This is a genomic window from Paractinoplanes maris, assembly GCF_023544465.1.
Taxonomy (GTDB): Bacteria; Actinomycetota; Actinomycetes; order Mycobacteriales; family Micromonosporaceae; genus Actinoplanes; species Actinoplanes maris.
Genome location: NZ_JALPVL010000016.1, coordinates 228,621 through 284,444 on the forward strand (window position 1 = coordinate 228,621; position 55,824 = coordinate 284,444).

Annotated in this window: 49 protein-coding genes and 1 riboswitch (1 of these 50 cut by a window edge); of the genes, 18 read left to right on the forward strand and 31 right to left on the reverse strand. The window is 72.6% G+C overall.

All coding sequences use genetic code 11. From position 1 onward, the window contains the following. The 3 genes from trpA to NAG42_RS39145 all read right to left on the reverse strand — a co-directional run. Positions 1-923 carry the 5' portion of a tryptophan synthase subunit alpha gene (trpA, locus tag NAG42_RS39135; RefSeq protein WP_308201247.1) on the reverse strand. It extends 193 nt beyond the left edge of the window, so 923 of the gene's 1,116 nt are visible here — the first part of the coding sequence; it begins with the start codon at positions 921-923; its stop codon lies off the left edge, out of view. A gap of 254 nt (positions 924-1,177) precedes the next feature. Further along, positions 1,178-2,329 carry a tryptophan synthase subunit beta gene (trpB, locus tag NAG42_RS39140; protein WP_250037470.1) on the reverse strand — a complete coding sequence of 384 codons (1,152 nt, stop codon included), beginning with the start codon at positions 2,327-2,329 and terminating at the stop codon, positions 1,178-1,180. Positions 2,330-2,404: 75 nt separating this feature from the next. Next, positions 2,405-3,532, reverse strand: coding sequence for a LolA family protein (locus NAG42_RS39145; protein ID WP_250037471.1), 1,128 nt, complete (start codon positions 3,530-3,532; stop codon positions 2,405-2,407). 103 nt (positions 3,533-3,635) lie between these two features. Here NAG42_RS39145 and NAG42_RS39150 point away from each other — a divergent pair, with 103 nt between their 5' ends. The 3 genes from NAG42_RS39150 to NAG42_RS39160 all read left to right on the forward strand — a co-directional run bounded on the left by NAG42_RS39150 (position 3,636) and on the right by NAG42_RS39160 (position 6,508). Continuing rightward, on the forward strand, positions 3,636-4,295 hold the full coding sequence (locus NAG42_RS39150) for a response regulator transcription factor (RefSeq protein WP_250037473.1): 660 nt from the start codon (positions 3,636-3,638) through the stop codon (positions 4,293-4,295). Next, complete coding sequence (locus tag NAG42_RS39155) at positions 4,295-5,653, forward strand: ATP-binding protein (RefSeq protein ID WP_250037474.1); 1,359 nt, start codon at positions 4,295-4,297, stop codon at positions 5,651-5,653. The genes NAG42_RS39150 and NAG42_RS39155 overlap by 1 nt, the downstream gene beginning before the upstream one ends. 96 nt (positions 5,654-5,749) lie before the next feature. Then, a complete protein-coding gene (locus NAG42_RS39160) occupies positions 5,750-6,508 on the forward strand; it encodes a YcnI family protein (RefSeq protein ID WP_250037475.1) in 759 nt (252 codons plus the stop codon). Between the two features lie 239 nt (positions 6,509-6,747). On the opposite strand, the gene NAG42_RS39165 is transcribed toward NAG42_RS39160, so the two are convergent. The 5 genes from NAG42_RS39165 to NAG42_RS39185 form a co-directional block, all read right to left on the reverse strand. Next, entirely contained in the window at positions 6,748-7,833 is a 1,086-nt protein-coding gene (locus NAG42_RS39165; protein ID WP_250037476.1) for a hypothetical protein, read from the reverse strand. Continuing rightward, the gene (locus NAG42_RS39170) at positions 7,830-9,029 is read right to left on the reverse strand and encodes an AAA family ATPase (protein WP_250037477.1); all 1,200 of its coding nucleotides are present in this window, start codon (positions 9,027-9,029) and stop codon (positions 7,830-7,832) included. The genes NAG42_RS39165 and NAG42_RS39170 overlap by 4 nt, the downstream gene beginning before the upstream one ends. Positions 9,030-9,106: 77 nt before the next feature. Continuing rightward, the gene (locus tag NAG42_RS39175; protein WP_250037478.1) at positions 9,107-10,084 is read right to left on the reverse strand and encodes a C40 family peptidase; all 978 of its coding nucleotides are present in this window, start codon (positions 10,082-10,084) and stop codon (positions 9,107-9,109) included. A gap of 14 nt (positions 10,085-10,098) precedes the next feature. Further along, a riboswitch (cyclic di-AMP (ydaO/yuaA leader) is annotated at positions 10,099-10,238 on the reverse strand. A gap of 121 nt (positions 10,239-10,359) precedes the next feature. Then, complete coding sequence (locus NAG42_RS39180) at positions 10,360-11,268, reverse strand: M56 family metallopeptidase (protein ID WP_250037479.1); 909 nt, start codon at positions 11,266-11,268, stop codon at positions 10,360-10,362. Further along, a complete protein-coding gene (locus NAG42_RS39185) occupies positions 11,265-11,615 on the reverse strand; it encodes a BlaI/MecI/CopY family transcriptional regulator (RefSeq protein WP_250037480.1) in 351 nt (116 codons plus the stop codon). The genes NAG42_RS39180 and NAG42_RS39185 overlap by 4 nt, the downstream gene beginning before the upstream one ends. Before the next feature lie 84 nt (positions 11,616-11,699). Here NAG42_RS39185 and NAG42_RS39190 point away from each other — a divergent pair, with 84 nt between their 5' ends. The 3 genes from NAG42_RS39190 to cydC all read left to right on the forward strand — a co-directional run bounded on the left by NAG42_RS39190 (position 11,700) and on the right by cydC (position 18,409). Further along, on the forward strand, positions 11,700-13,061 hold the full coding sequence (locus NAG42_RS39190; protein WP_250037481.1) for a cytochrome ubiquinol oxidase subunit I: 1,362 nt from the start codon (positions 11,700-11,702) through the stop codon (positions 13,059-13,061). 12 nt (positions 13,062-13,073) lie between these two features. Next, positions 13,074-14,054: a cytochrome d ubiquinol oxidase subunit II gene (cydB, locus tag NAG42_RS39195; protein ID WP_250037483.1), complete on the forward strand. Its 981-nt coding sequence runs from the start codon at positions 13,074-13,076 to the stop codon at positions 14,052-14,054. A gap of 179 nt (positions 14,055-14,233) precedes the next feature. Next, positions 14,234-18,409 carry a thiol reductant ABC exporter subunit CydC gene (gene cydC / locus NAG42_RS39200; protein ID WP_250037484.1) on the forward strand — a complete coding sequence of 1,392 codons (4,176 nt, stop codon included), beginning with the start codon at positions 14,234-14,236 and terminating at the stop codon, positions 18,407-18,409. Here cydC and NAG42_RS39205 read toward each other — a convergent pair. Next, positions 18,363-20,363, reverse strand: a complete 2,001-nt coding sequence (locus NAG42_RS39205; RefSeq protein ID WP_250037485.1) for a S9 family peptidase — start codon at positions 20,361-20,363, stop codon at positions 18,363-18,365. The two genes, cydC and NAG42_RS39205, sit on opposite strands and share 47 nt — an antisense overlap. 286 nt (positions 20,364-20,649) lie before the next feature. Here NAG42_RS39205 and NAG42_RS39210 point away from each other — a divergent pair, with 286 nt between their 5' ends. The 5 genes from NAG42_RS39210 to NAG42_RS39230 are packed head-to-tail and all read left to right on the forward strand — an operon-like array spanning position 20,650 to position 25,506. Further along, positions 20,650-21,564 carry a hypothetical protein gene (locus NAG42_RS39210; protein ID WP_250037486.1) on the forward strand — a complete coding sequence of 305 codons (915 nt, stop codon included), beginning with the start codon at positions 20,650-20,652 and terminating at the stop codon, positions 21,562-21,564. Next, positions 21,543-22,340: an alpha/beta fold hydrolase gene (locus NAG42_RS39215; protein ID WP_250037487.1), complete on the forward strand. Its 798-nt coding sequence runs from the start codon at positions 21,543-21,545 to the stop codon at positions 22,338-22,340. Before NAG42_RS39210 ends, NAG42_RS39215 begins: the two co-directional genes overlap by 22 nt. Positions 22,341-22,378: 38 nt before the next feature. Beyond that, entirely contained in the window at positions 22,379-22,705 is a 327-nt protein-coding gene (locus NAG42_RS39220; RefSeq protein ID WP_250037488.1) for a PadR family transcriptional regulator, read from the forward strand. After that, the gene (locus NAG42_RS39225) at positions 22,705-23,997 is read left to right on the forward strand and encodes a hypothetical protein (RefSeq protein WP_250037489.1); all 1,293 of its coding nucleotides are present in this window, start codon (positions 22,705-22,707) and stop codon (positions 23,995-23,997) included. The genes NAG42_RS39220 and NAG42_RS39225 overlap by 1 nt, the downstream gene beginning before the upstream one ends. Before the next feature lie 54 nt (positions 23,998-24,051). Beyond that, complete coding sequence (locus NAG42_RS39230) at positions 24,052-25,506, forward strand: glycosyltransferase 87 family protein (RefSeq protein WP_250037491.1); 1,455 nt, start codon at positions 24,052-24,054, stop codon at positions 25,504-25,506. Positions 25,507-25,528: 22 nt separating this feature from the next. Here the strand turns inward: NAG42_RS39230 and surE are convergent, their stop codons facing one another. The 13 genes from surE to NAG42_RS39295 are packed head-to-tail and all read right to left on the reverse strand — an operon-like array spanning position 25,529 to position 38,450. Continuing rightward, entirely contained in the window at positions 25,529-26,359 is an 831-nt protein-coding gene (surE, locus tag NAG42_RS39235) for a 5'/3'-nucleotidase SurE (protein ID WP_250037492.1), read from the reverse strand. Then, positions 26,356-27,270, reverse strand: a complete 915-nt coding sequence (locus NAG42_RS39240; protein WP_250037493.1) for a 1-phosphofructokinase family hexose kinase — start codon at positions 27,268-27,270, stop codon at positions 26,356-26,358. Before NAG42_RS39240 ends, surE begins: the two co-directional genes overlap by 4 nt. A 28-nt stretch (positions 27,271-27,298) precedes the next feature. Beyond that, a complete protein-coding gene (locus tag NAG42_RS39245; RefSeq protein ID WP_250037494.1) occupies positions 27,299-27,595 on the reverse strand; it encodes a hypothetical protein in 297 nt (98 codons plus the stop codon). A 43-nt stretch (positions 27,596-27,638) separates the two neighbouring features. Further along, positions 27,639-28,610: a DNA topoisomerase IB gene (locus NAG42_RS39250; protein ID WP_250037495.1), complete on the reverse strand. Its 972-nt coding sequence runs from the start codon at positions 28,608-28,610 to the stop codon at positions 27,639-27,641. Continuing rightward, entirely contained in the window at positions 28,591-29,502 is a 912-nt protein-coding gene (locus NAG42_RS39255) for a glycosyltransferase family 9 protein (RefSeq protein ID WP_250037496.1), read from the reverse strand. The genes NAG42_RS39250 and NAG42_RS39255 overlap by 20 nt, the downstream gene beginning before the upstream one ends. After that, positions 29,499-30,179 (reverse strand): SDR family oxidoreductase, encoded by a 681-nt coding sequence (locus tag NAG42_RS39260; RefSeq protein WP_250037497.1) that lies wholly within the window; start codon positions 30,177-30,179, stop codon positions 29,499-29,501. Before NAG42_RS39260 ends, NAG42_RS39255 begins: the two co-directional genes overlap by 4 nt. Positions 30,180-30,186: 7 nt before the next feature. Continuing rightward, the gene (locus NAG42_RS39265; RefSeq protein WP_250037498.1) at positions 30,187-31,566 is read right to left on the reverse strand and encodes a PfkB family carbohydrate kinase; all 1,380 of its coding nucleotides are present in this window, start codon (positions 31,564-31,566) and stop codon (positions 30,187-30,189) included. Next, complete coding sequence (locus NAG42_RS39270; RefSeq protein ID WP_250037500.1) at positions 31,563-32,192, reverse strand: D-sedoheptulose-7-phosphate isomerase; 630 nt, start codon at positions 32,190-32,192, stop codon at positions 31,563-31,565. Before NAG42_RS39270 ends, NAG42_RS39265 begins: the two co-directional genes overlap by 4 nt. Next, positions 32,192-33,412, reverse strand: a complete 1,221-nt coding sequence (locus NAG42_RS39275; protein WP_250037501.1) for a glycosyltransferase — start codon at positions 33,410-33,412, stop codon at positions 32,192-32,194. The genes NAG42_RS39270 and NAG42_RS39275 overlap by 1 nt, the downstream gene beginning before the upstream one ends. Beyond that, a complete protein-coding gene (locus tag NAG42_RS39280) occupies positions 33,397-34,323 on the reverse strand; it encodes a glycosyltransferase (protein ID WP_250037502.1) in 927 nt (308 codons plus the stop codon). The genes NAG42_RS39275 and NAG42_RS39280 overlap by 16 nt, the downstream gene beginning before the upstream one ends. Further along, the gene (locus NAG42_RS39285) at positions 34,320-35,888 is read right to left on the reverse strand and encodes an HAD-IIIA family hydrolase (RefSeq protein WP_250037503.1); all 1,569 of its coding nucleotides are present in this window, start codon (positions 35,886-35,888) and stop codon (positions 34,320-34,322) included. Before NAG42_RS39285 ends, NAG42_RS39280 begins: the two co-directional genes overlap by 4 nt. Further along, entirely contained in the window at positions 35,881-36,822 is a 942-nt protein-coding gene (locus NAG42_RS39290; protein ID WP_250037504.1) for a glycosyltransferase family 2 protein, read from the reverse strand. The genes NAG42_RS39285 and NAG42_RS39290 overlap by 8 nt, the downstream gene beginning before the upstream one ends. After that, positions 36,819-38,450 (reverse strand): carbamoyltransferase family protein, encoded by a 1,632-nt coding sequence (locus tag NAG42_RS39295; RefSeq protein ID WP_284046509.1) that lies wholly within the window; start codon positions 38,448-38,450, stop codon positions 36,819-36,821. Before NAG42_RS39295 ends, NAG42_RS39290 begins: the two co-directional genes overlap by 4 nt. A gap of 129 nt (positions 38,451-38,579) precedes the next feature. Between NAG42_RS39295 and NAG42_RS39310 the strand changes: the two genes are divergently transcribed. Continuing rightward, a complete protein-coding gene (locus tag NAG42_RS39310; protein WP_250037505.1) occupies positions 38,580-39,986 on the forward strand; it encodes an aldehyde dehydrogenase family protein in 1,407 nt (468 codons plus the stop codon). A gap of 1 nt (position 39,987) precedes the next feature. Here NAG42_RS39310 and NAG42_RS39315 read toward each other — a convergent pair whose 3' ends face one another. The 5 genes from NAG42_RS39315 to NAG42_RS39335 form a co-directional block, all read right to left on the reverse strand. Then, on the reverse strand, positions 39,988-40,836 hold the full coding sequence (locus NAG42_RS39315) for a glycosyltransferase family 2 protein (protein WP_250037506.1): 849 nt from the start codon (positions 40,834-40,836) through the stop codon (positions 39,988-39,990). Positions 40,837-40,877: 41 nt separating this feature from the next. Beyond that, positions 40,878-41,825 carry a TIGR03557 family F420-dependent LLM class oxidoreductase gene (locus tag NAG42_RS39320; protein WP_250037507.1) on the reverse strand — a complete coding sequence of 316 codons (948 nt, stop codon included), beginning with the start codon at positions 41,823-41,825 and terminating at the stop codon, positions 40,878-40,880. Positions 41,826-41,912: 87 nt separating this feature from the next. After that, positions 41,913-42,584: a DUF3618 domain-containing protein gene (locus NAG42_RS39325; RefSeq protein WP_250037508.1), complete on the reverse strand. Its 672-nt coding sequence runs from the start codon at positions 42,582-42,584 to the stop codon at positions 41,913-41,915. Beyond that, on the reverse strand, positions 42,560-42,982 hold the full coding sequence (locus NAG42_RS39330) for a phage holin family protein (protein ID WP_250037509.1): 423 nt from the start codon (positions 42,980-42,982) through the stop codon (positions 42,560-42,562). The genes NAG42_RS39325 and NAG42_RS39330 overlap by 25 nt, the downstream gene beginning before the upstream one ends. Then, positions 42,979-43,872 carry a hypothetical protein gene (locus NAG42_RS39335; protein WP_250037510.1) on the reverse strand — a complete coding sequence of 298 codons (894 nt, stop codon included), beginning with the start codon at positions 43,870-43,872 and terminating at the stop codon, positions 42,979-42,981. The genes NAG42_RS39330 and NAG42_RS39335 overlap by 4 nt, the downstream gene beginning before the upstream one ends. A 202-nt stretch (positions 43,873-44,074) precedes the next feature. Between NAG42_RS39335 and folP the strand changes: the two genes are divergently transcribed. Further along, positions 44,075-44,941, forward strand: coding sequence for a dihydropteroate synthase (gene folP, locus NAG42_RS39340; protein ID WP_250037511.1), 867 nt, complete (start codon positions 44,075-44,077; stop codon positions 44,939-44,941). On the opposite strand, the gene NAG42_RS39345 is transcribed toward folP, so the two are convergent. After that, positions 44,942-45,499, reverse strand: a complete 558-nt coding sequence (locus NAG42_RS39345; protein ID WP_438872514.1) for a TetR/AcrR family transcriptional regulator — start codon at positions 45,497-45,499, stop codon at positions 44,942-44,944. A 73-nt stretch (positions 45,500-45,572) separates the two neighbouring features. On the opposite strand from NAG42_RS39345, the gene NAG42_RS39350 reads away from it, so the two are divergent. Then, complete coding sequence (locus NAG42_RS39350; RefSeq protein WP_250037513.1) at positions 45,573-46,994, forward strand: DHA2 family efflux MFS transporter permease subunit; 1,422 nt, start codon at positions 45,573-45,575, stop codon at positions 46,992-46,994. Between the two features lie 52 nt (positions 46,995-47,046). Here NAG42_RS39350 and NAG42_RS39355 read toward each other — a convergent pair whose 3' ends face one another. After that, positions 47,047-47,865, reverse strand: a complete 819-nt coding sequence (locus NAG42_RS39355) for a helix-turn-helix transcriptional regulator (protein ID WP_250037514.1) — start codon at positions 47,863-47,865, stop codon at positions 47,047-47,049. A 105-nt stretch (positions 47,866-47,970) separates the two neighbouring features. On the opposite strand from NAG42_RS39355, the gene NAG42_RS39360 reads away from it, so the two are divergent. The 4 genes from NAG42_RS39360 (at position 47,971) to NAG42_RS39375 (ending at position 52,905) form a co-directional block, all read left to right on the forward strand. Continuing rightward, positions 47,971-48,909: an SDR family oxidoreductase gene (locus NAG42_RS39360; protein WP_250037515.1), complete on the forward strand. Its 939-nt coding sequence runs from the start codon at positions 47,971-47,973 to the stop codon at positions 48,907-48,909. Positions 48,910-48,963: 54 nt separating this feature from the next. After that, a complete protein-coding gene (locus tag NAG42_RS39365; protein WP_250037516.1) occupies positions 48,964-49,287 on the forward strand; it encodes a hypothetical protein in 324 nt (107 codons plus the stop codon). After that, positions 49,284-51,473: a bifunctional polysaccharide deacetylase/glycosyltransferase family 2 protein gene (locus tag NAG42_RS39370; RefSeq protein WP_250037517.1), complete on the forward strand. Its 2,190-nt coding sequence runs from the start codon at positions 49,284-49,286 to the stop codon at positions 51,471-51,473. The genes NAG42_RS39365 and NAG42_RS39370 overlap by 4 nt, the downstream gene beginning before the upstream one ends. Positions 51,474-51,537: 64 nt before the next feature. Continuing rightward, a complete protein-coding gene (locus NAG42_RS39375; protein WP_250037518.1) occupies positions 51,538-52,905 on the forward strand; it encodes a serine/threonine-protein kinase in 1,368 nt (455 codons plus the stop codon). A gap of 9 nt (positions 52,906-52,914) precedes the next feature. Here the strand turns inward: NAG42_RS39375 and NAG42_RS39380 are convergent, their stop codons facing one another. Continuing rightward, a complete protein-coding gene (locus NAG42_RS39380) occupies positions 52,915-53,637 on the reverse strand; it encodes a hypothetical protein (RefSeq protein WP_250037520.1) in 723 nt (240 codons plus the stop codon). Between the two features lie 123 nt (positions 53,638-53,760). Further along, positions 53,761-55,587: a LamG domain-containing protein gene (locus NAG42_RS39385; protein WP_250037521.1), complete on the reverse strand. Its 1,827-nt coding sequence runs from the start codon at positions 55,585-55,587 to the stop codon at positions 53,761-53,763. Between the last annotated feature and the right edge of the window lie 237 nt (positions 55,588-55,824).

The window sequence follows — 55,824 nt, forward strand, 5'->3', positions numbered from 1 at the left end:
TGCTCCACCCCGGAGATCCCGAACCCGATCAGCACCGGCACCGGCCCAGCCACCCCGGCCGTCGCGGTGACCTGGGCGGCCTTGATGCGCGCGGCCAGGACAGCGGCGGACGAGGCCAGCGAGGCGCGCTCGCCCGTGGTGCCCATGTGGCTGATCGCGTAGAGGTAGCCCCGGCTGCGCGCGACGATCTCGGCCAGCCGGTCGTCGGGCGTGACCGGAGCGACCAGCAGGGTCAGCTCGATGCCCGCCGCGGCCGCCGCCCGCTCGACCTCGGCCGCCTCGTCGAGCGGCAGGTCGGGCACGATCAGCCCGCGGAAGCCGGCCTCGGCGAGCTGCCGGCAGAACGCCGCCGGCCCGGGGCGGAAGACCAGGTTGGCGTAGGTGAAGGCGATCAGCGGAATGTGCAGCCGATCCCGGGCGTCGCGGACTTCGCGGAGGATCGACCCGATGGTCGCTCCCCGGGCGAGGGCGCGGCCGGTGCTCTGCTGAATGGTCACGCCGTCGAGCATGGGGTCGGAGAACGGCAGCCCGACCTCGATCGCATCGGCGCCCGCCGCCTGCATCGCCAGCAGGTAGTCGAGCCAGTCCTCCGTGACGCCACCGGTCACAAAAGGCACCAGCAGTTTGCGCACCGGTCCGGCCGCTCCGCGCGCCTCGCGACCGCCACCGGAATCAGGCAACCCCGCGCCGGCTCGGGGGTCACCGCCGGAAGAACCGTCGGGTGGATCACCAGCCGGCGCCCCTGCGGGCGAACGGGCCGTACGCTCCCGCACGACGAGCTGCTCCTCTGCCGGTCGCCCCTGGTCGCCGGTCGCCGCCCGGCGGGCATCCGACCGATCCGGCTCCGGTCGCCCGTAGAGCTCACCCACCGCCGGCCCGCCGTCGAACTCGGGCGTCGCCGCCCGGCCCTGGAAGCCCCCCACCGCGCGCCCCGACGACGCCCGATTCTGGAACTCCGCCTGGCTGGCCCGGGTGTCTTGAGAGCCAACGACTGCACGCTCAGACGACGGTCGATTCTGAGACTCCGCCTGGCTCACCCGGGCACCCGGCAAGCCATCCACCGCGCGCCGTTCGGCCGATCCCGACGCCGCGGGGGTCTGGAGTTCGGGGTTCGGGGTCGCGTGGTTCGCCGGGTGGGCCGGGCCCAGGAGGCTGCGGCCGGCCGCGTGCTGCGTGGTCATGCGACTGCTCCCAGCGTGACCATGTCTTTGTCGCCGCGGCCGGAGAGGGTCAGGACGACCCGGGAGCCGGCCGGCAGCAGCGGCGTGCCGGACTCGCGCAGGACCCAGGCCACCGCGTGGGCCGACTCGAGGGCGCAGATGATGCCCTCGGCGCGGGCCAGGCGCCGGACCGCGAGCACCACCTCGTCGTCCTTGACCGTGTGGTATTCGGCTCGGCCCACCGCGCCCAGCTGGGCGTGCTCGGGGCCGACGCCGGGGTAGTCGAGCCCCGCGGCTATCGACTCGGCCTCGGCCACCTGGCCGTCCGCGTCCTGCAGGACCATCGAGCGCGCGCCGTGGACGACACCGGGCCGGCCGTTGCTCATCGCCGCGCCGCCCGCCGCCTCGACACCGACCAGGCGGGCCGCGGTGTCGGCGAAGCCCGCGAAGGTGCCCGCCGCGTTCGAGCCGCCGCCCACGCAGGCCACGACCACGTCCGGGACGGCTGGTGACTGCTGCCGGGCTTCGTCGCCGATCACCCGTTGCAGCTCGCGCACCATCCACGGGTAGGGGTGCGGGCCGCCGACCGAGCCGAGCAGGAAGTGGGCGTCATCCACATCGGCCACCCACGCGCGCATCGCCTCGTTGGTGGCGTCCTTCAACGTCCGGCTGCCGGTGGTGACCGGGACGATAGTCGCGCCCAGCGTCGTCATGCGCAGCACGTTGAGCTGCTGGCGCTCGATGTCGCGCTCGCCCATGTAGACCGTGCACCCGAGACCCAGCAGCGCGGCCGCGGTGGCCGTGGCCACACCGTGCTGGCCCGCGCCGGTCTCGGCGATCAGCCGGCTCTTGCCCATCCGGCGGGCGAGCAGCGCCTGCCCGAGCACGTTGTTGATTTTGTGGGAGCCGGTGTGGGCCAGGTCCTCGCGCTTGAGCCACAGCTCGATGCCCAGCTCAGCCGACAGACGGCGAGCGGGTGTCAGCGGCGTCGGGCGGCCGGCGTAGGCGGCCAGGAGATCGTCGAGCTCGGCCCGGAAGGCGGGATCGGCCCAGGCCGCCCGGAATGCCGCGGCCAGCGCCTCACACGCCGGGACCAGGGACTCGGGAACGAACCGGCCGCCGAAGCCGCCGAAGCGACCGGCGACCGGCTCGCGGAACAGAGTGGACATGCCGCCTCCAAAGTTCTAGAACTCTCCTCCGCAGTGTTGCACAACGCGGTGGAGAGTTCTAGAACTATCGGACGGCTACTTCTTGGCCGCTGCCTCGTAGAGCGACTCCGGAGCCACCGCACCGGCGAAGACCCGGCCGTCGTCCACGATCAGCACGCTGAACAGCGACCCGGAGAAGATCCGGCCCTTGCCCCACGTGCCGCTGGCCTCCGGCAGCATGCCCAGCAGGCTCTGCGCCTCGGTCGAGTCGGTCGAGGTGTCGCCCGAGTCGGGAAGCTTGGCCGTCACGATCGACGCCCAGCCCTCACCGACGACCGACATACCCGGACCGCCCTTGGCCGCCGGCGGCATGGCCTTCTCGTGGTCCTTGGCCGCCTTCTCCGCGTCCTTCTCGAGCTTCTGCGGGTTCGACTCGGTCACCTTCGCGCCGGGCGGCGGGTTGAAGGCGAACTGCTGCGCGTCCGGCTTCTCGAAGCTGATCTGGGTGAAGGCGACCCGGACGGCCGGGCTGGTGGCGTTCTTGGCATAGACGTCGACCCGCAGCGGGATGTGCTGCTCGGCGTCGATGGCCAGCCGCACCTGCCCGATCAGCGAGCGCTCCGCCTTCGGCGTCAGCACCAGCTCGTACGCGTCGCGGTCGGCGACCTTGGCGGCACCGGTCGTGGAGACCTTGGTGCTGTCGTCGATCGCCGCCAGTGCCGCGTCGGCCGCGTCCTGCGGCGTTGTCGGCACATTGGTCGGCAGGGCCTGTGGCTTCTTGCCGGCCCCGGCCGGCACCTTGAGGTGCGTGGCCTTGTTGCCCTCGCTCTGCCAGAGCCAGACGTCGGAGCCGTTGCGGATGACGTCGGTCTCGCCGGCCGTGCCGACCAGGGCCAGGCGGGCCTGGTCCTCACCGGCATACCAGACGCGGGCGGTGTTGCTGCCGGCCACCAGGTTGGCCAGCCCGGCCTGCCCGGAGGCCCCGTCGGTGAGCCCCGAGATCTTGGGCAGACCGAGATCGGCACTCTGCACGATGGTGCCGGAAAGACCGTCGACCTTGGCGTTCTGCAGGTCGACGAGCAGTTGCGCGGCGCTGCGCTCGGGCAACGCCGGATCGGCGCTCGCAACGATCGTTCCGGCCGCGGCGCCACCTCCGATGACGACGACCGCGGCGGCCGACGGCACGAGCCAGCGAAGCGCCGGCCTTGACCTGAACACGGACACGATGTCCACCTCCCGTTGATCTGTCACAAGAGTGCGCCGGCACCGCTGTGACCGGGCTGAGAGCCGCCCCTAGGGGTTACCCCTCGCATGCCAAGGTAGTGGGGTGCGGTTGCTGGTGGTGGAGGACGAAGCGCGGCTTGCCGCCGCGCTGCAGCGTGGGCTGCAGGCCGAGGGCTTCGCGGTCGACGTGTCGGGTGACGGCCAGGACGGGCTCGAGATGGCCCGGCACGGCGGTTACGACGCGATGATCCTGGACGTGATGCTGCCCAGGCTGAGCGGCTATCGGGTGGTGCGGCAGTTGCGCGCGGAGCAGAACTGGGTGCCCGTGCTGATGCTGTCGGCCAAGGACGGCGAATACGACCAGGCCGACGGGCTGGACTGCGGGGCCGACGACTATCTGACCAAACCTTTCTCGTACGTCGTCCTGCTGGCCCGGCTGCGGGCGCTGCTCCGCCGGGGGGTGCACGAGCGCCCGACGGTGCTGCGCCACGGCGACGTCGAGCTCGACCCGGCCGAGCGGCGGGTGATGGTGGCCGGCGAGGAGGTGGCGCTCACGGCCCGCGAGTTCGCGCTGCTGGAGTATCTGATGCGGCGCCCGGGCGAGGTGGTCAGCAAGATCGAGCTGCTCGACCACGTGTGGGACGCGGCGATCGAGACCGCGCCCAACGCGGTCGAGGTCTACGTCGGGTACGTGCGCCGCAAGATCGGCCGGGAGCGGCTCGAGACCGTCCGCGGCGCGGGCTACCGGCTGGCAGCCGTTTGATGAAGCGCCCCGGCGAGATCAGCCTGCGCGGCCGCCTCGTACTGGTCTCGGTCCTGGCCCTGACCATCGGCCTCGCCGCCGGCGGGGTGCTGCTGGTCGGGGCGCTCAACTTCGCGCTGCTGCGCGCGGTCAACACCGAGGCGCTGGAGACCGCGCGCGGTGTCGCCAAGCTCGTCGACCAGAAATCGCTGAGCGAGCGCATCGAGGTCAACCCGGCCATGCAGGTGCAGGTCATCGACTCGAGCGGCCGCGTGCTGGCCCTCTCGCCGGGCGCCGACCGGCTGACCCCCATGCTCTACGAGGACGAGCTGCGCGATCTCTCCGACGGCGAGGTGGAGGACATCCCGGGCAGCCGGATCGGCCTGGCCGGCGGGGGCGCCCGGGTGGTGATGGTGACCGCCGGGCCGCCGACCGATCCGGTCCGGGTCCTGGTCGCGCGGTCCACCAACGACCTCAGCCAGGGGGTGCACATCCTGCGGCTCGCCCTGCTGGTGACGTTCCCGCTGCTCATCACCCTGCTGGCGGTCGTGCTGTGGCGGGTGCTGGGGGCCGTGCTGCATCCGGTGGACGCGCTCCGGGCCGGAGCCGAGGAGATCACCGGGGGTACGCGTGCGGGGCGGCTGCCGGTGCCGGAGTCCCGCGACGAGATCCACCGGCTGGCGGTCACCCTGAACGGCATGCTGCACCGGCTCGAATCGGCCCGGGTGCGCCAGCGTGCCTTCGTCGCCGACGCCGCGCACGAGCTGCGCAGTCCACTGACCAATATGCGTACGGAATTGGAGGTCGCGCAGCGACTGCCGGACACCGACTGGCCGGCGCTCACGCACGACCTGCTGACCGACGTCGACCGGCTCAGCCGGCTGGTCGACGACCTGCTGCTGCTGGCCCGCTCGGACGACGGCGGCGGGGGCCGGGTCGTCTCGGCCCCGTTCCGCTCGGTCGACCTGGGCGCCCTGGTCGGCGACGTCGCCGACCGCTACCCGGCCGTCGCCTATCTGCGGCCGGCCGCCCCGATGGAGGTCACCGGCGAGCCCGACGCGCTCGGCCGGGTGGTCGCCAACCTGCTCGACAACGCCGTCCGGCACGCCAAGTCGCAGGTCACCGTCACCGTGACGGCTCACGGGACGCACCGGCTGATCACCGTGACCGACGACGGGCCGGGCATCCCGGCGGCCGACCGGGAACGGGTCTTCGACCGCTTCACCCGGCTCGACGACGGGCGGGCGCGCGACGCCGGCGGGTCGGGCCTGGGACTGGCCATCGTGCGCGAGCTGACCCGCCGGCACGGGGGCACGGTCACGCTGAGCGACGCCGATCCGGGTCTGCGGGTCGACGTACGGCTCCCGGCTCTGCAATAGCCGGAACCGCCGGGAACTAATCCGCGCCGGGGAGCGACCACCTCGGAGTGCCCGGAACCGGGCCCGCATTCCCCCGACGCGGAAGGTACGACAAGGATGTCCCTGTTGAAGCGCTCGGCCCTGGTGGGCGCCACGGTCGCCGGGCTCACGCTGGCTCTGGCCGCCCCGGCCGCCGCCCACGTCACGGTGAACCCCGACACCGCGACCGCCGGCGGGTACTCCAAGGTCACCTTCCGGGTGCCCAACGAGTCCGACGCCGACTCCACCACCAAGGTCGAGGTGAACCTGCCGGCCGACAAGCCGGTCGCCTCGGTCTCGGTCAAGCCGATCACCGGCTGGGACGTGGCCACCACGGTCTCGAAGCTCGCCAAGCCGCTCGAGGCGCACGGCGCGCAGATCACCGAGGCGGTCTCGAAGATCACCTGGACGGCCAAGGCGGGCTCCGAGGTCAAGCCGGGCCAGTTCCAGGAGTTCGACGTCTCGATGGGCCCGCTGCCCGAGTCGGGCGAGATGATCTTCAAGGCCCTGCAGACCTACTCGGACGGCACGGTCGTGCGCTGGATCGACGAGCCGTCCACGGACGGCACCGAGCCCGAGTCGCCGGCCCCGGTGCTCAAGATCGCCGCCGCGGCCACCGGGGGCGGCGGGGACACCGCCGCCGCCTCGACCGCCACCGCCACCGCGGCCGCCGAGGCCGCACCGGCCGACGACTCGGACGGCGGCTCGAGCGCGTTCGGGATCGCCGGGCTGGTGGCCGGCGTGCTCGCCCTGATCGTCGCGATGCTGGCCTACGCGCGGTCGGGCCGCCGCCCCGAGGCCGCCGTCGCACCGCAGAAGCCGGCCACCGACCAGTGAGGCGCGGGGGACGGGGGCAGTCACTTGTCCCCGTCCCGCCAGGCCGCCCGCAGGTCTTCCCGGGTTGTCCGCCACTAAGGCGTGTTTCATAACTGGGGTCGGCCTGCGGTGCGGTCCAGATTTCGTCTGCGTGCGGCCCGGGGAAGGCAGGCTACCGGTGTTGTAACCGGCCTTTCGCGGGACGTGCGCAGGCGGAATCTGGGCCTCGGCGCAGGTCGGGTCCAGTTATGAAACACGCCTTAGTCCCGCAGGTCGCCGGCCCAGCTGCGCAGTGCCTCCCGGCTTCCGGGGTCGTCCAGCCCCGCGCCGAGGAGCTCGGCCAGAGACAGCAGCCACAGCAGCGGCGCCGCCGCGAGCGCGATCACCGGAAGCGGCCACCAGGCGGTCGCCGCATAGGCGACGAGGAGCCCGATCGCCGCGCCGGTGAGCGCGAGCCCGGCCGTGCCGGCCCGGCGCATGAGGCTCGGCAGCAGCCGCAGGCAGCGCCACGGCAACCGCCCGGCCGGGATCAGCACCCGAGCCGCGAAGCCGGCCATCACGGCGGCCAGCACCGCCGCCACCACCCGCGCGAACGTCCCGGCCGGGGCCCACCACCAGTGCGCCACCAGCAGCAGCGCGCAGACCAGCCCCGCGCTCACGGCCAGCCCCCGCCGCAGGCCGCTCAGCACGCCCCGGATCGGCCAGGTCATCGACACCAGGTCGGCCCGGCCCGGATTGTCGCGGGCCACCTCGCGCAGCGCCCGCATCGACCGCCGCACCTTGAGCCGCTCGGCGTCGAGCATGGCGACCAGCCAGCGCCCGTACGGATTGTCCGGGGCCACCGCCAGGGCGGCCCGGGCCGCCACCCGCGCCGCCTCCCGGTTCCCGGCGTCGCGCTCGACGTCGGCCACCGTGAGCAGCCCTTCCACCGACTGCGGATCAAGCGTGCGCCCGTGCGCCGCCGCGGCCCGGGCCCGCTCGAAATCCCGCCCGGCGGCCAGCGCCCGGGCCAGCACGAAATGCCCCGAGGCCACCTCCGGCTCCAGCCGCACCGCCTCGGTGGCCGCGCCGACCGCCTCCCGCGAGCGGATCAGGGCGATGAGGTTCTCCGCGCGTTCCAGGTGCGCGTCGGCCAGCAGCGGGGTGGCCGCGACGGCGGCATCCGCGCCGGCCAGCGCTCCCGCGTAGTCTCGCTGCAGCCGCAGCACCGAGGCCAGCAGGGTCAGCAGCCACCCGTCGCCCGGTGCCTCGGCCAGCCCCGCCCGCGCGGTCCGTTCGGCCTCGGCGTAACGCCCGACCTCGGCCAGTCTCTGTGCCCGCCAGTACGCCCCTGGCGGCGAGCTCACCGCTTGCGCTTCTTCAGGTAGGCCGCGAGTTCGTCGTACTCACCCGACTCGTTGGCGAACATCGCGACGTTGCGGGCGGTGGCGAACCACCCGTCGGTCGACGGCCGGATCTCGCGGACCGCGTTGAGCACGTCCTGCTGGTTGATCATGCGGATCTCGCCGCTGGCGATCGAGTCGCGCATGGCGAACTCGGCCGCGGTCTCGCAGACGTGGGCCAGGTCGGCGCCCGAGTAGTTCTCGGTGACGTCGGCGACGCGGCCCAGGTCGACGCCGGCCACCGGGCGGTCGCGCAGGTGGTATTCCAGGATCGCGGCCCGGGCGGGCTTGTCGGGCGGAAGGACCAGCAGCGTACGGTCGAGGCGCCCCGGACGGCGCAGGGCCGAGTCGATGTCCCACGGCGCGTTCGTCGCGGCCAGCACGAAGACGCCGTCGTTGTTGCCGTCGACGCCGTCGAGCTCGGTCAGCAGCTGGTTGACCACCGTGCGCATCGACGACGAGTTGAGCTGGCTGCGCTTGTGACCGAGCGCGTCGATCTCGTCGAGGAAGAGCACGCACGGCGCGTGCCCGCGCGCGGAGTCGAAGAGGTCGTGCAGGTTGCGCTCCGAGCTGCCGACCCACATGTTGAGCACGTCGGTGATCGACAGCGAGATGAACGCGGCCCCCATCTCCCCGGCCACGGCGCGCGCCAGGAACGTCTTGCCACAGCCGGGCGGCCCGTAGAGCAGGAGACCGCCGCGCAGGCTCTTGCCGAACAACGTGCGCAGCTTGGGGTTCTTCAGCGGGCCGAGGAACGAGACCTCGAGCCGCTTCTTGACCTCCTGCATGCCGCCCACGTCGGCCAGCGTGATCGTCGACCGCTCGACGTCGAACGTGCGGTCCTCGTGCCCTTTCACCGGCTCCGGCTCGTGCGAGAAGCGGGGCGGCACGATGTTGCCCAGATCCTGCTCCATGGCCGCCCAGTCGACGCCCTCCGCGGCCGGCGGCGGGGTGGCCGGGCCGCCGAGCGCCGCCGTCATCAGCTTCTGCGCGGTGGCATTGCCGGGCTCGCGCGCCAGCACCTGAGCCGCGTGCCCGACCGCCTCGGGACCACGGCCCGCGCCCACCAGCAGCTCGGCCAGATGCAGGCGCAGCGTCAGGTCGTCGGGCCGGGCCTCGACGGCCGCGGTCAGGCTGTCGATCAGGGGCGAGTCGCTCATGACAGCGAATTATGCCCGCGCCGCCGAAGAACAAAGGCCGCCGGGGCACGCCCCGACGGCCTTGTCACCCAGCGATCTCAGCCCGGTCGCCGGTAACCCGCGATCGGACCCCGGTCGATCGTCGCCATCCGCACGTGGTCGCCCGTGTGCGGGGCGTGCACCACCATTCCGCCACCGATGTAGATGGAGACGTGATGGAGGCTGCCCGGATAGTAGAAGACCAGGTCACCCGGTTGGAGCTCGTCCTTCGACACCGGCCGGCCCTCGTTCCACTGATCCTTCGTGTAGTGGTCCAGGTGCACGCCGACACTCGCCCACGCCTCCTGGGTCAGACCCGAGCAGTCGTACGAGTTGGGCCCGGCCGACCCGAAGACGTAGGGCTTGCCGATCAGGTCACAGGCCCGCTGCGCCGCTCGGCCACCCTTGTCGTTGGTGTAGTCGATCGGGCACGGCCCGAGCCGGAACGGGCCGTCGTTGACGTCGGCCGAGCCGTAGGCCTGGATGCGCAGTTTCTGCAACGAGGTGATCTTGGACTGGATGGCCGTCTTGCGCTTGGCCAGGTCGACGTCGCGGGCGGCGATCGACTTGGTGACGACGTCCAGGTCGGTCTTGGCCGCGGTGAGCTTGTCGCGCAGCGCGGCCACGTCGGCGATCTGGTCGCGCTGGTTACGGGCCAGCTGGTCGAGATAGAGCAGCTTCTCGGTCAGCCCGGTCGGCGATCCGGTGACCAGCAGCGCGTTGACCGCGTTGGGCGCGCCCTGCTTGTACGCGTCGATCGCCAGCCCGCGGACCTGCCGCATGGCCACGTCGACCTGCACCTGCAACGGCGTGATCTGGGCGGCCAGCTTCTTCTGCTGGGCCCGGTTCTTGATCAGCTTGCCGTGCACGTCGTTGTACTGCTCGATGACCGGTTCGAGCTGGTTCCACTGCTTGTCGATCTGCGCCTCGACCGTCGAGGGTGAGGGTGCGGCCTGCGCCACGACGGGGCCGGAGAAGATGATTCCGACCGCGGCGAGGGTGCAGACCAGACTGCGCGCTAGTGCGGCACGACGCACGGAGGTGTGGTGTCCTTTCTTCCCTCAGGCCGCCGACCGGGTTAGCTGACGGGTTCGGGCGGGAAGCGCGCCCGGCCGCGACACCTCGCGGCTGCACCCCTGTTGCTCGGGTCCCCGGTACGCCCCCCAGGGGGCGACTAGGCGGTGGCCCGTCAGATCGGCCGGTTGGGCGATGGGGGCTGGCGGACCGGACAACACCGTACTCCCGATCATGTCGCCGACTGAAGGCACGCCGGGCGCAAAACTGTACGCACCCCTTCGTATACCGACGGTGACTAGAGCGGCCACGCTTCCAGCGCTCGGTCGAGCCAGGGCACCACCAGGATCACCGTGGGTAACACCAGCAGACCGACCGCGGCCATCGCCACCACCGCGTTCAGAGCGACGGACGGATGGTGCGACCCGGTCAGCCGGGCCAGCCGCCAGCGGCGTGCGTCACCCCCGGCGTCGGCCTTGACGTCCTCCGCCAGGGGGACGGCGTCGCTGAGCCGCTCGAGCGCGGCCCGCAACGGCTCGGCGCCGACCCGGCGGCGGGCGACGTCGTCGGCGATCATCTCGAGCAGCAGGTGGACGGCGTCGAGCGGCCGCCGGCTGCGCAGCGGGCGGGGCACCGCGCGATAGAACGCGGTGAACGACTCCATGACCACCTCGTGCCGATGCCGCAGATGGGTCTGCTCGTGCGCGAGGACGGCGTCGACCTGCTCGCGGTCGAGCACCTGCAGCACCCCGTTGCTGAGCACCACCCGCGGCTCCCGGCCGGGCACGCAGTAGGCCAGCGGCAGCGGGCCGTCGAGCACGCGCAGATTGTCCGGGCCCAGCTCGCGGTGCTGCTCGGCCCGGTCGAGCAGGTCGACCAGCAGGCGGTGCCGGGCGCGGCGGGCCCGGGAGCGGCGGCTGACCCCGATCAGCGAGACCAGCAGCCGCACGATGATCACCGCGGCGACCGCCAGGGCGCCGATCAGGGCGGCCTCGGCGACCGGCTTGCCCGAGCCGGCGGCCCGGGTGACCTCCTCGGGCGCGGCCAGCACGACGCCGAGGGCGGCCAGCACGGCCGAGAGAGTGATCGACTGCCAGAGCACGACCGCGGCCACCGGCGCCCGGTCGGGCCAGCGCGCGCCGGCCAGGATGCCCGGCACGACCAGCGACAACGTCAGGCCGAGCGCACCCAGCAGGAGCGCGGTCACTTCTTCCGCTGAGCGGCTTCGATCGCTGCGGCCAGCGCGTCCGGCGGGAGCTGCCCGACGAAATACGCCAGCGCCGCATCCTGATCGGCGCTGGCCGTCAGCGCGTCGAGCATGACCGAGGCGGTCATCTCCTCGCGGGTCTGCGCCGGACCATACCGATAGGCGCGGTCCGCCTTCTGCTGGGTGACCACACCCTTTTTCGCCAACCGGTCGAGCACGGTCATCACCGTCGTGTAGGCCAAGTCGCGCTGACGGCTCAGGCGCTCGTGCACCTGCCGCACGGTGAGTGGCTCACCGGCGTCCCACAACTGCGTCATGACCTCGCGTTCCAGATCCCCGAGAGCCATGTGACCGAGCATACCGCCTCTACTGCACATCGTCGTACTACGTGGCGTAGTATCTACTACGAGACGTCGTAGAGGGGCACCCACATGGACGTGCTGGACTTGACCCGGCTGCAGTTCGCGGTCGTGACGATCTACCACTACTTCTTCGTGCCGCTGTCGATCAGCCTGGCCGCGACCGCCGCCGGCCTGCAGATCGCCTGGCTGCGCACGAAGCGCGACGAATACCTGCACCTGACCAAGTTCGTCGGCAAGCTGCTGATCGTCACCTTCGCGGTCGGCGTGGTCACCGGGCTGGTCCAGGAGTTCCAGTTCGGCCTCGGGTGGAGCGCGTTCGCCAAGTTCTACGGCGACGTCTTCGGGCCCACGCTGGCCATCGAGGGGATGCTCGCGTTCTTCCTGGAGGCGACGTTCCTGGCACTCTGGTATTTCGGCTGGGACCGGCTGCCGCGCGCGATCCACACCGCGTGCATCGCCGTCGTCGCGCTCGGCACGATGCTCTCGGCCTTCATCATCCTGGCCGGCAACTCCTTCATGCAGAACCCCGTGGCGTACGTCCTGGACCCCGTGACCGGCCGGGCCCGGCTCACCTCGTTCACCGAGCTCATGCTCAACAAGGTCAACCTGGCCGCCTTCCCGCACACCCTGTCGGGAGCGGTCATGGTCGGCGGCGCACTGCTGCTGGGGCTCGGCGTGTGGCGTCTCGCGGCCGATCCGGCGTACCGGATCCTGGCCCGGCTCGGCGCCTGGCTGACGGTGGCCGGCGGGGCGTTCACCGCGCTCACCGGCGACCACCTGGGCAAGGTCATCACCGAGGTGCAGCCGATGAAGATGGCCGCGGCCGAGGCGCTCTACGAGACCACGGCCGGCGCGCCGTTCTCGGTCTTCGCCACCGGCAAGCCCCTGCCCGAGTTCTCGCTCGAGATCCCCTGGCTGCTGTCCATCCTGGCCAAGGGCAACCCGAACGCGACGGTCCAGGGCATCGACGACCTCCAGGCCCGGTACGCGGCGGAGTTCGGCCCCGGTTCCTACGTGCCGATGATCCCGGTCGCCTTCTGGACGTTCCGCCTGATGATCGGGATCGGCATGCTGGCCGCTCTCCTCGGGGCGCTCTACCTCTGGCGTACGAGAAAAGGTCGTGAAGCTCCGCGCTGGCTGACCCGATGGCTGCCGCTGATCCCGCTGCTGCCCACCGCGGCCAACTCGTTCGGCTGGATCTTCACCGAGACCGCGCGGCAGCCGTGGATCGCGTTCGGCATCTCCAAGGTCGCCGACGGCATCTCCCCGGGCCTGACCAGCTCGGAGGTCATCGCGTCACTGGCCGGGTTCACGCTCGTCTACGGCGTGGTCGCCGTGGTCTGGCTCCGGCTCGTACGCCACCTGGCCCGCCAGCCACTGGCCCCGGCGCCCGTCGCGGCGGACCGGCCCGAGCCCGCACCGGTCTACTGAGGAGCTTCTGACGTGATCACCTTCTGGTTCTCGGTCGTCGTTCTCGCCTGGGTGCTCTATTTCGTGCTCGAGGGCTTCGACTTCGGCGTCGGCCTGCTCGGCCCGGTGCTCGGCCGCGACGACCACGAGCGGGGCGCGGCCGTGCGCACCATCGGCCCGTTCTGGGACGGCAACGAGGTCTGGCTGGTGGCCGCCATCGGGGTCACCTTCGCGGCCTTCCCGGCCTGGTATTCGGCGCTGCTGGCCGGCCTCTACCTGCCCATGGTCGTGTTGTTGCTGCTGCTGGCGGTCCGCGGCGTGGCCCTGGAGTTCCGCGGCAAGGGCGACGGCCCGGTCTACCGCCGCCGGGCCGACGTGGCGCTGGCCCTCAGCTCACTGGGCATCGTGCTGGTCTGGGGCGCTCTGCTGGCCGCCTTCGTGCGCGGCCTGGCCATCAACGGCAACGGCGATGTCGTGGGCGGCGGATTCGACCGCACGTTCGGTCCCGTGCTGACGCCGGCCGCGGGCCTGGGCGCGCTGGCCGCCCTCTACGCCACACTGCTGCTCGGGGCGACGTTCCTCGCCCTGCGGACCAGCGGCCCTCTGCGCCGCCGCGCCCGCACGCTGGCACGGTGGCTGGGCACCGGTGGGGCCGTCGCGCTTCTGGTCGCCGGTTTCGGTACGGGGTCCCCGACCGCCCTCGCCGCGGCGGTGCTCGCCTTCGGCGCCGGCCTGCTGGCCCGCACCGGCCGCGAGGCTCTGGCCTTCACCGCCACGGCCGCCGGGGTGGCCGGTGCCGTGGTGGCGGTCTTCACCACCCACGGCGCCGTCGTCCTGCACAGCACCCTCGACCCGTCCTTCGCCCTGACCCGCGCGGCCGCCGCCGCCACGCCGCAGGCCCTGGAGCTGATCACCTGGGCCGGCGTCCTCATCCTGCCCGGTGTCCTCGCCTACCAGGCCTGGTCCTACTGGGTCTTCCGCCGCCGGGTAGCCAGCGAACGGGTCCCCTCATGACTCCCTCCTCCGCGCCCAGCGCCTCCTCCGCGCCCAGCGCCTCTTTCGCGCCCAGCGCCTCCTTCGCCACCTCCGCCTCCGCCTCCGTCTCCGCTGCCTCCGCCGGCGGCGTGGCTTCCGAGCTTTCCTCTCCTGCTGCCGCGGCATCCGCGAATCCCACCTCTCCGGGTGCGGAAGCCATGGCATCCAAGCGGTCCGCGCCGCCTCGCGGGCCGCTGGACCCCCGGCTGGTGCGGCACGCCCGCACCAGCCGGGGCGGCATCGCCGTCCTGGCCCTGCTCGGCGCCGGCCAGGCGGGCACCACGCTGCTGCTCGCGGTCGCGCTGACCCTCCTGGTGACCCGGGGCCCCGGCTGGTCCGCGGCCCTGCTGGCCGGCGCGTACGTCGCCCGGGCCCTGCTGTCCTGGGCCGAACAGGTCGTGGCCCGGCGCACGGCCGCCCGCGTCACCGACGAGTTACGCCGCTCGATGCTGACCGTGCTTCCGCAGCGCGGCCCGGCCTGGGTGGCGGCCTTCGGAGCCGGCCGGCTGACCGCCGTCCTCACCACCGGACTCGACGCCCTGAAGCCGTGGTTCAGCGGCTACCTGCCCGCCCTGGTGCTCGGCGTGGCCCTGCCCCCGCTGGTCATCGTGGCCATGGCCGTCGTCGACCCCACGTCGGCCGTCATCGCGCTGGTCACGCTGCCGCTGATCCCCGTGCTGGGCGCGCTGATCGGCTGGGCCACCCAGGCCCGCGCCCAGCAGCGCTGGCAGGCCGACGCCCGCCTGGCCGGCCACTTCCTCGACGTGGTCCGCGGACTGCCCACGTTGCGGGTCTTCGGCCGCGCGACCCGCCAGACCGAAGTCATCGAAGAGCTGACCGGCAAACACCGCTCGGCCACCCTGCGGGTGCTCCGGGTCGCCTTCCTGTCGTCGACCGCCCTCGACCTGGTCGGCACGCTGTCGGTCGGCCTGATCGCGGTGGAGGCCGGCCTCCGCGTAGCCGCCGGCAACCTCTCCCTGGGCCCGGCCCTGCTGGTCATCCTCCTGGCGCCCGAGGCCTACCGCCCCCTGCGCGAGATGGCCGCCCGCTACCACGCCTCCACCGACGCCACCGCCGTCATCTCCGACGTCGACGAGGTCCTGACCACCCCGCCCACCACTGTCACCCACGCAGCCGATGTCAACGGCCGGGCCACGGCTCCCGCTGCGGCCGACGCAGGCCGGCCCGACGCGGCGAACGCAAGCCGTCTCGGTGCCGCTGACGCAAGCCAGCCCGACCCGGCCTACGCAACCTGGCTCGATGCCGCCGACGCGGGTCGGCTCGATGCCGCTGACACAGGTCGGCTCGATGCCGCTGACACAGGTCGGCTCAGTGCCGCTGACACAGGTCGGCTCAGTGCCGCTGACACAGGTCGGCTCAGTGCCGCTGACACAGGTCGGCTCAGTGCCGCTGACACAGGTCGGCTCAGTGCCGCTGACGCGGGTCGGCTTGATGCCGCAGACGCAGGCCGGCTCAGTGCCGCAGACGCAGGCCGACTCGGTGCCGCAGACGCGGGTCGGCTCGGCGCGGCCGACACAAGCCGGCTCGATGCCGCAGACGCAAGCCGGCTCGGTACTGCAGACGCGGCTCGGCTTGGTGCTGCTGACGGCGTCACCCGGCTCATGGGGCCCGCCGTCGTCGTCGCCGGTCTGCGATCCCGCTATGCCGGCACCACCCGAGACGCGGCTGCCCTGGACGAGCTCGTCGTGCGCCCGGGCGAGATCGTCGCACTGAGCGGCCCGTCGGGCGCCGGAAAGACGACGATCCTCCGTGTCCTGGCCGGGCTGCAGGAAGCCCACGCCGGAACAGCCCACGCGAGCCACCCGCTCTATCTGCCGCAACGCCCGACGCTGCCGCACGCCCGGACGGTCGCGGACCTCTTCCCCACCGGCACCTCCGCCGCCGGCATCACCGAGGCTCTCGCCACCGTCGGCCTGGCCACCGACCTGGCCCCGTCGACCCCCCTCGGCGAACGCGGGATCGGCGTCTCAGCCGGTCAGCGCCACCGCCTGGCCCTGGCCGCGCTGCTCCACCAGGCCGTCCCGTCCGCGCTTCACGAGCCTCACCCGGCTGACACCCCCGCCACACTCGACGAGGTCCGCCCGGCCACCACAAGTGCCGTCCCGCAAGCACAGACGACAACCGCGAGCGCCCTACTTCACCTAGCCAGCCCACCCGCCCGGGATGTGGCTCACTCTACTTTTTCGCAAGCTGACGCGGCCCAGTTGTCCACAGCGCCCACGGCCATCCACAGCACCGCCGAGCGGCTGGACAACGCCCACATCACCCTGCTACTCGACGAGCCGACCGCCCACCTCGACGCCACCACCGAGGCCCTGGTCATCGACCGCCTGCGCCAAGCAGCCCAAGCCGGTTGCGCGATCCTCGTAGTCGCCCACCGCCCGGCACTGCTGGCCGCCGCCGACCGCGTCATCGTCGTCACCCCACCACCCGCCCCAGCCACGCCCAACGCCGTCGCGTCCGCCCCGGCCACGCCCCACCCCGGCACGCCCGACCCAGCCCAGCTCAACCCCGCACAGCTCAACCCCGCACAGCTCAACCCCGCACAGCTCAACCCCGCACAGCTCAACCCCGCACAGCTCAACCCCGCCACGCCCCACCCAGCCCAGCTCGACCCCACCGCACCCCACAACGCCACGCCCGACCCAGACCGGCCCAACCCCGCCGTGCCCGACCCCGCCGCCTCGCCCGCCTCGCCCGCACCCCACCCAGCGATCGAGCCAAAGTCCTCCCGCGCCAACCCGTGGTGGCGGCGGGCCGGCGTAGCCGTCGCGCTGGGCACCGGCTCCTCCCTGGCCGGCATCGTCCTGACCGGCGCGGCCGCCTGGCTTCTGGTCCGGGCCTCGTTCCTGCCGCCCGTGCTGACCCTCTCCACCGCCGTCGTCCTGGTCCGGGGCAGCGCCGTGGCCCGGCCCCTCCTGCGCTACCTGGAACGGCTCGTCGCGCACGACGTGGCGTTCGCCCGGCTCGGCGCCTGGCGGGCACGCGTCTTCGCCGACCTCGTGCCCCGCGTCCCCGGCCCCGGCCTGCGCCGCCGCGGCGACCTGTTGACCAAGGTGGCCGACGATGTCGACGCCCGGGTCGACGGCCTCCTCCGCGGCCGGATGCCCGCCTACGTCGCCGCCGCGACCGTCGCGATCGCCGTCGCTGCCGCGGTCCTGCTCAGCCCGGCCGCCGCCCTCCCGCTAACCGCCGGCCTGTTCATCGCCGGAGTCCTCGCCCCCGCCTTGGCCGCTCGCCAGGCCACCCGCGACGAGGCGGCCACCGGCCAGGCCCGGGCCCGGCTGCGCGACGCCTTGGTCGAAACGGTCGACGGCCTCGAAGACCTCGCCACCGGCGGCCTGACCGGCGTACCGCATCGGCGCAGCCGCGACCTGGCCCGTCTCGAAGCCCGGGCCGCCCACGCGGCCGGACGGGCCGCCGCGATCGCGCATCTCGGCTGGGGTCTCGCCGTGGTCGGCGTCGCGTCCGGACTCGGCGGTCTGACTCCCGAGTGGTCCGCCGTGCTGGTGCTGGCCACCGTCGCCCTAGGCGAAGTCGTGCTCACCCTGCCCGACGCCGCGGTGGCCCGCCGGCGCGCCGCCGGCGCCGAAACCCGCCTCCACGCGTTGACCACCGACCAGCCCACCGCCACGCTCACCCCCCAGCTGGGGGCCGAGGCGGGCGACATCCGCCTCGAGCGGGTCACCGCCGGCTGGGATCCCGCCGCCGAACCCGTTCTCCGCGGTCTGGACCTCGAGCTGCCCGCCGGGTCGCGGGTGGCCGTCGTCGGCCGCTCCGGTTCCGGCAAGTCCACCCTCGCAGCCGTCGTCGCCGGCCTGCTCGACCCCCGCGCCGGAACCGTCCGGCACGGCCGGAGGTCCAGCGGCCGCGTCATCCTGGTCGGCGACGACACCGACCACATCTTCGCGTCCACCGTGCGCGAGAACCTCCGGCTGGCCCGCCCGGACGCCACCGACGACGAACTCCGGTCGGCCCTGACCCGCGTACGGCTGGGAAGTTGGCTCGCAACGCTGCCGCAGGGCCTGGACACGTGGTTGGGCAGTGGCGGCACGACGATGTCGGGCGGTCAGGCCCGGCGGTTCGCCACCGCGCGCGCCCTGCTGGCCGAGCCCGCGCTGCTCATCCTGGACGAGCCGACCGAGGGCCTCGACGCCGACGTGGCCGAGGAGCTGATGGCCGACCTGCTGCGGGCCACGGCCACTTCGGTCCTGCTAGTCACCCACCGCCCCGAGGGCCTCGACCGGGTCGACCGGGTGCTGGAGCTCAGCGCGGGGCGAGTGCGTCCTGCAAGAACCGCAGTTGCGGCGTGAGCAGGTCGACGTCGGGCGGGATGTGACTCGTGCCGGGCAGCGTCAGCAGGGTGTGCTGTTTCCCGGCGGCGAGCAGGGCCGCGGAGAGCCGCATCGTGTGGACCGGATAGACGTTGTCGTCGGACAGTCCGTGGATCAGCATCAGCGGCCGCTCCAGCTTCGGCGCGTCGGCGATCAACGACTCCTTCTCGTACGTCGTGGGGTCGACCCGCGGATCGCCGAGGAACCGCTCCTGCCAGTGCGTGTCGTACAGCCGCTCGTCGGTCACCGGGGCGCCGGCCACCGCGGCGTGGAAGACGTCGGGCCGGCGCAGCACCGCGGCCGCCGCCAGGTAACCGCCGTCGGACCAGCCGCGCACACCGACCCGCCCGAGGTCGAGCTCGGGATAGAGCGCGGCCACCGTCTCCAGCGCCTCGATCTGGTCGTCGAGCACCTTGCCGATGCGCTCGCCGCGCGCCTCGCGTTCCCATCGCGGCCCGCGCCCCGGCGTGCCCCGCCCGTCGGCGACGATCACCGCGAAACCCTGATCGGCGAACCACTGCGACACATAGAACTGCCGCCGGTTGGCGACGACCCGCTGCGCGGCCGGGCCACCGTACGGGTCGAGCAGCACCGGTAGCCGCTCGCCGCGCTGCCACACCGCCGGGAAGAGCACGGCCGTGCGCAGCCCGCGCCGCTCGGTGCTGAGCAGCGAGACCTTCGGGACCACCGGGGAACTGGCGGCGAGGCTGCCCACCGTCCTTCCGTCGCAGGTCGCCGTGAAGGCGCTCAGCGTCTCGGAGACCACGACCGTGGTGCCGCCGCCTCGCACGCCGGTGTGCTGGCCGGGCTCGGTGGTCAGCCGGCGCAGCCCGCCCGTGGCCGACCACGACCAGAGGTGCGACTCGGTGGGCTCGGACGAGCCGGTGAACAGCACGGTGTCGCCGTCGACCCCGCACAGCGCCGCCACCTGCAGACCGGGCGGAGTCACCAGTTCGCCGTCCACCGTCAGGTGCCGGGTCTCGCCTCGGTCGGCCGTCCAGACCAAGGACCCGTCCGTCGTACGCCGGGGGAAGCCGGGCACGATCGTCGTCCACAACGGATCGGTCGCCTCGGCCAGCACCTCCCCGCTGTCGATGGAGAGCACCCGCATCGTGGTCTGCGGCCTGTTCTGCAGCACGGCGAGCAGACCGTGCTCGTCCCACACGACGTCGACCAGGTATTCGTAGTCGTCCCACCCGAAGCCGACATCCCGTCGCCCACCCCGCAGGTCGAGCACGGACAGCTCGACGACGGCGTTGGCCGTGCCCGCACGCGGGTAACGCTGCGCGGTCGGCGGCTGCGTCGGCTCCGCCGGATCGCTCAGATACCAGACCTCCAACGGTGAGTTGTCGACCCGCGCCACCGCCAGCTGCTGCCCGTCCGGCGACCACCAGAACCCGCGCGTCCGCTCCATCGACTCCGACGCGACGTGCTCGGCCAGCCCGTACGTGATCTCGTCGTGCTCCGGCGAGGCCAGCGCCCGGTCGCCGCTCCCGTCGCTGTTGATGACCCGCAGCTCGCCCTCGTGCACATAGGCGACCGCGGCACCGTCGGGGCTGATCGTGGCATCGGTGAGCGGCGTGCGGGCCGGCAGCTCCCGCGTCTCACCGGTGCCGGAGTCGGTGACATACAGCTTTTCGCCGGCCGTGTACGCGACGACGCGCATCGCCCGATCCGTGCTGTAGCCGGAGATCCCCGCCGACCGGTCGCGCATCCGCTCGCGCCGGGCCCGCTCGGCCGCCGACAACGGCTTCCCGCCCGGCTCCCCCGGCTCACCGAGCAGCCTCTCCTCACCGCCGGCGAGGTCGAGCTCCCACAACAGCCGAACCGGATCCTCCCCGCCGAGGCTGCGCAAGAAGAGCAGCCGCTTGCCGTCCGGAGACACCGAGAACCGATGCGGCCGGCCGAGCGAGAAACCCTGGGTCCGAGCCATCAGCTGAGGAAACGACACGAGCATGGCCACAGTCTTACTCCGATCATCACCCGAGCGTGAACCCGTGTCGTGATCATGTCTCGGCTAGCCCGCCGGGACCGGAGCCGGCGGCGGACCATAGCCCCGCCGCTCCTGCTGCGCAATGATGCCGCGCCGATGTTTCTCGCAAACGAAAGTTCCCCGGCCCGGCCGAAGTGGATCAAATTGACGATGTTAAATGTCTGGACCACCAGTGAGGTGCGTCCCGCATTCGGCGGCCGCACCCGGAGCGGATGGGAAAACGGGGATGGAACGCATTATCTTGTTCGATGGCGCATGTCCGTCATGTTCGGCGCTGGCGAGAAAGGTGGAATCGTTCGGCATCGCCGGGCTCTCCGTCCGCTCGCTCGACGATCCGGAAATCGTGGCGCAACTGACCGCTACCGGATTCGCACAACCCGACAAACCGTCGATGATCCGGCGCGGCCCGGACGGCACCGTTGACGTTCTGTCGGGAATCCAAATGCGGGCCGACCTGGCCCGGCTGGTCGGGATCCGGCGGTCCAACAAGATCCTTGAACTCGTCGCCGCGGAGACGCGCGCGCGGGCCGGCCGATTCTCAGCCTCCCGCCGGAGGGTTCTTTTCGCGGCCGGCGGCGCCGCCGCCGGCGCGGCCATGGCCGGTTCGGCGGCGCGGGCGGCTGAACCCGGCAACAACGGTGTGACCAAGGCTTCGCCGGCCCTGATCGGTCAGGTCTCGAAAGAAGCCCTGGTCGCCGCGTCGGTAAAGACGTTCGGCGCGGCCGACTACAAGTCGGCCATCGTGATCGACGGCTCATCCGAGCAGGTGTTCGCCTTCGCGCACGCCAACTCCCCGGTCACCACCTTTGTGGGACTCGCGCCGGGAGCCGCAGCCGCCGTCGTCTCGATCCGGCCGCTCGCGTCCGAGCCCGGATTCGAGTACGTCGCCCCGGACGGCAAGGTCATGGCCGTCGTGCGCGGCTCCGGTGATAAAGTCACCGTCACACCGGGCCCGGCCGAACTCGAAGAATTCAGTTACGTGTGTTTTGCGAATTGTCTGGGCGCCGAGGTCAGCAACGATTGCTTCAACCAATGCATTTCCTGTCTGGTCGGACCATTCATCGTCAAGGCGATCGCTTGCCCGCTGTGCGCGGCCTGCGCCGGGTCGAGGGGAATCGAGTGCATCCGCAGGTGCCGTTGAGCGAGCCGGAGGCCGGCGTGGCCACCGTGATGCTGCTGCCCAGTTACGGGTACGACAATCGCGTCTGGGGATCATTCGAGAGTCTGCTGTCCGCGGGAATGCGGACTGTGGCCGTCGATTATCCGGGCCACGCCGGCCACCCTCCCTCGCCGGGACCCATCGACACCGTGAAGTCCGCGGAAGCAGCCGCGACCGGAATCTCCGGCGAGCTGCACGTTGTCGCGTCGGGCGATGGTGCGGCCGGGGCTGTGCGGCTCGCCGAGCGCGGGCGGGTCCGGGCGATGGTGTTGTTCTCGCCGTCCCCGCAGGATCCACCGGCCGAGGTGGTCGACGGGTTCGACTTCGACGCTGTGGCCGACGCGGCCGTCGAGGACTACGGCTGGGCCCTCGACGCCGCCTCGATGACGGATCCGGACGAGCGGCGGCGCACGATCGGGAGGCACCAGGCCGAGACTTTCGCCGGCGTGGTGCCCGACGACGACCTGCCCCGCCTGCGGAGCATGTTCGAGGACAACGCCGACCTGCTCCTCGACCCGGCGGCCCGGGCCGATGCGGGGCTCGCCTGGTTCGCCGGCCTGAGCCAGGTCACGTGTCCCGTCCTCGTGGTCGCCACCGCTCACGACGGCCCGCTGTCGATCCGCACGTCGGAGGCGGTCGCCCAGCGCCTTCCGCGGGGTGACTACGTGCAGCTGGATCCGTCGTTCAGCGCGGTGCCGTGGCTGTCCCGACCGGCCGAGACCGCCCGTCTCGTGCTGGATTTTCTGCGTCGCGGCTGAGCCTGGCCGAGTGGCCCACCCCTATGTAGAGTGCATACATGGGTGGGCCACGGATCACGGCGTCGGTGCTGAAGGTGCTGGCTGGGCTGCTGGCCGAGCCCGGGGCGCAGCGATACGGGCTCGAGCTGATGCAGGAGACCGGCCTGCCCAGTGGCACCCTCTATCCGATCCTGGCCCGGCTGGAGCGGGCCGGCTGGGTCGAGTCGCGCTGGGAGCAGATCGATCCGGCCGCCGAGGGCCGGCCCAGCCGCCGTTACTACGTGCTCACCGCCGACGGTGCGGTGGCCGCCCGGCGTGAGGTCGCCCTCATGGGTCAGCAGATGTCCCGCGCCACCGGCCCGGTCGGCCGGGCGCAGGAGGCGTGATGGCTCCGATCGACCGGCTGACCCGCCTGCTGGTCCGGGCCACGGCCCGGCGCTGGCCGGACGACCTGGCCGCAGCCGTACGCGATGAGTGGCTGGCCGAGCTGGCCGCCATCACCGGCCCCCGGCGCGCGTACCGGAAACTGGCTTTCGCCGGCTCACTGGCGATCTCCCCGGCCGTCGACGAGCCGTCCTGGCCGGAGCGCGCGGGCACAGCCGGGCGCGCGGCCGCGGTCGCCGCGGGCATCACGCTGGTCGCCGCGGTCGCGACCAATGCGGCGCGGGGCTCCGACGCCTTCGCGCCGGCCCTGCTGCTGCTGGCCGTGGCCGGCGTGATCGCGATCGGCCGGCGGATCCGCGGCTCGGTCACCCTGGTCGGGCTCGCGCTCTTCGCGTTCCTGTTCGCCGGCAACCCCACGCCGGTGATGCCCTTCATGGGCGCCGCCGACATCGCCCCCGCGGTGGCGGTCTGGGCGGTGGGCATGACTGTCGCGCTGCGCCGGACGACCCGATGGGCCACCGTGTCCGGCGGACTGGTCACGCTGCATCTGGCCACCATGGCCGGCTCGGCCCACGCCGCGGCGGCGCTGGGCGTCCCCGCCTGGACCGCCCCGGCCTGGTTCCCCCTCGCCCTGCTCCCCGGCGGCACCGTGGCGTTCGGCCCCCTCTTCAACGACGGGACGGCAACGTTCGGCGCCCTCCAAGCGTCCGCGCCCGCCTTCCACGCCTCAGACATCCTGCTGGCCAACGCCGCGGTCTCAGCCGGCCCGCTCCTGCTGTGCACAGCCTTCCTGCTCGCCCCGGCCCTCCGCCGCCCCAGGACCGCCGGGGCACGCATCGAAACCCCACCCGCTCCCGCGCGGACCATGGAAACGGTGCTCGCCGCCGCGCCGCACTCCGAGACCCAGCCCGCTGCCGCGCGGACCGCCGAAACCTTGGCCGCCGCCGGCCCGCACAACGAGACCCTGGCTGCCGCCCTGGCGCACAACGAGACCTTGCCCGCCGCCGCGTCTAGCACTGAGCATCCGCCCGCCGCCGCGCCGGGACGCCGCCTCAGCCCCGCCGCGCGTGAGACCGTCGCCGGGTTGACTGGTGCGCTGGCCGCACTGGCCGTGGCCCCGCTGCTGCCCGCCGCCGGTGCCGACGCGGACGTCGTCCTACAGCGAATGATCGACAACACGACGGCGTTCGGCTTCGGCTTTGTCGAGCACCCGCTCGGCCTCGGCGCCGTCGCCCTGCTCACGGCCGTCCTGGCCATGCGGGCCACCGCCCACTCCGCCTCCCCCACCGCATAACAAACGCGCCACGACCCTTCCCCTACAGCTCACACCCTATGTAGCGTTTCGACTATGGGTAAGCGATGGATATGGGTTCTCGCCGGAACAGCCGCCCTGGCCACGGCGGCATCAGCCTTCTGGAAGCCCGCCGAGACACGCCTGACCGACCTCTCGGTCTACCTCGGCGCAGTCTCCGGCCTGGCCGACGGCGCCGGCCTCTACGACTTCACCCGGGGCGCCGCGCCCTTCACCTATCCACCCTTCGCGGCGCTGCTGTTCACGCCGCTCACCTGGCTGCCCGTCGGCACAGTGCAGGTCCTCTGGACGCTCGCCACGCTGGCCACCGTCCTCGGCCTGGCCACCCTGGCCACCCATCACCACCACCCGCGACAGCCGTCGACCACCCCACCGCTTTCCGCGACAGCTTCATCGACCTCCCCAACTGCCTCCACGACAGCGCCGCCGACGTCCCCGACGGCCACCGCGACAGCGCCGGCCTCCCTGACTGCCTCCACGACAGCTCCGCCGACCTCCCCGACCACCGCCGCGACAACGCCGGCCTCCCTGACTGCCTCCACGACAGCTCGGTCAACGGCGACCACCACCGCGACAACGCCGGCCTCCCTGACTGCCTCCACGACAGCTCGGTCGACCTCCCCGACTACCTCCACGACAGCTCCGTGGCCGAACCGCTGGGCCGCCGCACGGCTGACCGGCACAAGACTGCGAACGGCAATCGCGGCTCTGGCGCTGATTTTGTCGGCGCCGGTCTCGTCGGACGTCAAATACGGGCAGGTGAGCCTGTTCCTGGCCGCGCTGGTGCTCGCCGATCTGCTGGCCCTGCGGCGTACGCCCTGGCACGGCGCCCTGATCGGCCTGGCCGCCGCGGTCAAACTGACCCCGTTGATCTTCATCCCACTGTTGTGGCTGGCCGGCCGCAGGATCGCCGCCGCCGTGTCCGCCGCCAGCTTCGCCGCATGCGCCCTGATCGGCGCGGCCATCCTGCCCGGCGACTCCTGGACGTACTGGACCGACAAGGTCTTCCAGCCGGACCGCCTGGGCCACATCGAGGGCGTGGGAAACCAGTCCCTCAACGGCGCCCTCCTGCGCCTGGGGATCGCCGCCGAAGCGCGCTCAACCCTGGTCGTGGCCATCGGCGGCACGATCGCGGCGGTGGCGCTCATCCGGGCCGTCCGCCTGGCGCGCCGGTCGGACTGGCTGTCGGCCGCGATCGTCGTCGGCGCCGCGAGCGTGGTCCTGAGTCCGGTCTCCTGGACCCATCACCAGATCTGGCTGGTCCTCGCCGCCCTGCTGCCGGTCGCGGGCCCGCGGTGGGCGCGAGCCGCGTGGCCGGCCACAATCCTGGCCGTCATGCTCCTGCCGGTGACCGCGGTGGCGACGTTGCCGTTCAGCGAGTCCCGCCTGGTGCTGGCGGTCGCGGTCGCCGCGCTGATTCCGCTACGGGAAGCACGCTCGCCGGCTCCCGCGCAGCAGCTACCCACCCTGGCCGGCTCCGTAGCCACGTGATCCGCGACCGAACACCCGCCGATCAAACCAACCCGGACCGCCGCTCGGAGCCGCTTGGCGCCGCCCGCTGCTCCGGGATGCGCAACCCGCCGACCGCCGCCGGTGGCCGCAGCGCGGTGACCGTGGCGAACCCCTCGGCCAGCAGCGCCAGGTCACTCCCCGGCGCCAGCTTCTCCCCGCTGCGTTCGATCGTCGTCCGGACGAAGCCCTCGCCCGCCTCGGCCACCGCGATCGAAGCCTGCCCGAACGACGCCAGCGACGCCTCCCGCACCTCCGGCATCGGCTCGGTGTCCGGCACGTTCACGTTGAGCACCGTCCCCGCCGGCGCCGAGACCACCGCTTCCATCAGGTCCGACGCGACCGACGCGGCCGTTCGCCAGTGCAGTACGTCGTCCGACGGGACCACGATCGCGTTACCACCGGAGGCCGCCGACCCGGACGACTCGGTGGTGAGCACGTCGAGTGACACTGCCATGGCCCGCATGCCGTAGTTGGCCGCCGTCAGCGCCGCCCCCACCGTGGCCGAGTGCAGGACCGCCCGCCCCGCGTTCGCGCCGCGGTTGATCCCGGACACCACGATGTCCGGCGGTGGACCGAAGACGCCCAGCGACGCCAGCACCACGATGTAGGCCGGGGAGGCTGCCACCCCGTACGCCGTGATCCGCGGCATGGCGTACGGCTCGATCACGATCTGGCCGTCCGACACGACCGCGGTCAGGGCCGCGCTCATCCCGCTCGCCTCGTCCCCCGGCGCGGCCACCACCACGTCGTGGTCGGCGGCCAGGGCCGAGGCCAGGGCGAGGATGCCGGGCGCCGACACCCCGTCGTCGTTGGTGACCAGGACCCTGGTCATCGGGCCTCGATCCGCACCCGGCTCATCAGCTCGCGCACCGCCTCGGCCCGTCCGGTGCCCAGTCCGTGCCGGGTCACGTTGAGCGCCCCGGCGGCCGAGCCGGTCCGCAGCGCTTCCTCCATCGGACCACCGCGGGCCAGCACCGACGCCACTCCGGCGGTCATCGAGTCGCCGGCCCCGCGGTGCTCGTTCACGGTCAGCGGAGGCGGGTGGATCTCGCACTCGTTGTCGTCGTAGAGGGCCAGCGCCGCGTCCCCGGCCCGGCTGATCAGCACCCCGTCGACGCCCATCCCGCGCAGCTTGCGCCCCGCCGCCAGCAACGACTCGACACTGTCGTCCTCGGCCAGCCCGTCGTCCAGCAGTTCCTCGTGGCTCACCTTGACGAACGAGACCCCACCTTCGAGTACGGCCGTCAGATAGTCCCCCGACAGGTCGGCCACCACCCGCACCCCGTTGGCCGTCAGGTCCGCCGCCAGCCGCTGGTACACCGCCGCCGTCACCACCGACGGCGCGTGCGGCCCGCTCAGCAGAGCCACCCGCGACCGCAACCCTTCGGTCAGCGCGATGTTGTGCAGCTCGTCGAGGTCGTGCCTCTTCAACGGCTCGCCGGGATGCTCGGCCACCGATTCCCGTTCGCCCTCGCGGCGGTCGTGCACATACCACCCGCTCGCCGAAGGCAGGGGCACCGTGCGGACGTCGAACCCCTCGGCGCTCAGCAGCGTCTCGATCAGCGAGCCCGCTTCCCCGCCCAGCGCCACGCACAGGGTCACGGGCACCTCCAGAGCGGCGATCATGCGGGCCTGCCAGACTCCCTGCCCACCGGGGTGGACGTGAAGCTCGGGTTCGGCCTGCTGTTCGATCGTCACGGTCAGGATCGGCGCGGGGGCAAATACCATCACCCGGTCGGTCATGACGCTGGCTTACCCCAAAAACAGCCGGTCAAGCGACCCGGGTGAGCCGCAGATAGCGCCGTCCCACGGCGTGCCGGGTGCCGCGTGGTTCTACCCGCAGCCGGACGGTCGCGCCCGGTCCGAGGTGGACCGGCACGTCGTCGCTGCCGGTCCAGTCGAGGCGGGCGCGCACGGTGTGCGGGCCGGGGGGCAGGGCCAGCGACAGTTCCCGCCCGCACCGGACGACGCCCTTGACCGCGCCGTCGACCACGATCTGGTAGGCCCGGGCCCGGTCGATCCAGTGGCCCGACGGTCGTTCGACGGTGAGGGTGGCGATGACGGTCATGTCGATGATGCTCCCACCGGGGCGCCCGCCCCGCACGCGATGATCAATCCGTCAGCAGCTCGCGGACGGCCTTCTCGTCGGGCTCCTCGACGAGTTCGCCCTCCTCGTAGGCCTGGATGACGCGCGGGTCGACGTAGGACGCCCGGGCCACCGTCGGCGTGTTCCCGAGCAGCTCGGCGACCTCTTTCATCGCGTGCGACACGGCCTTCTTGCGTTTCGCCTCGGTCGGCTGGGGGCCGGCTTCGGCCAGCGCCTCGGCTGCTTTGACCGTGCCGTGCCACGTACGGAAATCCTTGGCCGTCATCTGCTCGCCGCTGATCTCACGGAGGTACTCGTTGATCATGTCGGCCCGGATCTCGTGCCAGCGGCGGGTCGACCGGTCGTAGTAGGCGAAGAGCCTCGGCTCGCCCCGACGGCGGCGCTTGAGGTCCTTCAGGACCTGGCAGACCTCGCCGTCGCCGACCGTGCCGGAGTGCTGCACGCCCGACTTGCCGGTGAACTCGAGCAGGACGCAGGCGCCCTTGGTGCGTACATGCTCGGGCCGCAGGGTGGAGAGCCCGAAGGAGGGGTCGTCTTCCCGTACGGCGTACTGGTCGCTGCCGATGCGGAACATGCCCATGTCGAGCAGCCGCACGACCGCGGCCAGCACCCGGGCCTGGGTCAGCCCGCGCTCGTCGGTGAGGTCGCCGCACAGCTTCTCGCGGATCTTCGGCAGGCGCTCGGCCACTTCCAGCGCGTGGTCGAACTTCGCCTCGTCCCGGGCCGTGCGCCACTCGTCGTGGTAGCGGTACTGCTTGCGCCCGGCCGCGTCGATGCCGGTGGCCTGGATGTGCCCGCGCGGGTCGGGCGAGATCCACACGTCCTTCCACGCGGGCGGGATGACCAGCTTCCTGATCCGCTCGATCGCGTCCGCGTCCTCGAGCGCCGAGCCGTCGGTGTCGCGGTAGCTGAAGCCCTTGCCCGCCCGCCGCCGACCGTATCCGGGCTTGCTCAGGTCAGAACGCCGAAGCCGCATCGATCACCTCACCGGGCTCGATGGCCAGCAGCGCCGGGTGCACCCCGGGTTCCATGCTGTCGCCCGGTTCGCTGCGGGTGCCGTGCCAGATGGTCCGGTGCTCGGGGCGGGCCGGCGGTCCCCAGCGCCGCGGCGACATCGGCCCGAACAGGACCACCGACGGCGTCCGGTAGGCCGTGGCCAGATGGGCGATGCCGGTGTCCCCGCTGATCACGAGCCGGGCCCGGGCGACCAGCGCGGCGAGCTCGCCCAGATCGGTGTCCGGCACGGCCTCCCCGCCCAGGCCGGCCCGCTCGGCCACCCGTACGGCCAGGTCCCGCTCCGCGGCCGAGCCGGTGATCAGCACGCGGTGACCCGCCGAGCGCAACTGCCGGGCGACGGCCGCATAGCGGTCGGCCGGCCACCGGCGCGAGGGCGACTTGGCGCCCGGATGGATGATGGTCGCCCCGGCGGGAGCGGCCGGCGGCGTGGTGAGCTGAAGGTCCGTCTCGTCGGCGGCGACGCCGTAGTGACGGACGAGCCGGCACCATCGATGCACCTCGTGCTCCTCTGCGGTCCAGGTCGGGCCGTCGAGATGCCCAGCCTCGGCGCTGGCAAACGCCCACAGCTTGGCCGGCTGCGTGGCTTGCAGCAGACGATGCGACTGGGGCCCGCTGCCGTGCAGGTTGACCGCGATCTCCGCGGGCGGCAGCGGCGCGCCGGACACGTCCGGCTCGAGGGACGAGACGGGCACGACGCGGTCGACGCCGCCGATCAGTTCGATCAGCGGCGTCAGCCAGGCCGGCGCGGCCAGCGCGAGCTCCCGCTCGGGAAAAGCACCGCGGAGCCCGCGCAGGGCGGGCACCGCGGTGAGCAGATCTCCCACGCCGAGCGCGCGCAGGACGAGGATCACGGGTACGAGCTCTCCTGCTCGGCGGCGATGACGAGCTCCCGGACGGCGCAGCCGCGCGGCTGACCGAGCGCGAACATGATCGCCGAGGCGACGTGGGCCGGGTCGTTGAGGATGGCGTCCGGCCCCGGCTTGTACTGCTCGTCGCGGTCGTCGAAGAACTTCGTGCGCATGCCCCCGGGGATGACCAGGGTGACGTTGACCTGCCCGGCCAGCTCGGCCGAGAGCGCCCGGGTGAAGCCGACCACGCCGAACTTGGCCGCGCAGTAGGCGGTGGCGTCGCTGACCGCCTTGATGCCGAGCGTCGACGCGACGGTGACGACCCCGCCGTGCGACTCCTTCAGGGCCGGGATGGCCGCGCGGATCACGGCCGCCGTGGAGAGCAGGTCGATGGTGACGATCTTGTCCCAGGTGTCGCCCGGGATGTCGGCCAGCGCGCCCGGCACGTCCATGCCGGCCGCCGTGACGACGCCGTCGATGCTGCCACCGGCCTGCTCGATGGCCTGCCGGGTGGCCGCCTCGGCGGCACGGGTGTCGGCCAGGTCGCACTCGATCCAGGCGACACCGTCGGCCGGGGCCTGCCGGTCGATGACGAACGGGCGGCCGCCGGCCTTGACGACCGCGTCGACGACGGCGGCGCCGAGGCCGCTGGAGCCGCCGGTGACAATCACTGCGTCCATGGTGGTTCTACCTCCGGGTGGGGGCGGCCTGGGCCGCGGCGATGGTGTTGGTGGTCGAACGGCCGTCGAGATAGGGCACGAAGACGGTCTGGCCGCCCCAGCTCTCGACGAGGTCCGACTCGGGGACGGAGTCGTAGTCGCCGCCCTTGACCCAGACGTCCGGGCGCAGCCAGGTCAGCACGGCCTCGGGGGTCGACTCCTCGAAGACGACGACCGCGTCCACGCAGTCGAGGGCGGCCAGCAGACGCGCGCGGTCGTTCTGCGGGTTGAGCGGGCGCTCCGGGCCCTTGAGCCCGCGGACCGAGTCGTCGCTGTTGAGACAGACGATCAGGCAGTCGCCGAGCTTGCGGGCGGCCCGCAGGGTGGCCAGGTGGCCGACGTGGAGCAGGTCGAAGCAGCCGCCGGTGGCCACCACCGTGCCGCCCCGGGCGTGCACCTCGGCGACCAGGCGACCGGCGTCGTCGGCGCCGATCCGCTCGTGGCTGGTCTCGGCCGGAGCGGCCGGGGCCAGCGCCGCGGTCACCCCGCCCGACGAGACGTACGACGAGGCGGCCGCGACCGCCTGTTGCACGGCCTCACTGACCAGGGCACCTTCGGCCAGGGCGAGCGCGGCGGTGGCGGCGAACCGGTCGCCGGCCCCGCACGTGTCGCCGTCCCCGACCGAAGGGGCGGGCACGACCAGCGGCGTCGTGCCCGAGTGGCACAGCACCGCACCGTCGGCGCCGCAGGTGACGACGACCGCCCCGGCCCGCCAGTGCTGCCGCATGGCCTGCCCGCCGCGCTGGGCGGCGGCCAGCATGGAGCCCCCGCCGGCGTCACCGGAGAGCTTGCGCACCTCGGCCAGGTTCGGCGTGACCAGGCGGACGGTCGGCACCGGCGACGGGCCGTTGGGGTGCGGGTCCCAGACGATCGGGGCCTTGGTCTCGCCGAGCGCCCGGCGCAGCTCCGGATGCCGGGCCACGCCCCGCCCGTAGTCGCTGACCAGGACGGCCGCGGCCTCGCGGAGCAGGTCGAGGACGGCCGCGGGCGCGTCGCCGGGGGCCTGCGGCTCGCCACCCCGGTCGAGGCGCAGCAGCACGTGGTCTCCGGCGCGCAGCCGCACCTTCTCGGGGGTCGCGCCCGGCAACGGCAGCGCGTAGACCTTCACGCCCGCCTCGGCCAGCAGCTCACTCAGCCGGTGGCCGCCCGCGTCGTCGGCCAGCGCGGTGACCAGCGCGACCTCCTGACCGGACTGCGCGGCCAGCAGGGCGGCCAGGCCCGCCCCGCCCGGACGTTCCCGGACGTGTTCCTCGTCGAGCACCGGGGCCGGGGCGTCCGGGGCCACCCGCCGGACGCTGCCCTGCACGTCCTTGTCGAGCAGCGTGTCGCCCACGATCACGAGCCTCATACGGCGACCTCCACCTTGAAGTCGGCGAAAGGGGCCTCGCGGTGCCCTCCGAGCACCGCGGGCAGCTCCCGGTCGAGGTATTCGCACATCAGGTGGACCGCGACCAGGTGCAGCTCCTGCACGACCTGGCTCTCCGGCGACGGGCAGCGCAGCGCGTCGTCCGAGGCGTCGGCCAGTGGGCCGTCCGGTCCGGTCAGGGCCCAGGTGCGGACGCCGCACTCCTTCGCCGCCCGCACGGCGGCGAGCAGGTTGGGGCTGCGCCCGCTGGTCGACAGGGTCAGCAGCACGTCGCCCGGGCGCCCGTGGGCGCGCACCTGGCGGGCGAAGATCTCGTCGAAGCCGTAGTCGTTGCCGATCGCGGTGACCGCCGACGAGTCCGGGGTGAGCGCGATCGCCGACAGCGGCCGCCGCTCGTCGCGCAGCCGGCCGACCAGCTCGGCCGCCAGGTGCTGGGCCTCGGCCGCGCTGCCGCCGTTGCCGGCCACCAGCAGGCGGCCGCCCTGCCCGAGGTGCCAGGCCAGGTCGGCACCCCAGCGGGCGAGCTTGCCGGACGCGGCCCGGAAGGGGACTATCGCCGCGGCCAGCGCGGTCAGGTGGTCGTCGGTGGGGGTGAGATCGTGGTCCATCAGGCGACTGCCTCCCGGGTGGGTTCGGTGGCGACCCCGGCCACGCTCGCGTAGACCTGGGCGAGCCGGTCGGCGATGCGGGGCCAGGCGTAGGAGTGAAGGGCGCGGTCGACGGCGGCCGCGGCGTAGGACAGGCGGCGCACCTCGTCGCCGACGAGCCGGCGCAGCGCGGCGCCGAGCTGGGCCGGGTCGCGCGGGGGCACGAGGTCGCCGGTGATGCCGTCGACCACGGTGTCGGCCAGGCCGCCGACCTCGGTCGCGACGACCGGGACACCGCAGGCCATGGCCTCCAGGGCGGTGAGGCCGAACGGCTCGTACCAGGGGGTGGCGGCCAGGAGGTCGGCCGAGCGATACCACTGCGCCATCTCGTGCGACGGCACCGCCCCGGCCAGCACCACGCGACCGTCCACCTGGCACGCCTCGGCGAGGCGGCGCAGCTTCCGGGCGTACGGGTCATGGGCCAGATCACCCTCGGGCGGGCCACCCACGACGACCAGCTCGGCCCGCGGCACGGCCGGCAGGGCGCGGATCAGATCCTCCACGCCCTTGCGCTCGACCAGCCGGGCCACGGTCAGGATGCGGGTGCGCCGCGAGTCGCGAGGCACGGCCGGGCCGCCGGGGCTGAACCGCTCGACGTTGACGCCCGAGGGCACCAGCGTCATCTGCGAGCGGGGCACACCCAGCTTGAGCAGCTCGTGCACCTCGTCCTGGCACTGCACGATCACCCGGTCGACGGCCCGGCCCAGCTCGCGCTCGTAGGCGATGCGGCGCGCCGGGCTGGTGTCGGCCGAGCCCTGGTGACGGCGCTTGACCGAGCCCAGCGCGTGGTAGGTCTGCAGCACCGGCACGTCGCAGCGGCGGCCGGCGGTGACCGCGGCCAGCCCGCTCATCCAGAAGTGCGCGTGCGCGACATCCGGGCGCCACTCGGTGCGCCACTGCTGGGCCAGGAAGTCGGCGAAGGCTCCCATGTAGGGCAGCAGCTCGTCTTTTCCCAGCACCTCGGCCGGTCCGGCGGGCACGTGGACGACGTCGATCCGGTCGCCCATCGGCACCACGTCGGGCAGCGCCGCACCGTCCCGGCGGGTGTAGACCCGCACCTCGTGCCCGGCCGCGGCCAGCGCCCCGGCCAGCTCGGCGACGTGCGAGTTCTGACCACCCGCGTCGATGCCGCCCAGCGCGGCCAGCGGGCTGGCGTGTTCCGAGATCATCGCGATGCGCATGTTTCCTCCTCGAGCAGCCGGTCCCAGTCCGCGAGGAACCGGTCCAGCCCGTAGCGGGCGAGGGCGACCTGGCGGGCCCGGGCGCCGAGGCTCACGGCCGCGGCGTCGTCCTCCAGCAGCCAGTGCGCGGCCTCGACGAGTGTGGAGACGCGGGTGTCGAGCACCCCGGCGTCGGGCGGCACCGCCACCACGGCCTCGGTGGTGGCCAGGCCGATGACCGGCATGCCCATCTGCATGGCCTCGATCAGGCTGAGCCCGAGCGAGGTCCAGCGGCACAGGTGCAGGTAGACCCGGCGCTGGGCGACGAGCTGGTGCATCTCGTGTTGCGGGGGGTCGTCGTACGGGGTGATCCGCTCGCTGCGGAGCCCCTCGACGCCCATGCCGAAGACGTCCAGCGGGGCGGCGGCGGCGAAGCGCGGGAACAGGTCGGTGCCGGTCACCCGCTGCCGGCGTACGGGCTCGTTGGTGACCACGGCGAAGCGGCCGAGCTCGCCCGTCCAGCGCGCCCGGGGCTCGACGATGCCGTGCTCGATGACCGTCGTCCGGGTCGCCCCGGTGTCCCAGAACAGGTCGTTGAAGTCGGTGACGTGGGCGATGACCAGGTCGTCCCGGTCGGCCATCGGGTGCCGGCTGGTCGGCACGTCACCCTTGGGCGTGTTGTGCTCGACGTAGATCACCGGCACGCCCTTCGGGACGAGCTCGAGCTCCTCCGGGCGCTGCACGATGGCCACGTCCACGTCCCGGATCTGCTCGAGCGGCAGTTCCTCGGCCGTGGCGGGCCAGTCGAAGGTCTGCGCCCGGCCCCGCCCGAAGGCGTCCCGGGCGTCGTTGACGGGGATCAGGTAGCGGTGCTTGCCCTGGACGAACGACGTGGTCCAGGAGCCGTGCACATGCCAGAGCAGGATGTTCACGCGGCGTTCTCGGCAATCTCGGCGGGAGCGGCGAGCCGCGCGACGGCGGCGACCACCTCGGCCGGCTCGATGGCGGACAGGCAGGGGTGACCGTCGACCGGGCAGGTCGTGGCGCGGGTGTCCCGGCAGGGGGCGGCGGCGTCGCCGAGGCGGGCGTTCGGCACGCGGTAGGGACCCCACTGGCCGTACGGGACGGTGGGGGCGTACAGGCTGATGACCGGGGTGCCCACCGCGGCGGCCAGGTGGGCCGGCCCGGTGTTGGCCACGACCAGGGCCTTGGCGGCGGCGAGGATCGTGGCCAGCTCGGCCATGGTGGTCCGGCCGACCTGCTCGCCGGCGGTTCCCGAGACGTAGGCGGCCAGGTGGCGCTCCTCGGGGCCGCCGGTGACCAGGACCCGGTGACCGGCCCCGGCCAGCGCGGCGACGATCCGGCGCATCGTCTCCGGCGGGCAGGAGCGGGCCTCGCAGCTCGCGCCGGGGTGGACCACGACGTACTCGCCGTTCCCGCGGGCGGCCGCGGTCACCCGCAGGCGGCCGTCGTCGCCCGGCGGCAGGGCGAAACCCGCGGCCGCGGCGACGCTGCGGGCCCGCTCGGGCTCGGGCAGGCCGACCGGTACGCCGCGGTGGCGCACGTCGAGCAGGGAACCGGGGTAGTCCTCGCTGATCGCGGTGATCCGGTCGACGCCGGCCATCCGCAGGAGCAGCGCGAGCGGCAGCGCCGACTGGTGGAACGAGGTGAAGACGACCGCCTCGTCGATGGCCCGGGTCCGCAGCAGCTCGGTGAGCGCGGTCAGGCCGGCCGGGTCGACCGGCGCGGGTTGCGCGTCGATCCACGGCAGCGGCCACTCGATGATCTCGTCGACGCCGGGCAGCAGCTCGGCCGCCGACCGCCCGCGCGGGCCGCACAGCATGATCACCCGCTCGGCGCCGGCCGCCACCGCGCGGATGGCGGGCCCGGTGACCAGCACGTCCCCGGCCGAGTCGGACCGGACGACGAGGACCGTCCCGGCCGACGTGGATCGCGGTGCGGGGGTCACCAGTTCTTCGCGGCGCAGGATCAGATCGGCGGCGTCCACGATGGTGGCCGCGACCGCGGGCGCGGCGGCGACCTCGGCGGGCCGGGTGATCGGGGTGGGCACCAGGATCGCGGCCGCGCCGGCGCCCTGGGCCGCTTCGATGTCGCGGCCGATGTCCCCGACCAGGACGCAGCGGGCCGGGGTGGTCCGCAGGGCCTCGGCGGCCGCCCGGACCATGCCGGGGGCGGGTTTGCGGCAGCGGCAGCCGGCGGTGTCGTCGTGCGGGCAGATCTGCCAGTCGTCGAACGGTCCCAGCAGTTCCTCGACGCGCCCGTTGACCGCGTCGAGCTGTTCCGCGGTGAAACGACCCCGGGCCAGGCCGGACTGGTTGGTCACGACCCCGATCCGCAGCCCGGCCGCGCGCAGCCGGTCGAGCGCCTCGCGGGCCCCCGGCATCACCTCGACCAGCTCGGGGTCGCCGTTGTAGGGCACGTCGACGATCAGCGTGCCGTCCCGGTCGAACAGCACAGCGTCGTAGAGCTCAGCCACGGTCGCGCCACCGCCACCAGCCGCGCAGGTAGTGATAGGTCGCCACCGGCGGGATGACCGCGCTGGTGACCAGCATGGTGCTCACCTCGCGGGCGTCGCGCGGGCCGGGCACGATGCGGGCGGCGGCGAACTCGGCGGTGCCGGCCGCCCAGGCCAGGCCGGCCAGCGCGGCCAGTCCGGGCCGGCGGGCGGCCGCGGCGGCGAGCGCGGTCAGGCCGGCGGCGGTGATCGCCAGGTGCCGCGGGCGGCGGCCGGGCGGGATCTCCAGACGCTCGCGCCAGGCCGGGCCGTAAAGGCGGCGGAGCAGGGCGTCGTCGGCGTTGCCGCGCTGGGTGCGGACGCTGACCCAGGGGCTTTCCGGGCGCACCGGGTGGGTGACCCGGCGGTGGCCCCGGCGCAGGGTCCAGCCCGCCCGGCGTACGCGATGGGCCAGCTCCGCATCCTCGCGGAAGGCCCGCGGCAACCTCTCGTCGAAGCCGCCGCAGCGCTCGAGCGCGTCCCGGCGGTAGGCCATGTCGGCGGTGATCCAGGCGCCGTCGGCCAGCCCGGCGGTCACCCGCTCCCAGTCGGTCGGCCGCCGGTCGGCCGGCAGCGGCACCCGCAGCACACCCTGCACGCCGCCGACCCGGTCGTCGGCCGCGGCCAGATCGCCGGCCAGCCGGTCGGCCCAGTCGTCGTCGGGCAGCACGTCGTCGTCCAGGAACGCCACCCAGTCGTGCTTGGCGGCCCGCCAGCCCACGTTGCGGGCGGCCGCCGGCCCGCGCGCCGGTCCGGGCAGGACAGTGGCCTCGACGTCGAGCGGCTCGTGGGGCTCGGGACGGTCGTCGACGATCAGCAGCTCGAAGCCGTGCTTGGCCACCCCCGGCGCGATCGCGTCCAGCAGGGTGCCCAGGCTCGGCCGGCCGAGCGTCGGCACGACGACGGACGCGGTCACGCCCCGAACGCCTTCGCCCGGTGCACCGCGAACGGGCCGATCGCCAGCAGGTCGACCGGTGCCGAGCCGAACAGCTCCATCGCCTCGCGCGGGGTGTCCACCATGGGCCGCCCGGCCGTGTTGAGCGACGTGTTGACCACCACCGGCAGACCGGTGAGCTGCTCGAACTCGGCCAGCATCTCGGCCACCAGCGGCTCGGTCTCGGTGTGGACGGTCTGCACGCGGGCGGTGCCGTCAATGTGGGTGACCGCCGGGATGCGGTCCTTCCACTCCGCTTTCACCGTGTGCACGAAGAGCATGTACGGGCTCGGATAGACACCGTCGAAGATGTCGGCGAACCGCTCGGCCCGCACCATCGGCGCGATCGGGCGGAACTGCTCACGGCCCTTGACGTTGTTCATCCGGGTCTGGGTGTCCTGGTCGCCGGGGTGCGCGAGCAGTGAGCGGTGACCCAGCGCGCGCGGGCCGTATTCGCTGCGCCCCTGATACCAGGCGACGATGCCGTTGTCCGCGAGGACCCGGGCGGCCTCGGCGGCGATCGAGTCGGGGCGGGTGTAGGGCAGCGCGGCCCGCTTCAGCTCCGCTTCGAGTTCGTCGTCGGTCCAGCCCCGGCCCAGTGCGGCGCTCCCGAACGGCACGTTCTTTCCCTGTACGGCCAGCGCGGCACCCAGCGCCGTGCCGGAGTCCCCGGCGGCCGGCTGCACCCAGACCCGCTCGAACGGGCCCTCGGCGGCGATGCGCGCGTTGGCCACGCAGTTGAGCGCGGTCCCGCCGGCCATCGTCAGCGTCCGCAGGGTGCCGCCGGACGCCTCGAAGGTCCAGCGGGCCAGGTCGAGCAGCACCTCCTCGAGGCGTACCTGAACGCTGGAGGCCAGGTCGGCGTGCGCCTCGGTCATCTCGCCGTCGGCCGTCCGCGCCTTGGCCAGGGCGTCCCAGTCGATCCGCTCGATCGTGAAGCCACCGTCCTCGGTGGGCCGCACCAGCTCGCGCAGCAGGCTCAGGAACTTCGGCTTCCCGTACGACGCGAGCGCCATCACCTTGTACTCGTCGCTCGAGTGCAGGAAGCCCAGGTGGCGCGTCAGGTCCTCATAGAGCAGACCGAGCGAGTGCGGTAGCTCCTGGCTCTTGAGCACCTCGAGCTCGCCACCGCGGTAGGCGCCGGCCAGGTGGCTGGCGACCTCGCCGCGCCCGTCGAGCACGAGCACCGCGCTGTCCTCGGGCACCGACAGACCGGCCGAGGCGGCGTGCGCGACGTGGTGCGGGACGAAGCGGACCTGCTCGGGGTCGAGCCCGGGCAGGGCCGCGGCGAGAAACTGCGGCGCCCGGCGGGCGTAGTCGACCCGCAGGTGGTCCCAGGGGTCGTTGAGCCCCAGGTCGGCCGCGTCCCGGCACAGGCCGGGGTCGAAGGAGTAGGCGACCGCGTCGAGGTCGCCCGGGCGCAGACCGGCTTCGTCGAGGCACCAGGCGGCGGCCAGCTCGGGCAGCTCCCAGGCGGCGAACGGCACCGGGCGCTTGCCGTGCTTGCGGCGGCTGAACCGCTCCTCCTCGGCTGCGGCCACCACCTGACCGTCGACGATCAGCGCGGCAGCCGGATCATGGAAGATCGCATTGATTCCCAGGATTCGCATGGCGCGCCGGATACCCGGGGATCACCCGCTTACTCCCAAGATCGTTGACTTCCTGCAAATAAAAATTTCGCCGGGCTGACCTGCACTGATAAGCGTTTGAGGTGATTGCCGGAGGGCAAACGGCGGGGCATGTACGACGTGGAGCAATATGTGGCCGGTGCCTGGAACCCGGGCAATTCGGGCCGCACGATGACCGTTCTCAACCCCTCGGACGACACCCCCGTGACCGAAGTGCGTATCTCCGGCGAACCCGATGTGGACGCGGCCGTGCGGTCCGCCCGGGACGCCTCCGCCGCATGGGCGGCGACCGCGCCGGCGGCCCGCGCGGCGGCTCTGCACGCGGCCGCGACGGCGGTGGAGAACGCGGCCGGTGAGCTCGCCGAAATCATGACCGCCGAGATGGGCAAGCCGGTCGACGGGTCGAAGGAGTCGATCCTGGCCGGGGTGGGCACGCTGCGGCAGTACGCCGAGCTGGGCCCGACCCACCGCGGGCGCGCGCTGGCCGGCGACAACGAGGCGATCGACCTGATGGCCTACGGCCCGCGCGGGGTGGTCGCGGTGATCACGCCGTGGAACGACCCGGTCGCGGTGTCCTGCGGGTTGCTCGGTGCGGCCCTGGTCACCGGCAACACCGTCGTCTACAAGCCGAGCGAGCGGACGCCGGCCACCGGCTGGCGCCTGACCCAGCTGCTGGCCCCGCACTTCCCGGCGGGCGTGCTCAACCTGCTCAACGGCGACGGCCAGGTCGGGGCCGCCCTGGCCGCGGCACCGGTCGACGTGGTGGCCCAGGTGGGCTCGACCGCGACCGGCCGCTCGATCGCCGCGGCCTGCGCCCGTACCGGCGCCAAGGCCCTGCTCGAGAACGGCGGCAGTGACCCGCTGATCGTGGACGCCGGGGTCGACCCGGCCTGGGCGGCGTCGCAGGCCGCGGTCGGCTCGTTCGTCAACTCCGGGCAGATCTGCGTCGCCGTCGAGCGCATCTATGTCCACCGGGACGTGGCCGACGCGTTCGTGGCCGCGCTGGCCGACGAGGCGGACACCTGGGCCGCGCAGATCGGCCCGATGGTCGACAAGCGGATGCGGGACGCGGTCGACGAGCAGGTGCAGCAGGCCGTCAAGGCGGGCGCCCGGGTGCTGCGGGGCGGCGACGCGCCGGCCGGGGCGGGCTCGTACTACCCGCCGACCGTGCTGGCCGATTGCACCGACGACATGGCGGTGGTGCGCGAGGAGACGTTCGGTCCGGTCGCGCCGGTGGTCACCGTGGACTCGTTCGACGAGGCTCTGGACCGGGCCGCCGACTCGCCGTACGGGCTGGCGGCGACGGTCCTGACCCCGTCGATGAGCAACGCCCAGCGGGCCTGGCGCCGGCTGCCGGCCGGCACCGTCAAGGTCAACGCCGTCTTCGGCGGGGCGCCGGGCGGGGCCGCGCATCCGAGGGGCGGCAGCGGCCAAGGCTTCGGCTACGGCCCCGAGCTGCTCGACGAGATGACGGCGGTGAAGGCGGTGCACATCGAGGCCCCGCCGACCGGCTGGTGAGTCACTGACCGAGCCGCCGCAGGTCGTTCTCGATCTGCGGCGGCAGCATCCGGCGGTGCCGCCGCACCCAGCCGGCCTGGCGCAGCGCGTCGGCCGTCCCGAGTGGATTCCGGCGGGCGGTCGCGGCCACGGTCCGGGCGGCAACCGCCGGTGGCCGGCGCAGCATCGCCGTCAGTACGCGGTTGCGTGCCTCGGTGCGGGCGCGGGCCCCGTTGTCGCGGCCGGCGGGTTGCGGAAAATGCCGCACGACCAGCTCGTCAACGTACGAGAGCTCGTGCCCCGCCGCGGCCAGATCCATGGCCAGGAGCGCTTCCTCGCCATAGACGAACAGCCGCGGCTCGAAGCCACCGGCGGCCAGGAACGCGTCGCGCCGCACGATGATCGAGCAGGCGAGGAAGCCGAGCACCGACGGCCCGGCCGCGCCGACCGGCGTACCCAACGGCGAAGCCGCCATCTCGGCCGACACCGGGTCGACCCGCTGGTCCGCCCCCACCAGCACCTTCGCCGCGAGCAGGGCTGCGCGCGGGTGCTCGTGCAGGAGCTCGGCCGCCCGGGCCAGCGACCCGGGCGTCCAATAGGAGTCGTCGTCCGCGAAGGCCACGAACGGGGTCCGCGCCCGTTCGACGCCCACGTTGCGCGCCGCCGCCCCACGGTTCTCCGCCAGCTGCACGACATCGACACCCGGGAACAGCGGCTGCGGCTCGTCCGAGGCGTTGTCGACCAGGATCGTGCGGGCGCGGTGGTGCGGGAAGGTCTCGAGCAGCCGGCCGGCCCGGTTACGGGTGGCGACCACCACGGTCACCTCGTCGGTCTCGATCTCGGTGCCGTAGATCTCGGGGGTCAGAGTCACGAAGATCGCCTATACCCCGCCCACCGCGGTACAAGCCTCCCTTACAGGTGACCCTTCAGTTCCTTGGCATAGAAGTCGAGGAAACCGTCCGGGTCGGGGCCGGCGTTCATCAGCACGATGTGGTCGTAGCCCGCGTCCTTGTACTCGCCGACCATCTTCACGTACGGCTCCGGGTCGGGGCCGACCGCGAACTGCTCGGCGATGTCCTCGGGCCGGACAGTCGCCGACGCGGCCTCGAAGTTGACCGGGTTGGGCAGCTCGGACATCACCTTCCAGCCGGTCACCGCCCACCGCGTGGTCTCGTGCGCCGCCTTGACGGCCGCCTCCTTCGAGGGGGCCCAGGCCACCGAGGCCTCGGCGTATTTCGGGCCCGATCCGCCGGCCCCGGCGAACGTCTCGACCAGGTCGGCCCGGGGCTCGGTGGCGAACAGGCCGGTGCCGTGGGTCGCGGCCAGCTCGGCCGCCTGCTTTCCGCCGGCGGCGACAGCGATCACCGGCAGCTTCGACGGCAGGTCGAACACCTGCGCGTCCTCCAACTGCAAGTGCTTTCCCTCGTACGACTGGTAGCCGCCCTGCCAGAGCAGGTTGATGATGTCGAGCGCCTCCACGAGCCGCTCGTGCCGGCCCCGCACGCTGGGGAAGCCCTGCCCGACGACGTGCTCGTTGAGCCGCTCGCCGGCCCCGATGCCGAGCGTGAACCGGTCGTCCGAGATGATCGCCAGCGTCGCCGCGGCCTGGGCGATGATCGCCGGGTGGTAGCGCACGGTCGGGCAGGTCACGCCGGTGGCCAGGCCGAGCCGGTCGGTCTGCACGGCGATCGCGCTCAGCACGTTCCACGCGAACGGCGAGTGCCCCTGCACGTCGAGCCACGGGTGGTAGTGGTCGCTGATCTCCACGAAGTCGAATCCGGCCTGCTCGGCGCGGATCGCCTGGCGGATCAGTTCCTTGGGTCCGAAGGCCTCCGCGGCCAGCTTGTATCCGAATTTCATACCGATGGAGCTTCCCCGCCTGAACCGCCACAAACGCGTCCGAGCCGGTCCCCTCGACGGGGCCCGGCTCGGCGACGTGCGGGGGAATCAGGAAGCGGCCGACTTGGCCTGCTCCTTGACGTCCTGCGCGTTGGACTGCGCGGTGTCCTTGGTCGTCTGCACGGCCTCCTGCGCGGTCTGCTTGACCTGGCCGACAGCCTCCTGCGCGGAGCCCGCGAGGTCGTCCTTCATCTCGGTCGCGACATCCTTGACCTTCTCGGTCAGCTCGCCGCTGTTCTCCTTGATCTGGGCCCCGGCGCGCTTCTCGACGTCGGTCACCGGGATCAGGGTCGAGGCCAGCAGGCCCACGCCGAAGGCGATGATGCCGGCGGCCAGCGGGTTGCCCTGCGTCTGCGCGGTGACCGCCTGCGGAGCGCTGCGCACGGCGTCGGCCGCCTGGTGCGCCTTCTCCCCGGCGACATCGCTCACCTGCGACGCCTTGTCACTGACGGTGCTGCCCACGGACGACGCGGTGTCGCTGATCGAGCTGCCCACCGACGACGCGGTGCCGCTGATCGAGCTGCCGGCCGAGGAGGCCTTGTCGCTCACTGTGGAGCCCACCGAAGAGCTCGTGCCCATCACTTTCTCCTTCACCGACGTCCAGCGCCGCTGCGCGACCTTGGACGGACTCGTCTTCTCGGCCAGCAGGTCGACGTCGCGGGTGAGCGACGCCCGGGTGTTCTCGATCTGCTGCCTCAGCCGGTCGGGTTCTTCAGCCATTGGGCGTCCTCCTTGAGCGTGTCGACGGTGCGGCGCGGCATGGGGTCGACGGTCTTGAGCTTGTTCTTGCCGATCACGTAGAGAACGCCGCCGATCGCGGCCCACAGGACGGCGACGATGAGCGCCGCCCAGCCCATGGGCATGACCGCGTCGAGGGCGAACACCAGGGCGAAGCTGAGCAGCACGACGGCCAGGTAGGCGGCGAACGCGGCGCCGCCGAGCATGCCGCCGGCCTTGCCGGCCTTGGCGGCCTCCTGCTTGAGCTCCACCTTGGCCAGCTCGACCTCCTGGCGGAACAGCTGCGAGAGGTCGTTGCTGATGTTGCCGATCATTTCGCCGACCGAGGTCTCGGACACCTCTTCGGTGTCGATCCGCTCGTGGCGGTTGGGTGCGGTCATCGCGGCCGCTCCGGGCTCTCGACCACGTACTCCTCACGCACGACCGGCGTACCGGTGCCGGTGGAGGAGTACTCGGTGCTGCTGGCGTAGCCGGGGCCGGTGGCGTACTCGGTGCCGGTGGTGCCGGCGGCGTAGTCCGGCGTGGTGGTGGTCGCGCCGGCGGCGTACGTCGGGGCGGTGGTGCCGGTGGTGGAGTAACCGGTGGTGCCGGTGGTCGCGTAACCCGTGGTGTCCGGGCGCGAGACGAAGGAGTCGCTGCTCGGCTTCACGGTCTCGCCCGCGTCCGGGTCGGCCTTGGCCACGACCTTGCCCAGCCGGCCGACGACGAAGCCCGCGGCCAGCGCCGTGGCCAGGAACGCGCCGGGACGGCGACGGGCGAAGTCCTGCACCTCGCGCAGCACGCCGTCGGGGCCGTTGCGGTCGAGGTAGTCGGCGAGCTGACGGCCACCCTCGGCGACCCGGGTGACCACGGCCGAGGCCGGGGAGTCACCGCGGTCGCCGCGCATCTCGTCGAGCTGGTCGGCGGTGCTGCGGATCTGGCTCACCAGCTTGTCGTTCTGGCTGCGCGCCTGGTCGCTGACCCGGCCCTTCACCTCCGAGGCGAGGTTGCCCACCTGCGCCTTGGCCTCCTGGCCGACGCGGGCGGCCTGCTCCTTGGCGGTGTCCTTGACATCGGCAGCCGCCTCCTTGGAGGCCTGACCGGTCTGGGCCGCGACCTCCTTGGCCTTCTCCTTGGCGCCACCGTCCGAACCGGAGGACGGCTGACTGCCGTACGTCTCGGTCGCGTAGGTGTCGGCCGGGTAGGTCTGCGTCGGGTAGTCGGCCGCGATCGGCACGTCGACGGCATAGGCGTCGTCCGGCCGGCGAACGCCCGATGGCACGTCACTCATGGGGATTCCTCCAAAGGGGATTCGTCTTTGTGCCTTCGCCGATCGAATTACCCGATGTGGAACTCCGTCACTCATACTTTCCGCACCGCAATTAAATGGAATAGTGCCGCATACTTGGCTGACAACCGGGTATGCACGACGGCCGATTTAAATTGTGCACCGCTCGAAATCCGGCTCGGCAGCCCTGTTACGCTGCACACTCGTGAGTGAGCACAACCGCGCGCGGATGATCGCGGGCCGCCCGTTCGATTTCTCCCGGCGCGTCGCGGTGATGGCGATCGTCAACCGCACCCCCGATTCCTTTCATGACCGGGGCCGCACCTACGCCCTCGAGAAGGCGATCGAGGCGGTGACCGCGGCGGCCGACGCCGGAGCCGATTGGATCGATGTCGGCGGGGTGCCGTTCGCCCCCGGCCCCGAGGTGAGCGCGAGCGAGGAGCTCGACCGGGTACTGCCCGTCGTCGAGGCCGCGCGCTCGCGCACCGTCGTCTCGGTCGACACCTTCCGGCCCGAGGTCGCGGCCGAGGTGATCAAGGCCGGGGCCGGGGTGGTCAACGACACCTCGGGACTGCGCGACCCGGCGATGGCCGACGTGGTGGCCGGCACCGGCGCGCAACTCGTCATCACGCACAGCCTGGCCCCACCCCGGACGCTGTGGCCGAGCCCGCAGTACGGCGATGTCACCACCGAGGTCGCGAAATTCCTGCGCGAGCGGGTCGCGGTGGCGCTGGACCACGGCGTACGGCCCGACCAGATCATCATCGACCCCGGTCACGACCTCAACAAGAACACGCGGCACTCGCTGGAACTGACCCGCCGGCTCGACGAGATCGCCGGGATCGGCTACCCGATGCTGGCGGCCGTGAGCAACAAGGACTTCATCGGCGAGACCCTGGACGTCGCGCAGCCCGACCGGCTGGCCGGGACGATCGCGGCCGTCGTCTTCTGCGTGCTGCACGGAGCCCGGATCGTGCGCGTTCACGACGTCCGGGCCACGGTCGACGCCGTCCGGATGACCGAGGCGATGCTGGGCTGGCGGGAGCCGCGGCTGGCCCGGCACAACGTCTGATCACATCTTCTTGTCGAGCCCCTCGAAGGTGCTGAGCAAATCGGTCGCCCACGGTTTCGGGGGCACCGCGTCCGGGCCGAGCACGCGCATCGCGCCGAGGCAGGTGAGCAGCATGCCCACCGCGAAGAAGTCGCGGGCCTCCTCGGCCGTGGCACCGGTCAGCTCGCGGACGACCTCGTAGAGCCGGCCGAAACAGGCGCGCACCGGATCGCCGATCGCCGGGTCGCCGGCCGCGGCGAAACCGTGCAACAGCATCGTGATCAGCTCCGGCTGCTCGAGCAGTTCCCCGTATGCCTCACCCAGGCCGGCCAGGGTGGGGTTCTGATCCGCGGCCGCGCGCCACTTGGCCTCGATCCGGTCGCCCGCGTGCTGCACGGCGGCCAGGAAGAGCTCCTGCTTCGTCCGGAAGAGCCGGATCACGTACGGCTGGGAGACACCCGCCAGCCGGGCCACCTGATCGGTCGTGGTGCCGGCGTATCCGCTCTGGCTGAAGGCGGTGACGGCGGCCGAGATCAGTTGCTCCTGGCGTGCCTCGGCGGTGAGGCGGGTTCGGGTCACGGTTGACATGTTATCAGTCAATAACTAACGTGGCGAACGAAGTTATCAGTGGATAACAACTAGGGGAGAACTGATGACCGCCGTTATCGAGGCGCCCGGCGCGGCACCGCGGCGCCGCACCCGCCCGCTCGGCTGGGTGCTGGCCGCCGTCGGCATCCCGACCTTCATGGTCACGCTGGACAACCTGGTCGTGAGCACCGCGCTGCCGGTGATCCGGGCCGACCTGGGCAGCTCGCTGACCGACCTCCAGTGGTTCGTGAACGCGTACACGTTGCCGTTCGCCGCCTTCCTGCTCACCGCGGCCGCGCTCGGCGACCGCCTCGGCCGCCGCCGCATGTTCGTGGCCGGCCTGGTCGTCTTCACCCTGGCCTCGGCCGGCGCCGCCCTGGCCACCGAGTCGTGGCAGCTCACCGCGGCCCGGGCCGTCCAGGGCCTGGGCGGAGCCGCGGTCGCCCCGCTGGCCCTGACCTTGCTGGCCGAGGCGGTTCCGGCCCGCTTGCGAACGGCGGCCGTGGGCATCTGGGGAGGTATCAGCGGCCTGGGGGTGGCCGTGGGCCCGGTGGTCGGCGGCGCGGTGGTCGAGGGCCTCGACTGGCACTGGATCTTCTGGCTCAACGTCCCCGTCGGCGTCGTGGCCGTGATCCTGGCCCTGACGGTCCTGGGCGAGTCCCGCGGCGGCGCCCGCCGCTTGGACCCGCTGGGCCTGGTGCTCTCGGCGGCCGGGATGCTGCTGGTCATCTGGGGCGTGGTCGACGGCCCCGACCGCGGCTGGGCCTCGGCCCGCATCCTCACCATGCTGATCGGCGGGGCCGCCCTGCTGGCCGCCTTCCTGTTCTGGCAGGCCCGCAACCCGGCTCCCATGCTGCCGTTGCGCCTGTTCCGCTCCCCCGGCTTCAGCCTGGTCAACGCCGTGACGCTGACCTTCTCGGCCGGCGCCTTCGGCTCGGTCTTCCTGCTGGCCCAGTTCTTCCAGGTGGTGCAGGGCCTGAGCCCGCTGGACGCCGGCCTGCGCACCCTCCCCTGGACCGCCGCCCCGATGATCGTGGCTCCGCTGGCCGGCCTCTTCGGCGACCGCATCGGTCAGCGCGTCCTGATCTTCACCGGCCAGCTCTTCCTGGCCGCCGGCATCCTCTGGATCGGTTTGGCCACCGGCACGGACGTCACCTATGGAAGCCTGGTGATCGCCTTCGCCCTGGCCGGCATCGGCATGGGCCTGACCTTCGCCCCGATCAGCACGGTCGCCCTGGCCAGCGTCTCCGACCAGGACCGGGGCGTGGCCTCGGGCGTCAACAACACCATCCGCGAGGTGGGCGTGGCCGCGGGCGTGGCCGCCCTGGCTTCCATCTTCAGCTCCACCGGCGGTTACACCACCCACCAGTCCTTCGTGGACGGCCTACGCCCGGCAGTGATCGTCGGAGCCCTGATCGTCGCCGCCGGCGCCGTCGTGGCCCTGTGGCTCCCCCGCCGCCGCACCACCCCCACCGAAGCAGCTTGACTCCGGCGAACGCCGCGCCGGGCCGTGACTCGCGGCCCGGCGCAGCGCGCGCTCAAGCGAGCGAGCTGACCGCGAGCAGCGACAACTTGTCGGCGTCGGCCGTCGCCGGCTCGGGGTGATAGATCACCAGCATCATGCCGACCGTGTCGCTGACCTGGAGTTTCTCGCGATGCAGGGTCATCGGGCCGACCACCGGGTGGTCGAACGGCACCGCCGCCCCACCCCGGTGGCGCACGTCGTGGCGGGCCCACAGCCGGCGGAAGAGCGGGCTGGCCACCGACAACTCGCCGACCAGCTCGACGAGGCGCGGATCGTCGGTGTCCGGCCCGGCCGCCTCACGCAGGTGGGCGACCATCGTGGCCGCGCCCTGCTGCCAGCCCGGGATCAGGGCCTGCTCGCCCGGGTCGAGCAGCACGTCCCGCAGCCGGTTGTTCCCCGCGACCAGCCGCGGCGAGAGCGCGGTGGCCAGGGCGTTGGCCACCAGGACGTCCATGTATCGGCCCTCGACGAACGCCGGCAGCGGCAGCATCGTCACCAGCGCCGCAGTACTCGGCGGGACGATCTCGCGGCGTCGCGGACGGGCCCGGCGCGGCCGTTCGGAGGCCAGTCCGAGCAGGTGGTCGCGGGTGTCGTCGTCGAGCCGCAGCACCCGGGCCAGCGACTCCAGCACCTGGGCCGACGGATGGCGGTCCCGCCCCCGCTCGAGGCGCAGGTAATAGTCGGCGCTGATCCCGGCCAGCATCGCCACCTCCTCGCGGCGCAGCCCGGGTGTCCGGCGCACCCCGGTCACCGGCACCCCCGCCACCTCCGGGCTGATCAGCTCACGCCGCGCCCGCAGGAAGGCGCCCAGCAGGTTCGGCTCCTCGCTCATGCTTGTCACGGTAGATCGCCGGGGCGGCCGCAGCGGGGGCCCTGCCGGACCCCCGGCTGACCAATGCTCTGCCTGACCGCCGGCCACCGGACGACCATGGACCGCATGACCACAGTTCTCGTCACCGGCGGCTCCGGCTTCATCGCCGGTCACTGCATCCTTCAGCTCCTCGACCAGGGGTACGACGTCCGGGCCACCGTCCGGTCGCTCGACCGCACCCCCGACCTGCCCGGCGTCACCTTCGTGGCGGCCGATCTGCTCAGCGACGACGGCTGGGCCGAGGCTGTCCGCGGCTGCGATCACGTCCTGCATGTGGCCTCGCCCGTGCAGCCGGGCCGGGTGGAGAACGAGGACGACCTCATCGTCCCGGCCCGCGAGGGCACGCTGCGCGTGCTGCGGGCCGCCCGCGACGCCGGCGTCCAGCGGGTCGTGCTCACCTCGGCCTTCCACGCCGTGGGCTGGGGCCACCCGCACGACGACCACGTCTTCACCGAGGACGACTGGACCGTGCTCGACGGGCCGGGCACCGACGCCTACGGCCGGAGCAAGACCCTCGCCGAGCGCGCGGCCTGGGAGCTCCTCGACGGTGCGGCCACCGGGCTGACCACCATCCTGCCCGTCGCCGTCATGGGTCCGGTGCTGGGTGACCACAAGGTCTCGGGCGCCAACCACATCGTCGAGCAGATGCTCGAGGGCCGCATGCCGGGCTTCCCCAACCTCTACATCCCGATCGTCGACGTCCGTGACGTCGCCGCGGCCCACCTCGCGGCCATGACCGCCGAGGGCGCCGCCGGGCAGCGCTTCCTGCTGGCCGGCGGGCCTGCGCTGCGGATGGAGCAGATCGGCGCGATCTTGCGCGAGCACCTGGGTGACGCCGCGAAGCTGGTGCCGACCACGACCATCCCGGACGAGCGGCTGCGCGGCACCGTGCCCGATCTGGGCTACGAGCGCAAGGTCTCCAGCGAGAAGGCCCGCCGGGTGCTCGGGTGGACGTCGCGCAGCGCCGAGCAGGCCATCGTCGCCGCCGGCGAGAGCATGGTGTGACGCTAGACCCGCCCGGGGGTGCGCATCTCCGCCCCATCTTCTAGCGTCGATGGTGTGGCGGAAGAACCGAAGGTCGGTCGGGCGTCCGTCGGGCGCCGGTCACAGGGGCGGGCCCGGGTCGGGCGTGCGGTCGGCAAGGCGCCGTTGCCCGAGAACGCCAAGACCCAGATGCTGGCCCTGGGCGAGCAGGGACCGCCACCGGTCTTCGTCGATCCCACCGGTGGCCGGCGGCGGTGGTTGCGCCGCACCGCGTACGGGATCGGGGTCCTGCTGGTCCTGGCCCTGATCACGATCTGGGTGACCCAGCTGATCGAGCCGGCCCGGCCGCCGGCCCGTCCGTGCCCGAGTGCCGCACCGGCCGGGACCTGCCCGCGGTGACGGTCTACCGGTCCGCCCCGCCACCGCATGATCCGGCGGAATCGACCGCCCGGCTGCCGCCGATCAAGCGCCGGCGACGGCTCCGGCGGCGCCGGGTGATGACCGGCGCGCTGGCCCTGACCGTATTGCTGCTGCTCGCGACCGTCATCCTGGTCTCGGTCTACACCGACGCCGGTTTCAGCCCGGACGGCACCAGCCCCGCCTCGACGTCCAACCGGAAGGTGCCGGCTTCCGTCCGCGACGGCGGCCCGGTGATCGACCTGACCGGCGGGGGCAAACTCCAGACGTACGGGATGCCCGCCCGGACGATCGCGCTGACCTTCGACGACGGACCCGATCCGCGGTGGACGCCCAAGATCCTCGACATCCTGGCCAAGCACCACGCCCCGGCCACCTTCTTCGTGGTGGGCTCCCAGGTCGCCCGGCACCCCGGCATCACCGAGCGGATCGCGCGCGAGGGTCACGAGCTGGGCGGGCACACGTTCACCCACCCCGACCTGGCCGAACTGCCCGAGTGGCGGCGCGAGATGGAGAACTCGCAGACCCAGCTGGCCATCGCCCACGCCACCGGCGGCGCGACCAGACTGATGCGGCCGCCGTATTCGTCGTTCGCCGATGCCCTGACCGACAAGGACTGGCAGACCGTGCAGGCGGTCGGCGCCCAGGGCTACCTGACCGTGCTCGACACGATGGACAGTGAGGACTGGAAACGGCCGGGGACCGACGCGATCGTCCGCAACGTGACCCCGGAGGGCGACGACGGGCAGATCGTGCTGCTGCACGACGCGGGCGGTGACCGGTCGCAGACCGTGGCCGCGCTCGACCGGCTGATCCCGCAGCTGCAGAAGCGCGGCTACAAGTTCAGTACGGTCAGCGCGGCCATCGGCGGCCAGGTGAACCCGGCGGCCGGCGACGACGCGGTCTGGCGCGGGCGGGCGCTGGTGTGGACCGTCGGCGTGGCCGATGTCGTGCTGGCGGTGCTGTGGGCTCTGCTGATCACGGCCGGTGGGCTGATCGTCATCCGGACGCTGATCCTGTTCGCCTTCGCCTGGCGGCACTCCCGGCACCGGCGGGGCCCGGACTGGTCGTGGGGGCTGCCGGTGACCTCGCCGGTGACGATCGTCGTGCCCGCCTACAACGAGGAGAAGACGATCGGGCCGGCCGTGCGCTCACTCGCGCTCTCGGCCCACCCCGGCGTCGAGGTGCTGGTGGTCGACGACGGCTCGACCGACGACACGGCGGCGGCGGCGCGGCAGCTGGGACTGGGCAACGTCCGGGTCGTCCGGATCCCGAACGGTGGCAAGGCGAACGCGCTCAACGCCGGGGTGGCCCTGTCGCGCCACGACCTGATCGTGATGGTCGACGCGGACACCGTGGTCGAGCCGGACGCGGTCCACCGGCTCGTCCAGCCGTTCGCCGACCCGGCGGTGGGCGCGGTCGCCGGCAACGTCAAGGTCGGCAACCGGCGCGGGCTGATCGGCAAGTGGCAGCACATCGAGTACGTGATCGGCTTCAACCTGGACCGGCGGCTGTACGACACGTTCGGCTGCATCCCGACCATCCCCGGGGCGCTGGGCGCGTTCCGGCGCGCGGCGCTGACCGACTCGGGTGGGCTGAGCACCGACACGCTGGCCGAGGACACCGACCTGACGATCGCGATCCACCGGGCCGGCTGGCGGGTGGTCTACGAGGAGTCGGCCAAGGCCTGGACCGAGGCGCCGGCGACGGCCAGGCAGCTCTGGCGGCAGCGCTACCGGTGGAGCTACGGCACCATGCAGGCGATGTGGAAGCACCGGGCGGCGGTGCGCGACCGCGGCCCGTCGGGACGGTTCGGCCGCCGCGGCCTGCTGTTCATCGCGCTCTTCAGCGTGCTGCTGCCGCTGCTCGCGCCGCTGGTCGACCTGATGGCGGTCTACGGCCTGCTCTTCCTCGACCGCGAGGTCACCGCCATCGGCTGGCTGACCATGCTGGTGGTGCAGGTGCTGACCGCTGTCCTGGCGTTCCGTCTCGATCGGGAGCCGCTGCGCCCGCTCTGGAGCCTGCCGCTGCAGCAGATCGTCTACCGTCAGGTGATGTACCTGGTGCTGCTGCATTCGGCGGTCGCGGCGGTGACCGGGCGGCGGTTGAAGTGGCAGACGATCCATCGCACGGGCGATCTCAGTTCGGCACCCGTTCCCGGACGTTGACCATGATCGTCGGACCGCCGCGTATGTTGTGATCCGGCTGAATCCGATCGGTTGAGAAGGTGGCATGCCAAGCCCAGGGGAAATCTTCGGTGGTCGATACCGGCTGGACGACCGGATCGCGGCCGGCGGCATGGGCGAGGTCTGGCGGGCCACCGACACGGTGCTGGGCCGCGACGTCGCCGTGAAGACGCTGCACGCCGACCGGGCCGGCGACCCGGGGTTCCAGGAGCGGTTCCGCCACGAGGCACGCTCGATGGCGGCGCTGCACCACCCGGGGGTGGCCGACGTCTACGACTTCGGCGAGACCGAGAGCGGCACCGACGCGTACATCGTGATGGCCCGCATCGACGGCCAGCCGCTGACCGAGCGGATCGCCGAGCGGGGCCGGCTGACCCCGGCCGAGACCATGTCGGTGGTGGCCCAGGCGGCGCGGGCACTCGAGGCCGCGCACGAGGCCGGCATCGTGCACCGCGACGTGAAGCCCAGCAACCTCATCATCAAGCCGGACGGCACGGTGGTGCTGGTCGACTTCGGCGTGGCCCGCTCGGCCAGTTCGTCGACGTTGACCGGCGCCCGGGAAGTGGTCGGGACGGCGATGTACATCGCGCCCGAGCAGGTCTCGAAGGAGACGACCGGGCCGCCGGCCGACATCTACGCGCTGGGTGTGGTGGCCTACCACTGCCTGGCCGGGCACGCGCCGTTCATGGGTGACAACCCGATCGCCATCGCGATGCAGCACGTGAACGACCCGCCACCCGAGCTGCCCGAGGATGTGCCGCCCGCGGTCCGGGCCGTGGTCATGCGGGCCCTGGCCAAGAATCCAGCGGACCGCTTCCCGTCGGCGGCGGCGATGGCCGAGGCGGCCGACCGCGCGGTGTCGGGCGGGGACACCACCGCGATCCTGGCCGCTCCCCGCTACGCGGCGGTTCCCACGCCGGCGACGCTGACCGAGCAGCCGTCCGTCGCTCCGGCTCCGGGCTCACGGCGCACGATGGTCGTGCTGGCCGCGGCCGGGGCGCTGGTGCTCGTCGCGGCGGTGGCGGCGATCGCTTTTTATCTGGGCGACCGCGAGAACAAAGCACCCGGCCCGACCACCCCGTCGACATCGGTGCAGGGGTCGGCCGGCACCGGCAACGCGCCGCCGGTCACGACCGGCACCAAGACGCAGACCCGCCCGACCACCGCGACACCGACCCGGACCACCACGACGCGGCCCGCGCCGCCGCCGGACCAGCCGTCCGACCCGGCCTCGGAGCTGCCGGACACCCCGGACCCGGGTGGTTCAGAACCCGGCGAGGACGACTCGACCCCGCCCGACGACGGTCCGACCACGCCCTCGGCCACCCCTGGCACCGGGAACGAGGGCCCGGGTGGCGGCAACGAGGAGGATCCTGGTGGCGGCGGTGACGACACCGAGGCCGGGACGCCGTGACCGGTCTGGTCAGGACGACCGGCCGGCCGTGAGCTGCTGCGTCAGCTCGACGACCTGCTGGGAGAGTTGCTCGACGGCGTCGCGCAGCTTGGGCAGCTGGTCGTTGGCGACCGAGCCGGCCCGGACGTTCGCGGTCACCAGCACACTGTCGGCCCGCTGCGACGGCGTCCCGGTCGACCGGCCCACGTTGAACGCCCAGATGTCGTCGATCTGAGCCTTGACCTGCTTGGCGATCTCCGCGGAAATCCACTTCTTGTCATCGGCGGTGAGTGCCACGGGTACGTCCTCCAGATGCCAGGAAGCCGTCGCGGCTTCGAGGTTCGACGCGTACGAAGATGAGAAGTGCGCATGGTGGTCGTGCGGATTGGCGCCGGTGTACCTCTCCTGGCGCCAGCCCGAACTGGCCGACCAGATGCGCCGGTTGAAGATGATGTAGCGCAGGCGCTTCTCGGCGCCCGACCGGCAACGCGTCAGCAGGAACTGCACGACCTTCTCCATCGACAGCCCCGGCACCCGCAGGTCCACATCGACGTCGATGGCGTGCACCTCGTTGACCCGGTCGGCGTCGCGGATCGGCACGTTCCCGGTCTCGTCCGGGTTGTGATCGGACTGACTGCTCTGATGCGCCGAGTCACCCACCGAGCCGTCGCTGGACCTGTCCCGGTTGGGCGCGATCGCATTGAACTCGGAGCGCAGCTTCACCAGGCAAGGCACCAAGATCCAGCTGGCCATCCCTCTGCTCCTCACGCTGCGTAGACAACGGCGGCCGAAGGCTATCAGTACCCGCGGGTGGTGGTCATCACTCCGAGAGGGACGGATTGTCGGATGTCTCACCCTCCACTGTGATCATGACGGTCAGTCACCGATGTGAATCCATACGTCGTCCAGGGCCCCGTGGAACTGGTCGTTGTCGGCACCGACGCCCTTGCCACCCAGGCTGAACGGCTGCTCGGAGTCGATCGTGAGCGCCTCCGGGACGGCGACGGTGGACCGCACCTGATCATCGACGGTGATCGCCAGACTCGGGCCGGTGCGCCGGCACTCGAGGGTGTGCCACTGGTCGTCGGCGATCGACGTGCGGCTTCGAGCGACGTACGTGGTCCCGCCCGCACGATCCGTCAGGGCGCAGCCCGGCTTGCCGGAAACCCCGTCCACCTGCAACTTGTACTGGCCACCCCCGGTGGCGTACCCCTTCTGCAGGATGTTCTGCCCGTCCTGGCCGGTCGCCCCGGCCGGCGGCGAGGCGAGACGCACGGCGGCGCCGAAGCGCAGCGGCTTGGTTCCCGGGTTGAGGTCGGCGGTGGCCTCGGCCCGCAGCACAAGGCGCGGGCAGGTGGCTCCCGAACAGCGCGGCGGGAAGGTCAAAGCCTGCCCCGAAGCGTGCGGTTCCATGGCGACCTGACCGCCGTTCCGGGTCACCGCGCGTAGCAGATGCCGGTGGCCGGAACCGTCGTCGAACGTGCCGTCGGCGATCGCCGAATCGAAGTTGTACGAAGCCACCGGCCCGTCCGCCGGAGCCGACTCAGTACGCGGAGTGACGCCCGAGAAGGCCACATACCGCTTACGCGACATCGAGGCGACCAAGGTGAAGTCGCCGACCGCGCTGATCGAGCCGAGCGCCCGGCTGGTCGCGATCTGCCGGGTGCCGGCGACGCCGTTGGCCTGCGGCGCCCACGGCAGCAGATTGCCCTGCGCGTCGATGGCGGCCAGCTTGCCCCGCGGCACCGAGCCGTCGGTGCAGACGCCGCGGACGCCGTTGTTGGTGGTGATGCAAGCCTTGTCGAAGTGCCCGCCGACATAAGTGGTGCCGTCCAGGACGGCGATCGCCTGCGCGTCACCGTCGAAGACCCGCGTCCACCGGGCGACGCCGGCCGGGGTGTACGCCACCGCGCGCCCACCCTGCCCACCGGTGGCGACATAGACACCCGCCGAGTCGGCCGCGACCGCGAAGACCTGCGACACCGGCTTGGGCATGAACGCGAGGTCGACGGCCCCGGTCGCGGGATCCACGGCGGACAGCCGCAGCGTGGAGCCGACCTTGTTGGTCCGGTGGAAGCGCCCGCCGAGGTAGACCCGCTTGGGGGTGACCGCGACGGCGTTGACCACGTCGTCGGTTGTCGGTGCCCAGCGGTCGAGGGAGCCGGTGGCCAAGGTGAAGGCGGCCAGGTTGCCCCGGGCGACCCCGTCGACGGCGGTGATCCTGCCCCCCAGGTAAAGCCGGCCGTTTCCGGTGGCGAGCGCGTTGGGCTGGCCGACAACGGTGTGCCGCATCGACGTCAAGGCGCCGCTCCTGGCGCTGATCCCGGCGATCGCGTCGCGGGGGGTGCCGTTGACAGTGTCGAAGTCGCCGGTGGCGTAGACGACATCGCCGGCTACGGCCAGGGCGCGCACGTTGGCGTCGGCGCTGGGCTTCCAGTCGAGCAAAGCTCCGGTACGGGCGTCGAGCGCGGCCAGACGCGTCCGGGGCACGGCCTTTCCGCCGACGATCGCGCTGGTGAAGTTGCCGCCCACATAGACGGTGGAGCCGCGGTAGGCCACCGCGTACACCGGGCCGTTGAACGACGGCGACGTCACCGGATCGGGCGTGACCACCGCGGCGATCGCGGCACCACCCGTCGCGATCAAGACCAGCCCGACGGCGACGATCAAGCTACGGCGGATGGCTTTTCGGATGTAAGGCACATTGCTCGTTAACTACGCTTGTTCGCCGAAGATGCGCGCCCGATCAGGTACCAAAACGAGCCAAAAGGACGAGTGGTGGTCGGTCTCGGACTCCTGAGTGGGCGGCGGCTTTGTGGGTTGGGCTTGCTTGCGCTGGACGGGCGGAGGCGGGGGTGAGCAAGCAGGGCCTGGAAGAGCAGCTACGGCCTTGCTTGCTCACCCCCGCCTCCGCCCTTGCGGGCGAGCTTGACGGCGGCT

Bases quoted from the DNA above. Each gene is read 5' to 3' on its own strand.
- trpB (WP_250037470.1), bottom strand. From the start codon at position 2,329: ATGTCCACTCTGTTCCGCGAGCCGGTCGCCGGTCGCTTCGGCGGCTTC.
- NAG42_RS39155 (WP_250037474.1), top strand. From the start codon at position 4,295: ATGAAGCGCCCCGGCGAGATCAGCCTGCGCGGCCGCCTCGTACTGGTC.
- NAG42_RS39160 (WP_250037475.1), top strand. From the start codon at position 5,750: ATGTCCCTGTTGAAGCGCTCGGCCCTGGTGGGCGCCACGGTCGCCGGG.
- NAG42_RS39170 (WP_250037477.1), bottom strand. From the start codon at position 9,029: ATGAGCGACTCGCCCCTGATCGACAGCCTGACCGCGGCCGTCGAGGCC.
- NAG42_RS39185 (WP_250037480.1), bottom strand. From the start codon at position 11,615: ATGGCTCTCGGGGATCTGGAACGCGAGGTCATGACGCAGTTGTGGGAC.
- NAG42_RS39190 (WP_250037481.1), top strand. From the start codon at position 11,700: ATGGACGTGCTGGACTTGACCCGGCTGCAGTTCGCGGTCGTGACGATC.
- cydC (WP_250037484.1), top strand. From the start codon at position 14,234: ATGGCATCCAAGCGGTCCGCGCCGCCTCGCGGGCCGCTGGACCCCCGG.
- NAG42_RS39205 (WP_250037485.1), bottom strand. From the start codon at position 20,363: ATGGCTCGGACCCAGGGTTTCTCGCTCGGCCGGCCGCATCGGTTCTCG.
- NAG42_RS39210 (WP_250037486.1), top strand. From the start codon at position 20,650: ATGGAACGCATTATCTTGTTCGATGGCGCATGTCCGTCATGTTCGGCG.
- NAG42_RS39220 (WP_250037488.1), top strand. From the start codon at position 22,379: ATGGGTGGGCCACGGATCACGGCGTCGGTGCTGAAGGTGCTGGCTGGG.
- NAG42_RS39225 (WP_250037489.1), top strand. From the start codon at position 22,705: ATGGCTCCGATCGACCGGCTGACCCGCCTGCTGGTCCGGGCCACGGCC.
- NAG42_RS39230 (WP_250037491.1), top strand. From the start codon at position 24,052: ATGGGTAAGCGATGGATATGGGTTCTCGCCGGAACAGCCGCCCTGGCC.
- surE (WP_250037492.1), bottom strand. From the start codon at position 26,359: ATGACCAGGGTCCTGGTCACCAACGACGACGGGGTGTCGGCGCCCGGC.
- NAG42_RS39240 (WP_250037493.1), bottom strand. From the start codon at position 27,270: ATGACCGACCGGGTGATGGTATTTGCCCCCGCGCCGATCCTGACCGTG.
- NAG42_RS39245 (WP_250037494.1), bottom strand. From the start codon at position 27,595: ATGACCGTCATCGCCACCCTCACCGTCGAACGACCGTCGGGCCACTGG.
- NAG42_RS39250 (WP_250037495.1), bottom strand. From the start codon at position 28,610: ATGCGGCTTCGGCGTTCTGACCTGAGCAAGCCCGGATACGGTCGGCGG.
- NAG42_RS39260 (WP_250037497.1), bottom strand. From the start codon at position 30,179: ATGGACGCAGTGATTGTCACCGGCGGCTCCAGCGGCCTCGGCGCCGCC.
- NAG42_RS39265 (WP_250037498.1), bottom strand. From the start codon at position 31,566: ATGAGGCTCGTGATCGTGGGCGACACGCTGCTCGACAAGGACGTGCAG.
- NAG42_RS39270 (WP_250037500.1), bottom strand. From the start codon at position 32,192: ATGGACCACGATCTCACCCCCACCGACGACCACCTGACCGCGCTGGCC.
- NAG42_RS39275 (WP_250037501.1), bottom strand. From the start codon at position 33,412: ATGCGCATCGCGATGATCTCGGAACACGCCAGCCCGCTGGCCGCGCTG.
- NAG42_RS39295 (WP_284046509.1), bottom strand. From the start codon at position 38,450: ATGCGAATCCTGGGAATCAATGCGATCTTCCATGATCCGGCTGCCGCG.
- NAG42_RS39310 (WP_250037505.1), top strand. From the start codon at position 38,580: ATGTACGACGTGGAGCAATATGTGGCCGGTGCCTGGAACCCGGGCAAT.
- NAG42_RS39320 (WP_250037507.1), bottom strand. From the start codon at position 41,825: ATGAAATTCGGATACAAGCTGGCCGCGGAGGCCTTCGGACCCAAGGAA.
- NAG42_RS39325 (WP_250037508.1), bottom strand. From the start codon at position 42,584: ATGGCTGAAGAACCCGACCGGCTGAGGCAGCAGATCGAGAACACCCGG.
- NAG42_RS39330 (WP_250037509.1), bottom strand. From the start codon at position 42,982: ATGACCGCACCCAACCGCCACGAGCGGATCGACACCGAAGAGGTGTCC.
- NAG42_RS39335 (WP_250037510.1), bottom strand. From the start codon at position 43,872: ATGAGTGACGTGCCATCGGGCGTTCGCCGGCCGGACGACGCCTATGCC.
- NAG42_RS39350 (WP_250037513.1), top strand. From the start codon at position 45,573: ATGACCGCCGTTATCGAGGCGCCCGGCGCGGCACCGCGGCGCCGCACC.
- NAG42_RS39355 (WP_250037514.1), bottom strand. From the start codon at position 47,865: ATGAGCGAGGAGCCGAACCTGCTGGGCGCCTTCCTGCGGGCGCGGCGT.
- NAG42_RS39360 (WP_250037515.1), top strand. From the start codon at position 47,971: ATGACCACAGTTCTCGTCACCGGCGGCTCCGGCTTCATCGCCGGTCAC.
- NAG42_RS39375 (WP_250037518.1), top strand. From the start codon at position 51,538: ATGCCAAGCCCAGGGGAAATCTTCGGTGGTCGATACCGGCTGGACGAC.
- NAG42_RS39380 (WP_250037520.1), bottom strand. From the start codon at position 53,637: ATGGCCAGCTGGATCTTGGTGCCTTGCCTGGTGAAGCTGCGCTCCGAG.